General features: G+C 51.5%; 46 protein-coding genes, 1 tRNA gene and 3 pseudogenes (1 of these 50 only partly in view). 20 read left to right on the top strand and 30 right to left on the bottom strand.

Annotation, left to right across the window (positions count from 1 at the left end):
* The first annotated feature begins 81 nt into the window (after positions 1-81).
* Together J4G78_RS17125 and J4G78_RS17120 are read left to right on the top strand one after the other, a co-directional pair.
* Entirely contained in the window at positions 82-1,536 is a 1,455-nt protein-coding gene (locus J4G78_RS17125; protein ID WP_207987705.1) for a coniferyl aldehyde dehydrogenase, read from the top strand.
* Between the two features lie 12 nt (positions 1,537-1,548).
* The gene (locus J4G78_RS17120) at positions 1,549-2,718 is read left to right on the top strand and encodes a CaiB/BaiF CoA transferase family protein (protein WP_207987704.1); all 1,170 of its coding nucleotides are present in this window, start codon (positions 1,549-1,551) and stop codon (positions 2,716-2,718) included.
* 30 nt (positions 2,719-2,748) lie between these two features.
* On the opposite strand, the gene J4G78_RS17115 is transcribed toward J4G78_RS17120, so the two are convergent.
* Positions 2,749-4,281: a hypothetical protein gene (locus J4G78_RS17115; RefSeq protein ID WP_207987703.1), complete on the bottom strand. Its 1,533-nt coding sequence runs from the start codon at positions 4,279-4,281 to the stop codon at positions 2,749-2,751.
* A 198-nt stretch (positions 4,282-4,479) separates the two neighbouring features.
* Here J4G78_RS17115 and J4G78_RS17110 point away from each other — a divergent pair, with 198 nt between their 5' ends.
* Positions 4,480-5,511 carry a glycosyltransferase family 2 protein gene (locus J4G78_RS17110; RefSeq protein ID WP_207987702.1) on the top strand — a complete coding sequence of 344 codons (1,032 nt, stop codon included), beginning with the start codon at positions 4,480-4,482 and terminating at the stop codon, positions 5,509-5,511.
* Here the strand turns inward: J4G78_RS17110 and J4G78_RS17105 are convergent.
* Positions 5,425-5,853, bottom strand: a complete 429-nt coding sequence (locus J4G78_RS17105; RefSeq protein ID WP_207987701.1) for a GtrA family protein — start codon at positions 5,851-5,853, stop codon at positions 5,425-5,427. The genes J4G78_RS17110 and J4G78_RS17105 overlap by 87 nt on opposite strands.
* 73 nt (positions 5,854-5,926) lie before the next feature.
* Positions 5,927-7,309, bottom strand: coding sequence for a DEAD/DEAH box helicase (locus J4G78_RS17100; RefSeq protein WP_207987700.1), 1,383 nt, complete (start codon positions 7,307-7,309; stop codon positions 5,927-5,929).
* 492 nt (positions 7,310-7,801) lie between these two features.
* Here J4G78_RS17100 and J4G78_RS17095 point away from each other — a divergent pair, with 492 nt between their 5' ends.
* Positions 7,802-9,598, top strand: coding sequence for a gamma-glutamyltransferase family protein (locus J4G78_RS17095; RefSeq protein ID WP_207990829.1), 1,797 nt, complete (start codon positions 7,802-7,804; stop codon positions 9,596-9,598).
* 4 nt (positions 9,599-9,602) lie between these two features.
* Here J4G78_RS17095 and J4G78_RS17090 read toward each other — a convergent pair whose 3' ends face one another.
* From J4G78_RS17090 to J4G78_RS17060, 7 genes are all read right to left on the bottom strand, one after another.
* Entirely contained in the window at positions 9,603-10,265 is a 663-nt protein-coding gene (locus tag J4G78_RS17090; protein ID WP_207987699.1) for a cytochrome b/b6 domain-containing protein, read from the bottom strand.
* Between the two features lie 6 nt (positions 10,266-10,271).
* Positions 10,272-10,799: a c-type cytochrome gene (locus tag J4G78_RS17085; RefSeq protein ID WP_207987698.1), complete on the bottom strand. Its 528-nt coding sequence runs from the start codon at positions 10,797-10,799 to the stop codon at positions 10,272-10,274.
* Positions 10,800-10,910: 111 nt separating this feature from the next.
* A complete protein-coding gene (locus J4G78_RS17080; protein WP_207987697.1) occupies positions 10,911-12,071 on the bottom strand; it encodes an acyl-CoA dehydrogenase family protein in 1,161 nt (386 codons plus the stop codon).
* Positions 12,071-12,928 (bottom strand): S-formylglutathione hydrolase, encoded by an 858-nt coding sequence (gene fghA, locus J4G78_RS17075; protein WP_243457142.1) that lies wholly within the window; start codon positions 12,926-12,928, stop codon positions 12,071-12,073. Before fghA ends, J4G78_RS17080 begins: the two co-directional genes overlap by 1 nt.
* Positions 12,904-13,296 (bottom strand): VOC family protein, encoded by a 393-nt coding sequence (locus J4G78_RS17070; RefSeq protein WP_207987696.1) that lies wholly within the window; start codon positions 13,294-13,296, stop codon positions 12,904-12,906. Before J4G78_RS17070 ends, fghA begins: the two co-directional genes overlap by 25 nt.
* Positions 13,297-13,319: 23 nt before the next feature.
* Positions 13,320-14,429 carry an S-(hydroxymethyl)glutathione dehydrogenase/class III alcohol dehydrogenase gene (locus tag J4G78_RS17065; RefSeq protein WP_207987695.1) on the bottom strand — a complete coding sequence of 370 codons (1,110 nt, stop codon included), beginning with the start codon at positions 14,427-14,429 and terminating at the stop codon, positions 13,320-13,322.
* 106 nt (positions 14,430-14,535) lie between these two features.
* A complete protein-coding gene (locus J4G78_RS17060; protein ID WP_243457141.1) occupies positions 14,536-15,054 on the bottom strand; it encodes a DUF6456 domain-containing protein in 519 nt (172 codons plus the stop codon).
* A gap of 88 nt (positions 15,055-15,142) precedes the next feature.
* Between J4G78_RS17060 and J4G78_RS17055 the strand changes: the two genes are divergently transcribed.
* Positions 15,143-15,706 carry a helix-turn-helix domain-containing protein gene (locus J4G78_RS17055; protein ID WP_207987694.1) on the top strand — a complete coding sequence of 188 codons (564 nt, stop codon included), beginning with the start codon at positions 15,143-15,145 and terminating at the stop codon, positions 15,704-15,706.
* A gap of 25 nt (positions 15,707-15,731) precedes the next feature.
* The gene (locus J4G78_RS17050; protein ID WP_207987693.1) at positions 15,732-16,907 is read left to right on the top strand and encodes a glycosyltransferase; all 1,176 of its coding nucleotides are present in this window, start codon (positions 15,732-15,734) and stop codon (positions 16,905-16,907) included.
* Here the strand turns inward: J4G78_RS17050 and J4G78_RS17045 are convergent, their stop codons facing one another.
* The 4 genes from J4G78_RS17045 to yajC are packed head-to-tail and all read right to left on the bottom strand — an operon-like array spanning position 16,908 to position 20,257.
* Positions 16,908-17,288, bottom strand: coding sequence for an MTH938/NDUFAF3 family protein (locus tag J4G78_RS17045; protein WP_207987692.1), 381 nt, complete (start codon positions 17,286-17,288; stop codon positions 16,908-16,910). It lies immediately after the preceding gene.
* 13 nt (positions 17,289-17,301) lie between these two features.
* On the bottom strand, positions 17,302-18,285 hold the full coding sequence (secF, locus tag J4G78_RS17040; protein WP_207987691.1) for a protein translocase subunit SecF: 984 nt from the start codon (positions 18,283-18,285) through the stop codon (positions 17,302-17,304).
* 12 nt (positions 18,286-18,297) lie between these two features.
* Complete coding sequence (gene secD / locus J4G78_RS17035; RefSeq protein WP_207987690.1) at positions 18,298-19,902, bottom strand: protein translocase subunit SecD; 1,605 nt, start codon at positions 19,900-19,902, stop codon at positions 18,298-18,300.
* Positions 19,903-19,927: 25 nt separating this feature from the next.
* On the bottom strand, positions 19,928-20,257 hold the full coding sequence (yajC, locus tag J4G78_RS17030; RefSeq protein ID WP_207987689.1) for a preprotein translocase subunit YajC: 330 nt from the start codon (positions 20,255-20,257) through the stop codon (positions 19,928-19,930).
* Between the two features lie 316 nt (positions 20,258-20,573).
* Between yajC and J4G78_RS17025 the strand changes: the two genes are divergently transcribed.
* From J4G78_RS17025 to J4G78_RS17010, 4 genes and pseudogenes are all read left to right on the top strand, one after another.
* A tRNA-Pro gene (locus J4G78_RS17025) sits at positions 20,574-20,650 on the top strand.
* 1,313 nt (positions 20,651-21,963) lie between these two features.
* A complete protein-coding gene (locus J4G78_RS17020) occupies positions 21,964-24,150 on the top strand; it encodes a TonB-dependent siderophore receptor (protein ID WP_207987688.1) in 2,187 nt (728 codons plus the stop codon).
* Between the two features lie 39 nt (positions 24,151-24,189).
* Positions 24,190-25,323 (top strand): PepSY-associated TM helix domain-containing protein, encoded by a 1,134-nt coding sequence (locus tag J4G78_RS17015; protein ID WP_207987687.1) that lies wholly within the window; start codon positions 24,190-24,192, stop codon positions 25,321-25,323.
* 336 nt (positions 25,324-25,659) lie between these two features.
* Positions 25,660-26,121: pseudogene (locus tag J4G78_RS17010) on the top strand (transposase); the annotation flags it as partial.
* A gap of 91 nt (positions 26,122-26,212) precedes the next feature.
* Here the strand turns inward: J4G78_RS17010 and J4G78_RS17005 are convergent.
* The 5 genes from J4G78_RS17005 to J4G78_RS16985 form a co-directional block, all read right to left on the bottom strand.
* On the bottom strand, positions 26,213-27,592 hold the full coding sequence (locus J4G78_RS17005) for a mannitol dehydrogenase family protein (RefSeq protein WP_243457140.1): 1,380 nt from the start codon (positions 27,590-27,592) through the stop codon (positions 26,213-26,215).
* On the bottom strand, positions 27,589-28,998 hold the full coding sequence (uxaC, locus tag J4G78_RS17000) for a glucuronate isomerase (protein WP_207987685.1): 1,410 nt from the start codon (positions 28,996-28,998) through the stop codon (positions 27,589-27,591). Before uxaC ends, J4G78_RS17005 begins: the two co-directional genes overlap by 4 nt.
* Before the next feature lie 185 nt (positions 28,999-29,183).
* Entirely contained in the window at positions 29,184-30,479 is a 1,296-nt protein-coding gene (locus tag J4G78_RS16995; RefSeq protein WP_207987684.1) for a TRAP transporter large permease, read from the bottom strand.
* Complete coding sequence (locus tag J4G78_RS16990; RefSeq protein ID WP_207987683.1) at positions 30,472-30,960, bottom strand: TRAP transporter small permease; 489 nt, start codon at positions 30,958-30,960, stop codon at positions 30,472-30,474. Before J4G78_RS16990 ends, J4G78_RS16995 begins: the two co-directional genes overlap by 8 nt.
* Before the next feature lie 2 nt (positions 30,961-30,962).
* Complete coding sequence (locus J4G78_RS16985) at positions 30,963-32,021, bottom strand: TRAP transporter substrate-binding protein (protein ID WP_259371343.1); 1,059 nt, start codon at positions 32,019-32,021, stop codon at positions 30,963-30,965.
* A gap of 126 nt (positions 32,022-32,147) precedes the next feature.
* Between J4G78_RS16985 and J4G78_RS16980 the strand changes: the two genes are divergently transcribed.
* Entirely contained in the window at positions 32,148-33,194 is a 1,047-nt protein-coding gene (locus tag J4G78_RS16980; RefSeq protein ID WP_207987681.1) for a LacI family DNA-binding transcriptional regulator, read from the top strand.
* Positions 33,195-33,219: 25 nt separating this feature from the next.
* On the opposite strand, the pseudogene manD reads toward J4G78_RS16980, so the two are convergent.
* The 3 genes and pseudogenes from manD to J4G78_RS16965 all read right to left on the bottom strand — a co-directional run bounded on the left by manD (position 33,220) and on the right by J4G78_RS16965 (position 38,793).
* A pseudogene (gene manD, locus J4G78_RS16975) lies at positions 33,220-34,427 on the bottom strand (D-mannonate dehydratase ManD).
* A 150-nt stretch (positions 34,428-34,577) separates the two neighbouring features.
* Entirely contained in the window at positions 34,578-37,424 is a 2,847-nt protein-coding gene (locus J4G78_RS16970) for a TonB-dependent receptor (protein ID WP_207987680.1), read from the bottom strand.
* Positions 37,425-37,713: 289 nt separating this feature from the next.
* A complete protein-coding gene (locus J4G78_RS16965) occupies positions 37,714-38,793 on the bottom strand; it encodes an alginate lyase family protein (RefSeq protein ID WP_207987679.1) in 1,080 nt (359 codons plus the stop codon).
* A 436-nt stretch (positions 38,794-39,229) separates the two neighbouring features.
* Between J4G78_RS16965 and J4G78_RS18305 the strand changes: the two are divergent.
* A pseudogene (locus tag J4G78_RS18305) lies at positions 39,230-39,394 on the top strand (4-hydroxy-2-oxovalerate aldolase family protein); the annotation flags it as partial.
* 233 nt (positions 39,395-39,627) lie between these two features.
* Here J4G78_RS18305 and J4G78_RS16955 read toward each other — a convergent pair.
* The 8 genes from J4G78_RS16955 to J4G78_RS16920 all read right to left on the bottom strand — a co-directional run bounded on the left by J4G78_RS16955 (position 39,628) and on the right by J4G78_RS16920 (position 46,985).
* Positions 39,628-40,269, bottom strand: coding sequence for a CoA transferase subunit B (locus tag J4G78_RS16955; protein WP_207987678.1), 642 nt, complete (start codon positions 40,267-40,269; stop codon positions 39,628-39,630).
* A complete protein-coding gene (locus J4G78_RS16950; RefSeq protein ID WP_207986759.1) occupies positions 40,266-40,976 on the bottom strand; it encodes a CoA transferase subunit A in 711 nt (236 codons plus the stop codon). Before J4G78_RS16950 ends, J4G78_RS16955 begins: the two co-directional genes overlap by 4 nt.
* Entirely contained in the window at positions 40,976-41,986 is a 1,011-nt protein-coding gene (locus J4G78_RS16945; RefSeq protein ID WP_207987676.1) for a fumarylacetoacetate hydrolase family protein, read from the bottom strand. The genes J4G78_RS16950 and J4G78_RS16945 overlap by 1 nt, the downstream gene beginning before the upstream one ends.
* Positions 41,983-43,269 (bottom strand): homogentisate 1,2-dioxygenase, encoded by a 1,287-nt coding sequence (gene hmgA, locus J4G78_RS16940; protein ID WP_207987675.1) that lies wholly within the window; start codon positions 43,267-43,269, stop codon positions 41,983-41,985. Before hmgA ends, J4G78_RS16945 begins: the two co-directional genes overlap by 4 nt.
* On the bottom strand, positions 43,266-43,466 hold the full coding sequence (locus J4G78_RS16935) for a DUF2783 domain-containing protein (RefSeq protein WP_207987674.1): 201 nt from the start codon (positions 43,464-43,466) through the stop codon (positions 43,266-43,268). The genes hmgA and J4G78_RS16935 overlap by 4 nt, the downstream gene beginning before the upstream one ends.
* Entirely contained in the window at positions 43,463-45,064 is a 1,602-nt protein-coding gene (locus J4G78_RS16930) for an FAD-dependent oxidoreductase (RefSeq protein ID WP_207987673.1), read from the bottom strand. The genes J4G78_RS16935 and J4G78_RS16930 overlap by 4 nt, the downstream gene beginning before the upstream one ends.
* A gap of 5 nt (positions 45,065-45,069) precedes the next feature.
* Entirely contained in the window at positions 45,070-46,029 is a 960-nt protein-coding gene (locus J4G78_RS16925) for an MBL fold metallo-hydrolase (RefSeq protein WP_207987672.1), read from the bottom strand.
* A 215-nt stretch (positions 46,030-46,244) separates the two neighbouring features.
* Complete coding sequence (locus tag J4G78_RS16920) at positions 46,245-46,985, bottom strand: helix-turn-helix transcriptional regulator (RefSeq protein WP_207987671.1); 741 nt, start codon at positions 46,983-46,985, stop codon at positions 46,245-46,247.
* A 151-nt stretch (positions 46,986-47,136) separates the two neighbouring features.
* On the opposite strand from J4G78_RS16920, the gene maiA reads away from it, so the two are divergent.
* From maiA to J4G78_RS16880, 8 genes are all read left to right on the top strand, one after another.
* Positions 47,137-47,787 (top strand): maleylacetoacetate isomerase, encoded by a 651-nt coding sequence (gene maiA, locus J4G78_RS16915; RefSeq protein WP_207987670.1) that lies wholly within the window; start codon positions 47,137-47,139, stop codon positions 47,785-47,787.
* The gene (locus J4G78_RS16910) at positions 47,784-48,278 is read left to right on the top strand and encodes an NAD(P)H-dependent oxidoreductase subunit E (RefSeq protein ID WP_207987669.1); all 495 of its coding nucleotides are present in this window, start codon (positions 47,784-47,786) and stop codon (positions 48,276-48,278) included. Before maiA ends, J4G78_RS16910 begins: the two co-directional genes overlap by 4 nt.
* Positions 48,275-49,813 carry an NADH-ubiquinone oxidoreductase-F iron-sulfur binding region domain-containing protein gene (locus J4G78_RS16905; RefSeq protein WP_207987668.1) on the top strand — a complete coding sequence of 513 codons (1,539 nt, stop codon included), beginning with the start codon at positions 48,275-48,277 and terminating at the stop codon, positions 49,811-49,813. Before J4G78_RS16910 ends, J4G78_RS16905 begins: the two co-directional genes overlap by 4 nt.
* A 79-nt stretch (positions 49,814-49,892) precedes the next feature.
* Positions 49,893-52,745, top strand: coding sequence for a formate dehydrogenase subunit alpha (gene fdhF / locus J4G78_RS16900; protein ID WP_207987667.1), 2,853 nt, complete (start codon positions 49,893-49,895; stop codon positions 52,743-52,745).
* Complete coding sequence (locus tag J4G78_RS16895) at positions 52,742-52,984, top strand: formate dehydrogenase subunit delta (RefSeq protein WP_207987666.1); 243 nt, start codon at positions 52,742-52,744, stop codon at positions 52,982-52,984. Before fdhF ends, J4G78_RS16895 begins: the two co-directional genes overlap by 4 nt.
* A gap of 1 nt (position 52,985) precedes the next feature.
* Positions 52,986-53,765: a formate dehydrogenase accessory sulfurtransferase FdhD gene (gene fdhD / locus J4G78_RS16890; protein ID WP_207987665.1), complete on the top strand. Its 780-nt coding sequence runs from the start codon at positions 52,986-52,988 to the stop codon at positions 53,763-53,765.
* A 641-nt stretch (positions 53,766-54,406) separates the two neighbouring features.
* Positions 54,407-56,506: a TonB-dependent siderophore receptor gene (locus J4G78_RS16885; RefSeq protein WP_207987664.1), complete on the top strand. Its 2,100-nt coding sequence runs from the start codon at positions 54,407-54,409 to the stop codon at positions 56,504-56,506.
* A gap of 482 nt (positions 56,507-56,988) precedes the next feature.
* Positions 56,989-57,671: the 5' portion of an MFS transporter gene (locus tag J4G78_RS16880; RefSeq protein WP_207987663.1), read on the top strand. It continues 583 nt past the right edge of the window; the window shows 683 of its 1,266 coding nt (coding positions 1-683); the start codon lies at positions 56,989-56,991; the stop codon falls past the right edge of the window.

Raw genomic sequence — 57,671 nt, 5'->3', positions numbered from 1 at the left:
CAAACCGCAAAAATATGGTTTAAGTGGTCAATTGAAACCAAAATAAAAAAACGCACTCAGGCGTTTTGCAGGAGAAGAGTGATGGAAGCATTGGAAGCAGCAGCTGGCGAAGTCAGCAAGGATGAAATCATGGCAGCGTTTCAGGCGCAGCGCGATGCGTTTCATGCTGAGTTACCTGTCAGTTATGAAACCCGGATGGACCGTATCAACCGTACGGCCCAGATGATTATCGATCACAAAGACGCCCTGTGCGAGGCCGTGTCCAATGATTTTGGCCATCGCAGCTCGGTGCAAACAGTTATGACTGACCTCATGTCGGTCGTTGGCCATGCGAAAGATCACAAGAAAAACCTGCGCAAATGGATGCGTCCTGAAAAACGCAAGACTGACTTTCCGTTAGGCTTGCTGGGTGCCAGCGGGACTGTGGAATATCAACCTAAAGGTGTTGTTGGCGTGATTTCCCCTTGGAATTTCCCGATCAATCTGGCCTTTGACCCAGCCATCGGCGCGTTCGGTGCCGGCAACCGGGTGATTATCAAATTTTCAGAATTCTGCCCAGAAACTGGCGAGCTGGTCAAAAAACTGGTGTCCGAATATTTTGTCCCAGAAGAAATGACCGTCATTACCGGTGGTCCGGAAACGGGCAAAGCCTTTTCCGAAATTCCTTGGGATCACTTGATTTTCACAGGAGGCGGCGGAATTGCCAAACATGTTATGGCCGCGGCGGCAAAGAATCTCACACCGGTTACACTGGAACTCGGCGGCAAGTCACCGACTATTGTCGGACCTGATGCTGACGTCCAAAAAGCTACCCAGCGCATCGCAATGGGTAAGATGATGAATGCTGGTCAAATCTGTTTGGCGCCAGATTATTTGATGGTGCCGCAGGACAAGGAAGAGGCGGTTGTACAGGGCATAACCAACAATGTTACGGAACAGTATCCGACGATGATATCCAATGACGATTACACATCAGTGATCAACGGGCGGCATAAGGAACGTCTGCAGGGCTTGATCGACGACGCGGTTGCCAAAGGCGCAAAGCAGACAGTGGTCAATCCGGGTGACGAAGATTTTGCCAACACCAACAGCAACAAAATGCCGCTGACGGTACTGCAAAATGTGAATGAAGACATGAGGGTCATGCAGGAAGAGATTTTCGGTCCGGTGCTACCAATCAAAACTTATCGCAATCTCGATGAAGTCATCGAATATGTGAACGATCATGATCGTCCCCTGGGGCTCTATTATTTCGGGGAAACGGAGTCCGACAAGCGCAAGGTGCTGGACCGCACCATTTCTGGCGGCGTGACCGTCAACGATGTGATTTTCCACATCGCCCAGCATGACCTACCCTTTGGCGGCGTTGGTCCTTCGGGCATGGGTGCTTATACCGGACCAGATGGCTTCAAGGAGTTCAGCCACGCCAAGGCCGTTTACCGCCAGCCAAAAGTCAACATTGCCAAAATTGCTGGTTTCCTGCCACCTTATGGTTCCGCTACCGAAAAGACCATGAAGCAGCAGATGAAACTCTAAAGTCAGGCGGCTATGGCAGATTTCCCTTTAGCAGGGCTCAAGGTCCTGGATTTTTCACGCGTGGTCGCGGGCCCCTATGCCACCCGGATGCTGTCCGATCTCGGCGCAGAGGTGTTGAAGGTTGAACCGCCGGAAGGCGATGTCACCCGCAAACTCGCCAAGCGGGAAAGCGGGGTCAGTGGCAATTATCTGCAGCTCAATATCGGCAAGCAGAATATCTGCCTGGACCTCAAAGCCCAAGGCGCGCCGGAACTGGTCAGGAAACTGGCGGCAGAGGCCGATATCGTCGTAGAGAATTTCCGCCCAGGCATTATGGATAAATTTGGCATCGGCTGGGAGGGCCTGTCCAGGGTCAATCCGCAACTCATCATGCTGTCCATCTCCGGCTACGGCCAGAACGGGCCAGAGCGTGAAAAGGCGGCCTATGCGCCGGTTCTTCATGCCGAGACCGGCTTGATTGCCCGGCAAGCCCAGATAAGCGGCAGTCATCCCACCGATATTCAGTTTGCCATGGCGGACAGTTATAGTTCCCTGCACGGAATCATCGCGATCCTGTCCGCTTTGCGCACACTCGATCAGACCGGCGAAGGCCAACATATCGATCTGGCGATGCTCAACGTCCTGCATTCAGCTGATGATTACGCTCATTTCGCGCTTGATGATATCTGGCCTAAACCGCCGGAAACTCTGGTCTGGGAAGCACCTGAAGATCGTCAGATTCTGATTGTCGGTGACATGAAGTGGCTCTGGCTGATGTTCTCGACCAAAGACGGCCTTGCAGATCCCACACCCGAGGGCGCGGATATTCCGACCAAGGTAAGGCTGCGCCGCGAAGCGATGGAACAGCATATCCGGTCCCAAGACGGGTTCGAGGCGCTGACTGCGACGCTCGATCGGCTCAACCTGGCTTGGGGCGAAGTGCATCCCTTTGGTCCGGATGTCTATGATCAACCGAGCATCGGGCACCTCGGCACCATAGTCGATGTCACTGATGATGATGGCAATCCCCGCCGGACTGTGCAGTCGCCTTATCGTTTTTCAAAATCGAAGAGCGGTATTGATAGCAACAGCAAAACCGCCAAACGCGGCGAACATAATATCACCGCTCTAAAAAACTGGCTGGGCTTGAGCGACAAAGAAATTTCTCACCTGTCAGACATCAAGGCTCTGCGCGGTGATTGATCGCCACACGAGCGCAATGATTTTCGCGAGCTATTCTGTTGGCTCGGCCGCCTTCATCCGTGTTTGCCGATAAGGCAACATGCTAGCGGCAGCCAAGGGAAGTACCCAAACAAGGCGCATCTGGTATCTGCCTTTTGGTCCTGAAAGCGCGCCACAAATTGCTGCATTTGCGAATATTCCGACGACGATTAATATCGAAAAAACCGCTGGTTTGCTGAGACGACCGGAATGCTTGAAGCTCCGGAATATGAAAATCACCAGAAACAACAAGGCTGCAGCCGACACAATAAACGTAGATATCTCCCAGAAGCTGGTCGGCATGGTGTTTTTATATGCTGCCGATTGCTTTTGCGCGTCGAAATACCTGCCAGGAATCTTGTCTTGATATTGCGCTATTTGCTTGTCGTTATAGTTGAAGTTGGGAAGATTGAAGGTGACGAGCTGCGTCCCGAAGCCACGGAATGACGCAACCAATACTTCAACCGGATATTCTAAAAACACATCCAGAACGAATGCCTTTTCTGTTGCCGCAACCTCGCGTCTTTCACGGTTTGGCAAAGCTTGAAAAAAGCCCGCATCCTTCTCTTTGCTCCAAAGCAATTGATCATGATTGATAACTTTAAAGTCGAGTACTCGGCAAAATTTCAGGTCCTCTGTTCCGCAATGCTTTTCCAGATATTTGTATCCAGGCCCATCATCAATCACTCTCGCGGCAAGAAAAGGCGGCATCACCGGCGCATTGCCCGAATATTTTGTAACGCCCCAATAGAAAACGGATTGCCCCCCAAAGGAAAGCAATATGCTCGTGACAACGACCAGAACAGGCCGCCATCCCGCCTGTAGAAACTTGGTAATATTGCCCAGTATAACCAGCGCCAACAGAGAGACCGTAATCAGAACATTAGTATTGTGAAAAAGCATCGCAGCGAGCAGCAAACCAAACCAGAACAGTCTCTCTGCCCTGCCCTGCCGATCCCAAAATGCCGCCAAATGAACAAAAGACAGCAACCCGAGACCAGCAAAAATATCGGGCATCAAGAAGCCTGAGAAAAAAGCGGCGGAGGAAAGAAAAACAACTAGCAAGCCGATCGATAAAATTCGCATTACCCCCGCACCCCGAGTTCCTTCCGGAACAAAAGCCTTGATCGTCAGCATGATCGCTATCCCGACAATCAGAGATTGAATCACTGCCACCAGCCAAAAATTGCCGAAGATTTGGGCCAGATAAAGAAAAGCGCCATAAAAAACCGAACGACCAGCCAAAGCGACGGGACCATTTTCGATGGAATTAGATGGTTCCGCTTTCACATCTTCATCCGATGTCGGCGTTTCGTCCGAGCCAGCCGCATACCGGTCATGAAACTCATTGGTCCATGCAGATTCGATTCCCGTCAGTTTATAAACGCCAGCATCCGCAGCACGGATATAGCTGGGCGTGTCCGGCATGTAGAATGGCTCGCCATTGATGAATGACGGCCATAATAAAGCCAGCGCCAAAATCATGGTCGACATAGTAGCGTAAAGGGTTGGCCCGAAACCCGTCTTTCCAATTTTGCCCAACATTGGTCTCCGACCATTTACACGAACGTACGGTGAGTGATTATGTCAACACAAAAACTCATTCCAACCCGAATTAGCTGATAACCCAAAATGGTACATATTCAACATGATATGCAGTTCGGGTGCCGGTTTTACCTTTTACAAATTCGTGCATAATAGTTACGACCTGCCGGCAATCATCGGGTGAAGAAAGAGACGATCATGAAATTGATAGTGCAAATTCCCTGTTTCAACGAAGCCGGCACGCTTGAGGAAACAGTCGCAGACATCCCAAAATCAATCGACGGCATCGATACGATCGAAATTTTGATTATAGACGACGGTTCATCAGACGGGACATCCGAGCTGGCTCAAAAACTTGGCGTCCATCACGTTCTTAGAAACAAGCGAAATATGGGTCTCGCCCGAACATTCAAGAAAGGACTGGATCACAGTCTTAGCTTGGGCGCTGATATCATCGTCAATACCGATGGCGACAACCAATATTGCGGCGCGGATATTGCAAAACTGGTGCAACCCATTATCGCGGGAACCGCCGACATAACCATTGGTGACCGGCAAACCTCCACCATCGAGCATTTCTCGCTGGGCAAGAAGCTGTTGCAACGTTTTGGCAGCTGGGTGGTGCGGCGCTTTTCCGAAGTGGATGTTCCCGACGCAGTCAGCGGTTTCCGCGCGATTTCCAGGGAAGCGGCCTTTCGTATCAACATTGTTTCTTCATTTAGCTACACAATCGAGATGCTGATTCAGGTCGGCAAGAAAGGAATAGCCTTCACCAGCGTTCCTGTCCGGACCAATCCCAAAACCAGAGATTCGCGACTGTTTAACAGCGTATTCCGGTTTATCGAGCGATCTGGAACGACGCTTTTGCGGATGTATTCCATGTATCAGCCCCTCCGGGTTTTCACCCTGATTGGCATAGTTATCGGGCTTATCGGCGCTATTCCAATGGTAAGATTTCTCTATTTCTATTTGTTTGCGTCCGGCGAAGGCAAGATCCAGTCGCTGGTGATCGGGTCAGCCTTCCTGATCGTCGGCGTGCTGACATTTATTCTGGGTTTGATGGCGGACCTGATCAGTCATAACCGGCAACTTATCGAAATATCACTAGAAAAACTAAGGCATCTGGAGGATGCGCAAAAGGCCCTATTGGCTGACACCCGCCCCGGCATTGTCGAAGAGTCTGCGATACCAGAAAAACTTGAGGATAGTCGCGGTCGTCAGGATGGCTAGCAATGCCAGAATATAGGATATGCCAAAAAACTCGTGCAAAACGAGGAACAAGACATATTCGGAGGTCCGAAACGCGAGACTGCTAAGTGCAAATTTAACGAAATCATCCCGCACGGAGGCAGCGCTATCAAATACAAGACGGCGCAGCGACAGGAAATTGATCAGATAGGCAACGACAAACGCGACGAGTACCGCGATCTTTTCCTGAACCCCCAATATCTCATGCAGAAATATCGGAATCCCAAGCGTGATCGTAGCACTTGTCGCGCTCACTATGACGAATTTCTGAATTTGGCGCCAAGTCCGTTTGTCAGCCAGCCGGTTTAGCAAACTCGCTATCATCTTAGCAAACCTCGGTTTTCTTATCAGAAGCGAAACTCGTCACAAAAAGCCCTTATCGCATAGATATTGTTATTCAAGCATCCGCTTTGCGCGCCTGGCGCCGCTTGAATGATTTTGCGCCATTGTTCCAATGCTTCGGGCCGTCGCTCTTTGGTTTTGAACCCGGCCCACCCCGGCCATTGCCACCGCGACCACCGCCGCCTGGGCGACCTTTGCGAGAACTATGCTTATTCTTGGAAGGACCGCCACGGGTCGGCTTCGCGCCATATTTCTTTGGCTTTTGGCCATAGATACGGGGCGCTACTTCTTCGCGAGGTGGTTCGTCATAGCCTTCGGGTAGCTCAACCACTTCCGGTTTCACGCCGGTTAGCTTTACCACATCGCGCAGGAACTGGCGTTCATCCGGTGCCACCATCGAGTAGGAAATACCGGAGGCCCCTGCCCGTGCAGTACGCCCGATGCGGTGAACATATTGCTCCGGCACGTTGGGCATATCAAAGTTGATCACGTGGCTGACCCCGTCAACATCGATACCGCGCGCGGCAATGTCCGTCGCGACGAGAATATTGATCTTGCCCTTGCGGAAATCACCCAAAGCACGTTCGCGCTGTGGCTGGCTCTTGTTACCGTGAATGGCAGCGCTGTGGATACCGACGGCATTCAGGTTTTTCACAACCTTGTCCGCGCCATGTTTGGTTTGGGTAAAGACCAGCATGTGATCCGGGTTTTCCTGGTTCACAAAGTCTTTTAACAAACGCTGCTTATCATCTTGATTAATATAGGTAACGCGCTGGTCAACCCGCTCAGCGGTTGTCGATTGCGGTGCAACAGAAACCTGGACCGGATTGGTCAGGAACTGGTCTGCCAGTTGAGAAATGGTCTTAGGCATGGTTGCCGAGAAGAACAGGCTCTGACGCTTTTTCGGAAGCAACGGAACGATCTTTTTCAGCGGAACGATGAAACCGAGGTCAAGCATTTGATCCGCCTCGTCGAGCACCAATATCTCAACCTTGCTGAGGTCTAGGCAGCGTTGATCGACGAGGTCCAGCAAACGGCCGGGGGTTGCGACAAGCACATCCACGCCGCGCTGCAAAATGCGTTTTTGCCGGTTGATCGGAACACCGCCAAAAGCAGACGTTACATACATGCCAAGGCCTTTGGAATAGCCGGTCATGCTATCGGCAATCTGCCGCGCCAATTCGCGCGTCGGTGCGAGTACCAGCATCCGGCATTCATTGCGGCCAGGCTTGCGCTTGTTGTTCAACAGGTGATGGATAGAAGGCAGCGAGAAAGCAGCGGTCTTGCCGGTGCCGGTCTGTGCGATGCCAAGAATATCCTTGCCTTCCAGCGCTGGCGGAATGGCCTGCTGCTGAATGGGGGATGGTTTGGTGTAGCCGCCTTCGGCCACACGCGTTTGAATTGGTTTCGCCAGAGCGAAATCAGAAAATAAAGTCAAAAATAATACCTTAAAAATAGCAGCGAGTGTTACGGCACAGCATCATTGCTATGCGCGCGTCCGCCGTCGGTTAAGACGACCCGCGTGATCAGGCTGCCGGGAAATAAAAGAGCAATGAGGCGAGGTTCGAGATAAACTTTTCATCTCTCACGCAGAACTTTCGCCAGACAGTTATCTGCCTTTGCTGTGATGCTAAATAGGATCAAATGATATCAAGTCAAGTTTTTTGTGCACCGCAACATACCTGCATCTTGCCCAAACAGGCTATGAAAGCCCCTGTAAATACTGCTTTCCTACATTGATGGCATGCGTATAGATTGTCTGTGACGCTGTTCGTTCCTTTAAGAGCCTGATTTTGACTTTTTCGGCCAGACATGTCGCGATTTTTCAGTCGATTCTGTGTCGAAGCTGTATAAACTGTCAGGAATTCGGGCTCTAATATGAACGAATCAAATTGTACCAGAGGATTAGGGTTAGGGGTTGCAGGATATGATGAAACGGTTTTTGGCTTTTACCGCGGCGGCGGCTTTGTCCTTTTCTCCGGCAGCGGCGCAACAGACAGCAGCAGAAAGCGGCGTTCAGAAACCCGTCCTTGAAATTGGCGGCGGCGGGCGTCCGGTTGGCGAAGCCTGGGCCCGCAGCCCCGTCTACGCAGCAAACGGGATGGCCGCGACCGCCCATCCGCTGGCCAGCCAGATCGCGATTGATATCCTCAAGAAAGGTGGCACTGCGGTTGATGCAGCCATTGCCGCCAATGCGGCGCTTGGGCTTATGGAACCGACCGGCAACGGCATTGGCGGGGACCTGTTTGCGATTATCTGGGACCCCAAGACCCAGAAGCTTTACGGCCTGAACGCGTCTGGCAAAAGTCCGATGGGCACCTCCTATGACGAGTTTATCAAACAGCTGGATGGCCGCAAAACCATTCCGCCCTTCGGTCCGCTGCCGGTCACTGTGCCTGGAACGGTGGATGGCTGGTTTGAGATGCATGAGCGCTTTGGCAAGCTGAGCATGGCCGATATCCTCGCGCCCACAATTGACTATGCCAATGAAGGGCATCCGATTGCGCCAGTGATCGGCTATTATTTCGGCCGCAATCTCAAGCGTTTTGAAGAAAATCTCGATATGATCGGGGAGTTTGACAATGCCCGCGCGACCTATTTTGCAGATGGTCCGCCTGAGGAAGGCAAGATTTTCAAAAATCCGGATCTCGCCAGCACCTTGACCAAAATTGGCCAAGGCGGGCGTGATGTGTTTTACAAGGGCGAGATTGCCCGGACGATGGACGCCTATTTCAAACGCATTGGCGGCAATTTGCGCTACGAAGATTTTGCAGCGCATAGCAGCATATGGGTGGAACCGGGCTGTGTGACCTATCGCAAGGGCTATGAATTGTGTGAACTTCCACCGAACAGCCAGGGCTTTGCGGCGCTGCAAATGGCTAATATCCTCAAAAATATCGACCTGGCGCAATATCCGCGCGGCAGCGCCGAAGTGCTGCATTATATCACCGAAGCCAAGCGGCTCGCTTTTGAGGATGTCGCGCGCTTTTATGCCGATCCCGACATGTCCCCCGCCCCGCTCGACTGGCTGCTATCGGATGAGTATGGCAAAGAGCGGTTCGCGCTGATTGATCCTGCCAAGGCCTCACCGGAATTTGGCCCCGGCGAGCCCAAGCTGGAGGGCGAAGGTGACACGACCTATCTGACGGTTGCCGACAAGGACGGCATGATGGTCTCGCTGATCCAGTCCAACTATCGCGGGATGGGCAGCGGTCTGGTTGCCGATGGACTGGGCTTCATGTTTCAGGATCGCGGAGAGCTCTACTCGCTCGATCCCGCCCATCCCAATGTCTATGCGCCGGGCAAACGTCCGTTCCAGACAATCATTCCCGCCTTCATGAAAAAGGATGGCCAGCCCTATATGTCCTTCGGCCTGATGGGCGGCGGCATGCAGCCGCAGGGCCATGTGCAGGTGATGATCAACATGGTCGATTATAGCATGAACCTGCAGCAAGCAGGTGATGCCGCGCGCCTCAACCATGATGGTGGGCGGCAACCGACCGATGATCTGACGGGCACGGGGGCAGACCTGCTCGGCACGCTGCATGTCGAGCCGGGCATTTCAGAGGAGACGGTGGAGCGGCTCAAGGCGATGGGCCACAAGGTCAAGCGAGTGGATAATGGTGTGATGTTTGGCGGCTATCAGGCGGTCGTCCGCGATCCCGAGACCGGGGTCTATATCGGCGCCACCGAGATGCGGAAGGACGGGCAGGCGCTGGGCTATTAGACGCTTAACCGGCGTTCATAACCGCGTACAGACTGCCCGCAACGATTGCGATGCTGGCGATCAGGGCGACGGGGCGGACATTGACGACCGACGCTGGCTCGACATCGTTCCGGTGACCGGTGACCATCGGGCGGATGAGATTGTCTTTCAGAACCCACCGGTAGATGGCGATGGCGACGATATGCAGCGCAATCAACGCCACCAGGATATCAAAGTTCAATTCATGAATATCGGCAATATCCCGGCCCGTGCTAAAACTGATCAGAATGGACAGGGGACCGGATTCCAGCCCGTCCACATCGACGGTGAACAGGCCGGTTCCGACCTGCACGGATAGCGCGGCGAGCAGAGCGAAAACGCTCAAACTGCCGAGCGGGCTATGCCCGAAAGAGGGACGGTGCCGTCCCGCAAACAGATCGCGGACATAAGCGGGTACCGCCGCCAACCGCTTGATCATCGGCACGAACCGCGCGGTCCAGCTGCCGATGATACCCCAGATCAGGCGGAACAGGATCACCGCAAACAGGGTCAGCCCCAGTCGCCGGTGCCAGTCCATCATCCCCTCTTCGGCCGTCCACCACATGAGCGGGAGGAGCAGGACGATCAGCCAGTGAAACAGGCGGATCGTCCAGTCCCAGACCAGTGTCTGCCCGGCCTTTGAAGTCATCGCAGGCTAGTCGTCCAGACGATAATCGTCATGACAGGCTTTGCAGGTGCCGCCGGTAGTCTTGAACGCCTCGCCAATGGCCGCGATATCGCCGCCCTGCGCCACGGTGTTCAGATTTGCCGCGGCTTCCTGCATATTGCCGACTTTCTCTTGGAAGTCTGCCATATTCTCCCAGATAGCGGGGAGCGCGTCTGTTTCGACACCGGACTCAGGACCGCTGCCCTCCGGCCACCAGTCCGCCATGCCTTCTGTGGCTTCCGGAACCGCAGCGGCGGCTTCCTGAATGATGGCGATATCGGGGGTGCTGGCTTTCAGCTGATCGCTGATCGCCTTGAATGCATCGCCTACTTTTTCAAGTTGGCCCTGCCGCGCTTCAATCTGTTCCTTGATCGTCATGCCATTGGGCAATTCTGCGCTGGCCGCTTCACTGGAGGCCTCTGGAGCCGCTTCTGATCCCCCACCGTCGCCACATGCACTGAGTAACATTATCGTTGCGATAGCCGGAGCTACAATCTTTACCCTAAGCGTTTTCATCAAGGCCTCCATATCTTTTCTGGTCCCAACGAATGTCGGGATTGAGGAGAATTACAGGAAAATGGCCGATCTGGCCAGTCCTGATAAGATGAATATCACTTGGGAAAACTGCTAGTAAGAGCGCGGCAGGTCGAGAACATGCTCCGCCAGATAGGACAGGATCAGGTTCGTTGAGATCGGCGCGATCTGGTAGAGCCGTGTCTCGCGCCACTTGCGTTCGATGTCATAATCCTCGGCAAAAGCGAAACCGCCATGGGTCTGCATGCACGCTTCGCCTGCCGCCCATGAGGCTTCGGATGCCAGCATTTTTGCCATATTCGCTTCTGCGGCCATGGGTTCTCCAGCTTCGAACATCGTGGCCGCTTTGCGTACCATCAGGTCTGCCGCTTCGGTTTGCGCATAGCTGCGCGCGATCGGGAATTGCACGCCCTGATTCTGGCCGATCGGGCGATCGAACACCTCCCGCTCGCTGGCATAATGCGATGCCTTGGCGGTGAACCAGCGCGCATCGCCGATGCATTCGGCGGCAATCAAAACCCGCTCCGCATTCATGCCGTTCAGGATATAGCGCAGCCCCTTGCCTTCCTCGCCAATGATATTTTCCGCCGACACACGCAGGTCGTCAAAATACACCTCGGTCGTACTGTGATTGATCATGGTGCGGATCGGCTTGATCGTCAGGCCATTCCCCACCGCTTCGCGCATATCGACGATGAAGACAGACAAGCCGTCCGTCCGTTTGCGCACCTGATCCTGCGGCGTCGTGCGGGCCAGCAAGACCATCAGGTCGCTATATTCCGCGCGGCTGGTCCAGACTTTCTGGCCATTGATCACATAATCATCACCATCGCGCACGGCGGTGGTTTTCAGACCCAATGTATTGGTCCCGCTGCCCGGCTCGGTCACGCCAAAGGCTTGCAGACGCAGTTCGCCGGTCGCGATTTTGGGAAGATATTGCTGCTTCTGCGCCTCGCTGCCATCCCGCAATATCGTGCCCATGATATACATTTGCGCATGGCAGGCGCTCGCATTGCAGCCGCTGCTGTGAATTTCCTCAAGGATCGCGGCGGCGGCGGAAAGCCCCAGACCGCTCCCGCCATATTGCTCGGGGATCAGCGCGGCGAGAAAGCCCGCTTTGGTGAGGGCGTCGACAAATTCCCCGGGATAGGCGCGTGCCCGGTCTTTCTCGCGCCAATAGCTGCCGGGGAAATCGCTGCACAAGGCGCGCACCGCTTCGCGCATTTGCGCTATTTCCGGCGTGTCATTCCACATCACAGTCGCTCCGCATGCCAGCGCAAATGATCGTCCATGAAGGTCGAGATGGTGAAATAGCTATGATCATATCCTTCGCGCATGTTCAGCGTCAGAGGAATAGCGGCCCGTTCGCAGGCCGCCACTAACAAATCTGGTTTGAGCTGCTCTTCAAGAAACTGGTCTGCCGTGCCCTGATCGACAAGAATATTGGCGACCCGCGCACCGTCCTCGATCAACGCGCAGGCATCATAATCGCGCCAAGTCGATTGATCGGTACCAAGATAACCGCCCAGAGCCTTGTGTCCCCAAGGACAATTAAGCGAGGAGACAATCGGCGCAAAAGCCGAAACACTTTTGAACCGATCGGGATTGCGCAACCCGATGGTCAGGGCACCGTGGCCGCCCATGCTGTGACCAAATATGCCTTGCCGCTCCATATCTGCTGGAAATTGTTGCGCAATCAGTGCGGGTAATTCTTGCTCAATATAGCTGCGCATCCGGAAGTTGGCAGCCCAGGGTTCTTCGGTCGCATTGACGTAAAAACCCGCGCCTTGCCCCATATCATAGGCTTCATCGTCCGGCACGCCTTCACCGCGTGGTGATGTATCGGGGCAGACAATGATCAGCCCCAATTCACTGGCCAACCGGCGATATTCACCTTTGTCCATGACGTTGGCATGGGTGCAGGTCAGGCCAGACAGATACCAAAGCACTGGCAGCTTCACACCATCCTCACGCCCCGGTACAAAGACCGCAAAGGTCATATCCGTTTTGGTTTCGGCGGAGGCATGGGAATAAACCCCCTGCACGCCGCCGAACGCCTTATTCTCGGAAATTGTCGTCAGACTGCTCATCCGGGCCGATACATAGCGCATAACTTATGACCATCGGGATCGCGGACATAAGACAAGTGCATCTGACCCATGGTCGAATCCCTTGGGCCCGGAGGATCTTCGATTGACTTGGCGCCATTGTCGACGGCGACATCGTGAAACTCTTTCACTTGCTCTGGCGAGGAGCAAGCAAAACCAACTGTTGCGCCGTTGGCAACAGTCGCAGGCTCTCCGTCAATCGGCTGACTGACGCTAAATATGCCCCCGTTGTGAATATAGAAAAGCCGGGTCGTGCCGTCTTCTTTGACATCTACCATCGGCTCACCGGCGCCCAGCGTTGCAAGCACCGCGTTATAAAATGACTTTGATCTTTCAATGTCGTTGGAACCGACCATGATGTGACTGAACATATCTCTCTCCTTAATTGAACGTTTTAGAAAACCACAACGCTGCGAATGCTCTTGCCCGCATGCATCAAATCAAAACCCTTGTTAATCTCGTCGAGAGTCAGCGTGTGCGTGATCATCGGATCAATCTCGATCTTGCCGTTCACATACCAGTCGACAATCTTCGGGACATCGGTCCGCCCGCGGGCGCCGCCAAAGGCGGTGCCTTTCCAGACCCGGCCAGTGACCAGTTGAAACGGTCGGGTTGCGATTTCCTTGCCCGCCTCCGCGACACCAATAATGATGCTCTCGCCCCAGCCGCGATGACAGGCTTCCAATGCTTGGCGCATCACGTCGGTACTGCCTGTGCAATCGAACGTATAATCTGCGCCGCCATCGGTCAGCGCGACCAGATGCTCGACAATATCACCGCTGACATCTTTCGGATTGACGAAATGTGTCATCCCGAATTTCCGTCCCCATTCTTCTTTGTCAGCGTTCAGATCAACGCCGATAATCTTGTCCGCGCCGACCATGCGAGCGCCTTGAATAACGTTCAGCCCAATGCCGCCCAAACCAAAGATTATGACATTCGAACCTGGCTCAACCTTTGCCGTGTTTGTTACCGCACCAACGCCGGTAGTCACCCCGCAACCGATGTAGCAGCTCTTGTCAAACGGCGCATCGGTGCGGATTTTTGCCACCGCAATTTCAGGCAGCACAATAAAGTTCGAGAAGGTGGAGCAACCCATATAATGATAGATGGCTTCGCCTTTATAAGACATGCGGCTCGTGCCATCCGGCATCAACCCTTGTCCCTGCGTCGACCGAATGGCCGTGCACAAGTTGGTTTTACCGGATAGACAGGATTTACACTGGCGACATTCCGGCGTGTAGAGCGGGATCACATGATCATCAGGCGCAACGGACGTCACGCCCGGGCCGATTTCACGCACGATGCCGGCGCCTTCATGACCCAACACGCTGGGAAACTTGCCTTCGCTGTCGAGACCATCCAGCGTGTAGGCATCGGTGTGGCAAATACCGGTTGCCATGATCTCGACCAGCACTTCGCCAGCTTTCGGACCTTCTAAATCCAGCTCGACAATTTCCAGCGGTTTTTTGGCTTCGAATGCCACTGCGGCGCGGGTTTTCATGGGACGGTATTTCCTATCGATCAATTTGAAAATCACCTTAACTCATAGCCGCATGCAATCAACCGGATTTGGGCGTTCATGATCATTATTGGAAAAGTTGGACTTCTCAGGGCAAGCGGTAAAAATCACCCAACCGATCCAAAGCGATTTTCAAAACCAGTTTCCCAGATCGTGCAGGCCAGCCGAGATGCTTTTCTGCTGTCGGAACGCCCTCGCCTGCGCAGATGATTCGCCAAGCAATGTCGCAAAGGTCCCTGCCCAGATAGGCGATCGCGTTGTCGAAACGCTGCTTCGCCGCAATCTGCGCTTCGGTAGCATTCAGCATATCGGGCGCCGCGCGGCGTCCATCGGTCGGCGGCGTGCTGTTCCAGCTCATGGTGACATTGGGCGCTAAACTGGCCCGTTCCCAATCCGCGTGCAATTTCTCTCCGCTGTCAAACTGCCGATCCGTCAGATGCCCCCGCGCACGAAGCCAACTTAACGGAGATTCTGAAACATTGACTGTCACGCTGCGTGCGGGATGCTTTTTACTTCGACCCTTTGCGCAATATTTTCCATCTCGGGCAAGGGGGTGTTCCGCTAATATACGCGGGTCTGAAAATTTATCTGTTCTGGTTGAGGACATAGCAAGCTCCGTTTCAAATGATCCGAATTCCCCTTGCCATTATGGCTAACATGTAGGAAAGAAGAAACCATATAGGTTGGAGATGATAATGATTAGCCGCATAAGAGATGTCCGCAAGGCAAAGGGACTTACACTGGATGATGTCGCGAAACGCTGTGATCCGCCAACGACAGCTCAAACTATTGGACGGCTGGAAACCGGGATGCGGACACTATCATTGGATTGGTTGAACCGAATCGCTGATGCGCTTGCCGTTGATAGCGCGGAATTGCTTGCTCTGCCTGATCAGGATGAATTACCGGTGGCCGCGATGCTTGATCACAAAGGTGCCCACGCGCTCAAGAAGACTGAGAGCATCTCTCAGCCGACCATAGAAACAGCCATGGTCGCCCTACGTGTGAAAAGCAGCATTGGCGATTATCGCGCAGGAGATGACGTGTGGCTATCACGCCGGACGCCAGATCAATATAGCACCGCGCTGAACCGCGACATATTAGTGCCGCGTCCGGCGGGACGATTCCTTTTCGGCCGCCTGATCGGACGAGAAGGTGACATGATACAGATTTTACCATTGGGGAGCGGTGCACGGCAACAGGTGGTCAAAGATCCGGAATGGATTGGAGTTGCGGTGCGTCTGGTAAGGGCACTGTAACGGCTTTACGTCAACCCAGCTCTGCATGACCCGCCCCCTCAACATATTGACGCTATCGACATTGTTTCCCAATGCCGCGTCACCCAATTTTGGTATATTTGTTGAACGCCAAACGGCGGAACTGGCCAGCAGGCCGAATGCCGATGTGACAGTCATCAATCCAATCGGGATACCTCCACCGCCGTTCCGAGCGCTGGCCCCTTATAGCGCGCTGTCCGCTTTGCCTGATCACGAACGGTGGCGCGGGCTTAATGTTCACCGTCCGCGTTTTACCTTAATCCCGAAATTCGGTGGTGCCAAAAATCCTGAACGAATTGCAGCAGCCATCCTGCCGCTTCTCCAAAAGCTCCATAGTCAAAAACCATTTGATCTGATTGATGCGGAGTTTTTCTATCCTGATGGTCCCGCCGCGATGTTGCTATCCGAAGCAATGAATATTCCTTTCACCATAAAAGCCCGCGGTGCCGACATCCATCATTGGGGCAGTAATCCGAAATGCCTGCCGCAAATCTTATCGGCCGCTGACAAAGCAGCAGGCCTGCTTGCTGTATCCGATGCGTTGAAGCGGGATATGAAAGAGATTGGCATGGACGGCAACAAGATCACGCTCCATTACACCGGCCTTGATCAAGAGAAGTTCAGGCCAGTGGATCGCGCGGCGGCCAAACGAAAACTCAACATCACCGGGCCATTATTCATTTGTGTCGGCGCGCTTATCAAGCGCAAGAATCAGGCGCTTGTGATCAATGCCATGACATCCTTTCCCGACGCCACCCTGATACTCGCAGGGACAGGCGAGGAAGAAAAGGCCTACCGTGCATTGGCGGACAGATTGAAGGTTGCTGATCGCGTCCGCTTTTTAGGCAATGTCCCGCATGATGATGTACCAAAGCTGGTCGCAGCAGCAGACATTTCTATCCTGCCGTCTAAATCCGAAGGACTCGCCAATGCATGGGTCGAGTCGCTTTCCTGCGGCACACCGATCATAATCAGCGAAGCAGGCGGAGCCCGGGAATTGGTCCGCTCCGATATTGCCGGAAAGATTATAGAACAAGAGCGTTTGGCGGTCGTTGAAGCCATCAAATCCATCTTGGCTAATCCGCCAGATCAGCATGCCGTTCGTGCAACCGTAAGTCATTTCAGCTGGAAAAATAATGGCGACGCGCTGATAAATCTGTTCGGCGATGTTGCTCGAAAATGATTAGCGTAGCGGCATAAACGCGCCGATTATCCAGCGTTCTTCGGCGCGTAACACACCCCAGGCACGTGCAGCGGCGCGGCTATCCATAACCTCAATACCCAGTTTTGCGGCTTCTGCGGCGCGGCGAAAGGATGCAGTCGGTTGCTCCATCTTCGAACCACTACCAAATAACAGAAATTCGGGCGCTGGTGACAGATCAAGCGCCGCAATGATATCCGTCAAATTTAGATTATTGCGCCCCGGCATGTCCCAAGACAACGCCTGTTCCGGCGAAAGCAACAAGCCACTGTCAAAACGCTGGTCACCAATCTTATAGCCATTGGGCGTAAAGCCAGTGACTATTGGCCCTTCAAAATCAACGTCACGTCTGAGTTCAACCATTAATGTTCAACAATCAGCCGACTTCTTCTGGTCCGCCGATTTTTTCGGCTTTGTCACCAGCCGTCTCCGGCGGCACGAAGCTATCGGGGCCGACTTTCAACCATATCAATATCGGTGCTGCCATATAGACCGATGAATAGGTACCAATGAATACGCCAAGGAACATCGCGGCGGAAAAACCGAAAATAACGTCGGGTCCCCAGACCATTAAAGCGATAAGCGCGATGAGCATCGTCAAACTGGTCATCACGGTACGTGCCAGCGTTTCGTTCACCGACAGGTCAAGTAAAGCGATAATATCCATCTTGCGATATTTCTTCAGATTTTCCCTGATCCGGTCATAAACTACAATCGTATCATTCAGCGAATAGCCGATAATCGTCAGCAGAGCGGCCACGATATTGAGGTTGAACTCCAGCTGCGTCAGAGCGAAAAATCCGAAGGTTAGCGCAACGTCATGGAACAAGGCAAACAGCGCTCCGGCACCAAATTGCCACTCAAACCGGATCCAGATGTAAAGCGTGATCGCAAGCATAGCGCCAACCAATGACCAGACACCTTTGGATAATAGTTCCTCGGAAACCTTGCCAGAGACGGAATCTACACCGTCAATGCGAACATCGGGATAGTCCGTTCTCAACATGCCGGTAATTTGGTCCGCCATCGTGTTGGCCAATTCCGGATCTTGGTCCGCACCGTCAGGCAGCTTCATACGGATCGAAACCTCATTCGGTTCACCGAAACGTTGAATCGTAGGATCACCGTAACCCAGTGCGCCGACCTTTTCCCGAAGTTCCGTGATCGGTGCATCAGTAGTCTGAGTAAAGGTTGTCCGGATCATCTGACCACCGACGAAGTCAACGCCGAAGTTCAGGCCACGTTGCGCGACCAGCGCCATCGAACCAATAATCATCAATATACTGATGGCTACTGCGATATTCCGCCATTTGAGGAATGCGATATTGGTATCATCGGGAACGAGTTTGAGAAGTTTCATGACCATGCCCTCCTATATGACCAGCTCTTGCGGACGAGTGCGGCGTAACCAAAGCGCGACCAGCATCCGCGTCACCACGACAGCGGTAAAGACCGATGTGACAATCCCGATAATCAGGACCACGGCGAAGCCGCGAACCGGACCGGAACCAAAGATAAACAATAGCAAGCCTGCGATGACGTTGGTAATATTCGCATCAAAAATGGCGCGCGAGGCTTCTTTATAGCCAACCTCAACCGCTTGGACGACACGTCTGCCGCGCCTTCGTTCCTCGCGTATTCGCTCGTTAATCAACACGTTCGCGTCCACCGCCGAACCGACTGTCAAAATGAAACCGGCAATACCCGGTAACGTCAGCGTCGCATTGAAAATTGCCATGACGCCAAGGATCAGGAAAAGGTTTAGTGTCAACGCAAAGTTCGCATAAAAACCAAAGCGGCCATAAGTTACGACCATGAACGCCAGCACCGCCGCTGTACCAATAATCGCGGCGATCATACCCTTGCGGATGGAATCCGCACCAAGGTCGGGACCAACGGTGCGTTCTTCGACAACCTGCAATTCGACCGGCAGCGCGCCAGACCGCAAGGCGATCGAAAGCTGGTTGGCGCCCTCCACGGTGAAGTTACCGGAAATCTGAGCGGAACCGCCCAGAATGGGTTCGTTGATATTGGGCGCAGAGAGCACCACACCATCCAAAATGATTGCAAAGGGGCGGCCGACATTATTCTGGGTCAACCGCGCAAATCTTGATCCACCCTCGCTGTCAAACGTAATATTCACAACCGGCTCGTTCGTGTCCGGGTTAAAGCCCTGTCCGGCATCTGTGAGTTTATCCCCTGAAATACCGCCCAGACGTTTTACTGCAATATTGGGCAAACCGGACGGATTGTCGGGATAGGGAAAAATCTGGCTGCCTACCGGCGGACGCCCTTCCGTAACTGCATTAGGATCAGCCTCGAAATCGACGAGCTTGAATTCCAGTTTGGCGGTTTTGCCAAGCAGTTCTTTCAACGCTTCAGGATCTTCCAGCCCGGGTACCTGCACCACTATGCGTGTATCGCCTTGCCGGATGATAGTTGGTTCGCGGGTACCCATTTCGTCGATACGCCGCCGGATCACATCCGTCGCCGTGTCCATCGCATTATCAACCGCATTTTCGAGGCCAGCAGACGTCGGCGAAACAACGAAGCGCGTATCATCGCGAACTTCAATATCCCAATCCCGCTGTCCGGTTAGCCCTGCACCTGTAGTCAGTGGCAACAAAGCTTCTCGCGCAGAGTCTACTTGTGTTGAATCGCGCACCATGAAAGACAGTACGCCATCTTTACGCGAGATATCACCAATATTGATGCGCGGGTTCGCACGGCGCATTTCAGCGCGTACTGACTCTTCCATTGTCTGCAAACGCGTTTCACCCACATCGGCAGGATCAGCCTCCAACAGGATATGACTGCCACCAGACAGATCGAGGCCCAAATTGATCGTCTCATCCGGTAAAAAGGTTGGCCAATATTTATGGCTTTCGCCAAAAAATAGGCTGGGAAGCGACATCAGCACGCCAAAAGCCAGTAACAAAGATATGGAAATGACTTTCCAGCGCGGGAAATCTAACATCGTAAAACTATCCGTTCCCTAAGGTTTAATCGTTGGCCGGTTTGCCGCTGCCACGTGGCATGACATCAGATAACGTAGCCTTAACCGCCTTCACGCGAATGCCCTTGGCAATTTCAACCTCAACATATTCATCGTCAACTTTCATCGCCTTGCCGACCAAACCGCCACCGGTAACAACTTCATCATTTTTCTGAACCGCTGAAATCTTGCCCTGATGCTCTTTCATTTTCTTTTGCTGCGGACGGATCAGCAAAAAATAGAAGACAGCAAATATTAAAACCAGCGGCATGATCGAAATAAGAAAGCCGCCGGCTCCGCCAGAAGCTGCCTGCGCCGTGATCAAAAGTGAAGTCATCTCAATATCCCCAATTTACTAGCCGGTTTTATAGGCTCATGGACCGATACTGTTGCTGACGCAAAGCGTCGGTCATTAATGCTGCGCGCGCCTATCATGCACCTCTTCTGAAAGCAATCGATTAGCAAAGGGAACGCAATCGGGCGGGACACGCCTTAAACGCTCTCAAGTAAATGGGAAGCACTTTGAAGGAGATCAAGCTATTATAGATCTGCCCTCTCAAATATGTATCCAAGGTGCCCACCCCAAAGAACTTGCCAAGGATGTCCGACCGCCATATATGCGCTGGCTCGGTCGGCGATGCCGCACCGAAGGTCGGGACGTAGCGCAGCCTGGTAGCGCATCACACTGGGGGTGTGGGGGTCGGAGGTTCGAATCCTCTCGTCCCGACCAATTATTCAATGACTAAAGAAAATTTTTATTTCTTGAAATCCGCATTTCTCTTCAGGGAAGTGCAAATTTTTGCAGCCTTGGCATGTGGCGCACTTCAGTTCCCGGTGATAAGTTTAAAATACATAATCAAGGCTGAAAACACCTTTGCATTTGCCTTAAGATTCATCTCACCTCGGCACGGTGCAAAACGCTATACTGTCCTTGATGGAGCTCTCACAACTTTGATATCGCTTTGCACAGCTGGATCGATATTGGGATTACTTTTTTCCCTTCGACGGAGACAATTGATATTGTAGTTGCCTGCCTGAAATTGTCGGTGACAGTCTATATTCACCCACTTTTTTACAAAATCTGAGAGCGACTTGGAAACTTCCATTCGTGCCGCCCTAGCTTGCAAAAACACTGTTGTCATTAGGCAACGGCGATATTCAAATATTCGTCAACGATAAAGCTATCCCTAGGTTCTTTTTCAAATCACCTTTTGCCGTGCTATTTTTTAGCGACGACGATCACGATTGGACAATGCTGTACGACCATCGGCTCCGAACTATTCGATCAATTTCCGTTATTGCGTATCAGGCCAGTTTCATTGAACAATTATTTTACGAACCACCAACAGAAAATGCTTCCTCAGAAAACGAAATGAAGCCTGCTGAGCAGCGAACGACTGGTCAAACGAGGACAAGAATATCATCGGCTAAGTGGCACTGACTAAGAGATCTTTCTGATACTAACTTGGTCACCAACCTAAATTATATTTTGGATGGGATGGCGAACATGCCAGAGAAGAAATTCGTGACGCGCTTCATAAGGCGATCGACGCTAATTTACGGTAAACAGCACTAAATATTGATGAGGATGGGGAGCTTACCGTTTTGGGATAACTGGAAATCCTATATGACTGCTGATCTTCCTGACGACATATAGCGGGATATTATCAACAGCAGGCCAAACGCAGAAGAGCTTCAATCCAATCGTTGGGGGAATGGATGAAATACATTACCCTGACAACCATATCGTTGCGGATATGAGGTAATCTAGATAGCATTAGAGGCTTCTCACAAGACATCTTGCCATCGATATTTGCGAAAGCCAAACCATCAAGGACGCGATTGCCTCCGGCGGGATCGATAAGAGTTTCAGTGTCGATGACTTCAAAAATGCCTAGAGTGCCAGACTGTTAGGCTGATCAAAATGCGCCAATAGCGAACACTAGATTACCCAAAAATATCTTTGCACAACTTTCTGCATTATATCTTGCGCGCCAGTCCCTAACTGCTAATGACTTGCAATACTAAGTAAGGATTGATTCCATGTGTTCACGAGTCGTTCGTAATACCGTCATGGCGGCCACGCTGTTTGCTTTGCCGTTGACAACACCGCTGCATGCTCAAGAGAATGACCAAAGTAAAGACGGCTCCAACACGCTGCGGACAACGAAAGATGGCGACACCATAGTTGTCACCGCAAGAGCCTATGTTTCTGATGCCAGCTTCTCGGCTAACAAAACCGATATCCCGCTTATTCAGTCGCCGCAGTCGGTTTCCGTTATATCCCGTGATCAGATTGACCTTTTGAACTTTATCGATGTTCAGCAAGCGGTGCGCTATTCGGCTGGTGTTACCGGCGAAAACTATGGCCCGGATTTGCGCTATGATTTCCTGACCGTACGCGGATTCATTCCCAAACAATATATTGATGGCCTGGTTGCGCCCTCGACCACAACGATCGCATCCACAGGTGTTGATCTCTATGCTTTTGATTCTGTTGAAATCCTCAAGGGTCCAGTATCAACCCTCTACGGAAGCACACCGCCTGGAGGTATTTATAATCAAACTTCGCGGCGTGTGAGCGATGAGTTTGGCGGAGAAATACGTGGCAAAGTCGGTACCGATGACTATTATGAGCTAGCAGGTACGCTTACCGGAGCCATAATAGATGGTATATCAGCACGCGTCACTGGTCTCTACCTGAACCGAGGCTCAGAAAGAGATTTCGTTGATGCCGAGCGTGTCTTGCTTGCGCCCACATTTTCATTTGATATCGGGCCTGAAACAGCACTTACGGTCAATGGCTATTATCAAAAAGATATCATTAATGGCGAAATGAATGGCTTTCTGCCTGTTGAAGGTACGCTGCTTCCGAACCCCAATGGCAAGCTACCGCGCAGCGTAAATTTAGGCGACCCAGATAATCGCTTTGAGCGGGAACAATATGCCGTCGGTGCGTCCTTAAAGCATGTTTTCTCATCCAATGTGTCGTTGATTTCGTCCATTCGCTACAATGATTATGACGAAGAGACCCCGCAAAATGTCTATGGAGGCGGCGGTTTCACCAATCGCACCGATCCCGGCCAACCAGATTTTTTCCGCACCATCGGTCGGTTCAACTTTACATATTCCGAAAACGTGGAAGCTCTCTCTTCTGATACGCGCCTGGACGCCAATTTTGAAACAGGCGCGCTGACGCACAAGGTAATTGCAGGCGTCGACTATCGCCGCGTCGTGAATGTGGCGGACTTTGGGTTCTTCTTTGATCCGCAGCCTATTGACGCTTTTGATCCTGTCTTCACTCCGATCGTCACACCAACCGAACTCTATCCCGACCCGTTTAATAACCAACGGCTGCGGCAGACTGGTATTTATGCGCAAAACCAGATTGGTCTTGGTAATCTGTTCCTGACTTTGGGCGCAAGGCAAGATTGGGTAAATATTGCCAACCGGGCCGACGATACTGATACCGATCAAAACGCGTTCACTTGGCGCGCTGGCCTGAACTATGTCACCAAGAGCGGATTGGCGCCTTATATCAGCTATGCGCGTTCGTTTGAGCCGGTTCTGGGCGTCGATTCCGTAACCAACGAACCGTTCAAGGCCAGTCGCGGTGAGCAATATGAGGGCGGCATTAAATATGATGGCCGGACTCTGGGCGGCAATGTTGATATTTTTGCGACTGCGGCGCTCTTTCACATTCGCCAAACAAATGTCGTTGCCACTGCCCCGTCCAATATACCGGTGTCCGGCACGCAATCTGGTGAAGTGGAGTCTTCCGGCGTGGAACTGGAATTTGCTGCACGGATCAACAACCAGGTTGCACTGAACGGCTCTTACAGTTTTACAGATAGTGAAGTTACAGCAAACGCCAATATTCCGGTTGAAGTCGGCGAACCGTTGCCAGTAACCCCGAGACATCGGCTTGCTTTATTCGGCAATTATACCGTGCAACAAGGCGCTCTGGGCGGCCTGGGGCTAGGCATGGGTGTGCGGTACAGCAGCAAAAGCGCGGGCAGTTTGCCGGGGCCCTTTAATCCCGTTGTGTTTAATGGAGATGCATCGCTGCTTTTCGACGCGATCATTAGCTACGATACGCCGGACTGGCGGTTCGCGGTCAATGGTTCCAATATCTTCGATCAACGCTATGTCGGTCGCTGTGCCCGCGCCACCGGCTGCAATTTCGGCGCCGGGCGGCAGATTATTGGAACCGCGACCTATAAATTTTAGGGGATAGCGGTTTTAACAAGCTCGCTTTAGGCACGGCACATGAAAACCAGTCACCTTCGCGCATGGATTTTTGTCCACAAATGGACCAGCCTTATCTCGACGCTATTTCTATTCATGCTGTGTGTGACGGGGTTGCCACTGATTTTTCACGAGGAAATTGATGCGGCATTTTCTGACACTGCGCCTCTAGCCGCTTCCCCAGTTGAAGCATTGGATGACGGGACGTTGCTCAGTTTTGACGCTGTCTTGCAAACAGCGCTGGCTGAACGGCCTGACGAACGACCGCTTTATATGAGCTTCGACATTGATGAGCCGGTTGCCAATGTCACCACCGGTAAGACTGCAGCTGTTCCCGATAGTGAAATGAGTTTCTTCCCCATTGATAGGCGCTATGGCGAAGTGGTTGCGCCTGAATTGGCTGAAGAACAGAGCGTGATGGATTTTATTCTGCGTCTGCATGTCGATCTGCTGATGGGCTTGCCAGGAATGCTATTTCTGGGTTTGATGGGCTTCCTGTTCGTTGTAGCCACAATTTCTGGTATTGTTCTTTATGCCCCGTTTATGGCGCGATTGCGGTTTGGCGAGATCAGACGTGATCGTAGCGCGCGAGTGAAATGGACTGATTATCACAACCTGATAGGCATTGTTACACTGGCCTGGGCTTTGGTTGTGGGGACAACCGGCGTGATAAACACGCTTGCTGATCCCCTGACTGAAATCTGGCAAGCCAGCGAACTTGACACTGGCACAATAGCAAACAGCGGTACAGCCTACACCGGAAAACTGGCCTCGATCGACAGCGCATTAGAGACTGCCCGGCAGGAGGCGCCCGGCCAGATAATCCAATTTATTGCCTTCCCCGGAGTAGCCTATAGCAATGATCAGGATATGGCTATTTTCCTGCAAGGCGAAACGGAATTGACCAGGAATATGCTGACGGTTGTGCTTATTAATGCCGCCACGGGCAAGCTTGAAGCCGTGCAAGAAATGCCATGGTACATGAAGGCGCTGCTCTATTCCCAACCACTCCATTTCGGTGACTACGGTGGTTTACCAATGAAGATATTATGGGCGATCTTTGATCTGGCGCTGATATTTTTACTGGGCTCAGGACTATATCTTTGGAAGCGGAAGTGGACAAAGCGCACGGTCGACCTCACTGAGACGGAATGAATGATGGCAGAAAGACCAGAGAAACGTTCCAAAAAGCAAATATGGGTCATACCCATTCTCCTAGCGGGATTTACAGTTCTGGGACTTTTCCTCGCTTTGACCGGTGATGGGAGCATCGATAAGATTGCTAGTATCGCACTGGCTTTTCCAATACTTCTGACGATAGTCATTATCATCCAAAACAGCTGTAAACTACAGAACTGATGCCCCCAATTTATACCCAAAGTAAACACTATGATTGGAAGGCCTCTATCTTTGCGGTTTCAACTGGTGGTCGCAACAGTTTGATCTTTAGGTTTAAAGATGGAGCATTGGATATAAAGCAGAGACAACTGAATATATTTAACAGAGGAGCAGAAGCAGGAAATATGGGATCGCTGGCAACGCGGAGAGTCGATGAGTTCGATTGGCCGGGGGTTTAATCGGGACTCATCATCGATTTATCCATTGCTGTTGCGTACTGGCGGCATTCGTCCACCGGAGCGCAAGCGGTCTCGATTGGCGCTGACACTGCCTGAGCGCGAGGAGATATCCAGAGGCCTGACTGCCTGTGTATCAATGCGGTCGATAGCGTGCCGGCTTGGGCTTTCGCCATCGACCATTAACCAGGAAATCAAACGCAAAGGCGGAACCAGTCACTACCGGGCCGCCAGCTCTGATCAATCGGCATGGGATCGATCAAGGCGCCCCAAGCTGCACAAACTCGCCTGCCATCAATCTTTGTACCAAACAGTAGTCGGCAAGCTGCATCGCCACTGGTCACCGGAGCAAATCGCTAGTTGGCTTAAACGCAAATATCTCGGATCATGACGATCATCCTATTCTGTTGCAAAAACTAGTTCCCGTGATCATTTGAATGATGAAGGAATGGTCATGAAACGTCCGAACATCATTGCATCTCAACCAGCCTGGCAACGACAAACCGAATATCATCGTCGGTTGGAGTCCAATCACTTGCGAGGAGCCCACTGGGACCAAAGATCGCGAGCACGAGCTTCTCAGGTTCGTTGATTTCACAGATCTCGGAAAGTTGTGCCGCAAGTGGATCATCGATAATATCCAATTTATCACGAACATATTTCAGCCATGCAGCAATGGCCGTTAGAATTGCCGGGCTCGACCGTTCGCTCAGACCGTTAAGCGACAAAGTTTCCAGCCAGCGCTGGGGAATCTTCTGACTTCCGTCCGCTGCGATTTGCGACAGCTGATGGTTCAGTTTCGGATTTTCGAAACGATGGATGAGCGTATCTGCATAGGTTCTCAAATCCTGACCGTCTTCCGCATTAATTGTCGGAGCAGCTTCTACATTCATAAGACGTCGAACGAGCTCGCGAATGCAGGGGTCCGCAATGGCCTGATGAACAAATTGATGGCTGGCGTTGAGGCCGCAATAGGCCAGTAACGAGTGCGCACCGTTCAGCATGCGCAGCTTGGCCGTTTCGTATGACGACACGTCCCGAACCATTTGCACGCCACTATTTTCCCAATGGGGGCGCCCGCTCGCAAAGTCGTCCTCGATTACCCACTGGGTGAAGGGTTCACACATGACTAATGCTTCGTCACGCAAGCCGGTCATGGTCTCGGCACAATCACGGTCGGCATCGGTGGTTGCAGGTACGATGCGATCGACCATCGTGGACGGGCTGGTGCAGTATGTCTGGTACCAAATCAAAAGGTCCGGCGCCCGCGCAGCGAGATATTCAGATACAAGCTTACCAAGTATCCGGCCATTCTCTGCGAGGTTATCGCAGCTGAGTAAAGTCAATCCGGAATGGCCGGCATTGCGGCGCGCCCGGAAGCCTTTGGCCAACAATGGATAAAAGCTACTTTGGTCTGCCAAGGCCAGGTCAAGCGAACCGTCAGGAGCGCGGCAATAGCCCTTTTCGGTGACAGTAAAGCTAACAATTTTTACTGCCGGAGCCGTTAACACATCGATAATCTGCACGGTATTTTCAGAGGTCGCCAATACTTCGCGAATGGCCCGGCTGAGCCGGTACCGGGTACCCTCGCCGGACTGCTCGGCAATCAAATAGAGACCATCTTGGGGATTGAGCTGCTCGGCCACGTTTGTTGAACGGAGCGAGACACCGGTGATCATCCACCCTGCGTCGCCCGCTGCCATGGCACAGTCCGTAAAGATCGCCTGATGGGCCCGGGTGAATGCGCCAAGGCCGAAATGAACAATACCTATATCCTGTATTTTCCGGTCGAAGGCGCTCTGGTCTACCTCTGGTGAAAGATGATGGATTGTCGTATTTGATAGTCTCACAAGCGGTACGCTTTCTTCGCAAAATCATAGGATAACATGCGCGCCAGATCGGCCGCTTCATAATGTTCCAGCCGGTGTTCCGCGACAAGTTCCGCCAGGAATCCACAATCGATCCGACGAGCAAGGTCATGGCGCGCGGGGATCGACATGAAAGCGCGTGTATCATCGTTAAAACCGACGGTATTGTAAAACCCCGCCGTTTCGGTAGTCATCCGACGGTAGCGACGCATACCCTCAGGACTGTCGTGGAACCACCAGGCAGGGCCTAATTTCAACGCGGGATAGTGGCCTGCTAGCGGGGCCAATTCGCGCGCATAGGTACTTTCATCCAGTGTAAAAACGATGATCGACAGATTAGGTTCATTACCAAAGCGGGAAAGCAACGGGCGCAGCGCATGGACATATTCAGCGCGCATCGGAATATCGGCACCCTTGTCCCGGCCAAAACGCCGGAAAAGCGGGCGGTTGTGGTTGCGAAACGATCCCGGATGGATTTGCATCACAAGCCCGTCATCTAAGCTCATTTTAGCCATCTCTGTGAGCATTTGCGCCCGGAAAAGCTCCGCATCATTCGCCGAGCAGCTTCCCGCGGCAACTCGTTCGAACAAATTCTCTGCCTCACTCGCGCGTAAGTCAGCCGTGACAGCTGTTGGATGGCCGTGATCGGAAGAGGTAGCGCCCATTTCCGCGAAAAAGGCCCGCCGCTTGCGGTGCGCTGCCAAATAGCCACGCCATGAGGAACAGTCTTCGCCGGTCAGATCAGAGAACTTGGCGAGATTATCTGAAAATCCTTCAAATTCGGGGTCGACAACAGCATCAGGGCGATAGGCTGTGATGACGCGACCATTCCAATCGGCTTGGCGGATAGTCCGATGATGCTCAAGATTATCGAGGGGACCTTCGGTCGTCGCGATCACTTCAATCCCGAACCGATCGAACAGCGCTCGGGGACGGAAGGCGTCCGTCGCGATCGCCTCGCTGATCCGGTTGTAATACAGGTCTGCCGTATCTGCAGACAAGCGTGCATCAAGACCAAAGATCTCTGCAAATACCCAGTCCAGCCAAATACGTGACGGCGTTCCGCGAAACAGGTGATAATTTCCCGCAAGCAGTCGCCATGCCTCGCGCGGGTCTATCTTATTCTCTTCACCAGTTGGAGCAATGCCGAGTTGCTCAAGACGGATGCCCTGCGAATAGAGCATCCGCAAGATGTAGTGATCGGGAACGAGCAGCAAATCGGTGGGATTGGTGAAATTTGCATTGGTTGCAAACCAGCTCGGATCTGTATGGCCGTGCGGACTGATGATCGGCAGATGCTTGACCGTGGAATAGAGTTCGCGGGCAATCCCCCGGATCTTGTCATCGGCGGGGAAAAGTCTGTCAGGATGGAGTTCAAGTTTGGCCACTGGCTATTCCTTTCAGGCAGTTTTGCACGATCCTATTCTGCATGTTTGCGTTTGAGCCGAATGCGCTCGCGTTCAAGCAATGCCATAAACCCAGCAGGGTCTTGCAAGCCGCCAGTGCACCAAAAGTCGCAGCAGCAGAACTACAGTGAGCGTTCTTCATCAACAGGTCCTTTCTCCTTCATCACTCACATCATCCCAAAGGCCTTGGGCAAGGCTTCCGAAAGGGCGGGGACTAAGGTGGTCAGTGCCAAGGCAGCCAGCATCGCAGCATAGAGCGGGAGCATCGGTTTGATCATCCGGTTTACTGTTGTTCTGCCGACCGCCGCGCCGACAAACAGCACCGTTCCGACAGGCGGTGTGCATAGCCCAATAGAAAGGTTCAAGATGAGGATCATCCCGAAATGAACCGGCGAAATCCCAAGCACTACCGCCACCGGCAACAGAATCGGCGTGAAGATCAGGATTGCGGGAGTTATGTCGAGAAATGCTCCGACAACCAGCAAAATCAAGTTGATGAGCAAAAGGAGGAGCAGTGGATTGTCGGAGATCGTGAGCAGTTTCCCTGCAATCGCGCTCGGAAGTCCTGAGAATGCAAGCATCCACGCCATGCCAGTCGAAACGGCAATCAGAAACAGGACGATACCAGTGGTCTCTGCCGACTTAAGTGCTATTGCTGGTAAGTCTTTCCATGATAGCTCGCGATGCAACGCGATGCCCAGAAATAGTGAATAGATAACAGCAAAGGCGCTTGCTTCGGTCGCCGTGAAAATTCCTGCGACAATACCACCAACTACCATCACGAGCATGAATATGCTTGGCAAGGCTACTATAACTGTCCGCATTACTTCACCAAATGGCAGGCGCTCTGAAACCGGATAGCTATTTTTGCGTGCTAGAACCATCGCCGTGAAGGTAAGCGCCAGTCCAGCAACAATACCCGGTCCGTAGCCAGCCAGAAAAAGCGCACCAATGGAGACACCGCCGGCCGCAACTGCATAGACAATCATCACGTTAGACGGCGGAATGAGTAGACCGAGGATCGAAGCAGAGGTGGTGACTGAAGCGGAGTACGGTACATCATAGCCCTCTTCCTTCATGGCAGGGACCAAGAAGGATCCAATTGCCGACGTGGCAGCGATCGCAGAACCGGATACCGATCCGAAAAGCATGCAGGACACAATATTGACCACCGCCAACCCGCCAGGCAATGCACCGATAAGACCCTTAGCCGCAGCGATAAGCCTGGATGCAACGCCACCTGCGCCCATCAAATAACCACTTAATATGAAAAACGGGATCGCTAGCAGCGTGAAACTGTCCAGACCCGCAACCATGCGCTGTGCCATCGTGGTTGTCGCCGGATCGAAGGGCATGATTGTGCAGAGCGCTGACAAGGTGGCGAGCCCAATTGCAAAGCCGATTGGCACATTCAAAGCGACCAGCAGAAAGAAAACAACGATCAGGATCAAGCCGCTAGTCATTGGCGGCCTCCAGCGGATCGATAGTATCTACCGGATCGGCCTGCAACAGGAACGACAATGCAAAATAGGTGATTAAAACGCCGCTGATTGGCAAAACCGTGTAAATTACCCACATGGGCAAATTGAGCGCGGCCGACGTTTGTCCGAGGGTTGCGGTAATGTTCACCAGCCGACCGCCACCATATACTAGCACCAGGATGGCAAACGCTGTGCAAGCCGACCAGATCGCTTTGCCGACTACCTTCCTTGCGCGTTCAGACAGCATTGCGGACATGAGATCGACCCCCACATGCATGCGCCGGGCGAAGGCATAAGCTGTCGAGAGCATACCCAACCAGATCAGCAAGAACCTTGAGATTTCCTCTGTCACCGAACTGGGAGACTGCAAAACATAGCGCCCAATCACTTGCCACAACACTGCAAGCACGGATGCTAGAAACAAAAGTACCAAGACGTAGCCCAGCGCTCTCTCGACATTCATCCTCACGACCTGCCCCCAGCCATCACTTCAATGCGGGAGGCAAGTTCGCCAACTCTCGTCCCGGCGAAACTCTGCCGAAGCTTTTGGACAGCGATGCGGAAAGGTGCTTTGTTCGGCCGGTTTATCTTCACGCCATTGGCTTCCAAATCCCGCAGAGCGCTGTCCGTTGCCCTTCGCCACAGCTCGCGCTGAAATGCGACCGACCGGTTCATTGCTTCACGGACCCATCCCTGCTGCTGCACTGAAAGCCGATCCCATATGCTTTGGCTCATAACGACCACGTCGGGCGCGCTGACATGCTCGTCCAGCGAGAAATATTGGCAGACTTCAAAATGCCGGGCGCTGAGAAAACTGGGCGGGTTATTCTCTGCTCCTTGCACCACTCCCTGTTGCAAGGCCGCGTAGAGCTCACCAAAAGCAATCGGAGCAGCAGCACCGCCAAAAGCCTCGATCGTCTGAACAAGGGCCTCGCTCGAAAGGACCCGCACGGTTTTGCCTCGAATATCCGCAGGGGTCGCTACAGGTCCACTTGTCATATAGAAACTTCGCGCTCCGGCGTCATAATAGCCGATGCCCTTAAGTAAAATGGGAGAAAGACCGCCGAGAATCTCTTGTCCGACATCGCTCTCCAGAGCGCGCCAGAGATGCGCACCATCATCGAACAGGTATGGAAGACTGTAGACCTTCATGTCCGGCGCAAAATTTTCGAGTGAGAGGGACGAGACCTTGGTCATGGCAACGGCCCCGATTTGGACCAGTTCTACCAGCTCGCGTTCCGACCCCAATTGGCCATTTGGAAAAATCGTCACCTGCATGCGCCCACCAGAAAGTTGCTCCAATTGCCTGCGGAACTCCTCCATAGCCAAATGGACTGGATGTTGTTCGTCAAGCGAGTGGGCGAGTGACAACGCATTTACCGTGGTATCACGGCTGCAGGATAACAAAAGGGCTGCCAATCCGCCGATCGACAAAAGCCGAAGACTGTCTCGTCTTGTTCTGTCGGCTGGCCTCTTCTGTCCCAGCTCGCCAACTCCTATGAACTTCGATTTGCCCTCATCCATCCTGCCATGGTAACCGGTGTCATTATTTCTGCAAGGACGATTTGCGGATTCAGCCTAAAGCAGGCAAAGAAAAGGATAGATCATGCTGGAATTGAAAAACGGATCATGAGGACGGGTTTAGGATCGATGGCAAGGAGCGATATAAAAGCATCGCGGAGCACCCCGACAATTAACGACGTTGCAGCTCTGGCTGGCGTGTCGAAGAAAACCGTCAGCCGCTTCATTAACAATTCGCCTCTGGTGAGCGAACGGCTGCGCAAGAAAATAGCTGCTGCCGTTGCCGAATTGGGCTACGTGCCCAATCCTCAAGCACGGGCGCTCGCATTGCGGCGCAATTTCTTGCTCGCTCTGCTCTATGACAATCCCAATGGCCAGACCGTGCTCAATTTTCAAAAGGGCGTACTTTCGGCGATCCGGGATACCGATCTCGCCTTAGCGGTCCGGCCGGTCGATCGGAGATCGGACCTGTTGTTGGAGGATATCGAAACATTCCTGGTCAAACAACGGCCTCTTGGTGTGATGCTCCTGCCACCTATTTCCGAAAGGGATGATATCGCCGATCTTTGTAAACGTCTGGAGATCGACTATATTCGGGTCGGCTCTGCCATTCTCGACGAGGATAGCCGCTGCGTTGCCTCGAACGACCGCGAGATTGTAAAGCAAATGATCGGCGCATTAATCGCACAGGGTCACAAGCGCATCGGCTTTGTCCGCGGCCCAGCGGGATTCCGCTCGCCGATCGAACGCGAAGCGGGTTTTCACGACGCGCTGCGTGAAGCAGCGGTCAAGCTCGATCCTGATCTTGTTGTGCTTGGCAATTATCGTTTCGACGCCGGTCTTGAAGCTGGGCGAAAGCTTCTCGCCCTAGCACAGCGACCGACAGCAGTCTTTGCAAGCAATGACGAAATGTCCGCTGGAGTGATGCACGCCGCAAACGAGCTAGCGGTCCAAATCCCCGACGAGTTAGCAGTGGTTGGTTTCGATAATTCGGCAACGGCCACCCATGTCTGGCCAGCGTTGAGCACGGTTCATTGGCCGATAGAACAGATGGGCAGACTAGCAGCACAGAAACTGGTACCAGGTTTCGTTCAACTGGCGCCTGACGCCGAGGAGCTTAAGACGGTTATTATATCCTCGCATATTATTGAACGGAAGTCCGCAATATTGTCATAGACGTGCGCAGCAACCCGCGCCCTCATTACCAGTTCCACATCGTGCCGTCTTCTAGGCGAGCTACCGGAAGGAAGGCGCGTTCATAAGGGTATTTCGCCGCCAGTTTCTCGTCGATGTCGACCCCGTGGCCGGGGATTGTCCGCAGATCAGATATCCATCCTCAAAACGATAATCATGCAGGAACACAGCATTGGTCTCCTCACTATGGCGCATATATTCCTGAATACCAAAATTGGGGACCCAACTGTCGAAATGGAGCGCAGTGCCCATAGTGACAGGTGAAAGATCGGTGGCGCCATGACAGCCGGTGCGGATCTGAAAAAGCGCGGCGAGATCTGCGATCCGGCGCAGATGGGTGAGTCCCCCTGCCCCCACGATTGTCGCACGGATATAGTCAATCAACTGGTTTTGAATCAGGTCCTTTGCGTCCCAAATTGTATTGAAAACTTCACCTACGGCAAGTGGTGTCGTGGTGTGTTGACGGATCAACTGAAACGCCTCTTGGTTTTCCGCCGGGGTAAGATCTTCCAGCCAGAAGAGCTGATACGGCTCCAGTAATTTGCCGAGATTGGCAGCCTCTTGCGGCGTGTATCTGTGGTGACCATCATGCAGCAAATGATGGTCGAAACCATAAGTATCGCGCAGCTTCTCGAATAGTTTGGGAACAATATTGAGTGCTTTGCGTGTGTCCCAGCCAGTCACGCTTGGCAGGGCGGCGTCCGCTGGCTCATAATAAAGCTTACCACGTCCTACGCCATAAGCATCCTTGATACCAGGAACGCCCGTTTGCGCGCGGATCGCCTTGTAACCCATCTCGATATACTCGCCGACCGCATCGACTGTTTCCGCAATGTCGGAGCCATTGGCATGGCCATAGACCATGATGCGTTCACGGCTCTTGCCTCCCAACAGCTGATACAAGGGCATGCCCGCTACCTTGCCCTTGATGTCCCACAGGGCAACATCGACTGCCGCGATGGCCCGCATGGTTACCGGTCCGCGTCGCCAATAAGCTCCGCGATAGAGATATTGCCAGATGTCCTCGATCCGCTGTGGGTCCATGCCGATCAGGCAGGGGATCACATGTTCCTCAAGATAGGAGACAACCGAAAGTTCGCGCCCGTTCAAGGTTGCATCGCCGATGCCGTAGACGCCTTCATCGGTCTCAACCTTGAGCGTCACGAAATTTCGCCCGGGACAAGTGACGATGACCTTAGCTGCAATAATTTTCATTGGAAACATCCTCTCAATTCTGTGGCTAGAGTGTCTTCGCCGGATGGATCTCACAACCCAGGGTGATCACATAAAAGCAAGAGCCACAGGACATGAAATCCTGCGGCTCTCCCCCAAATTCGCGGCGGCCGCAAAGCTTCGCCGACAACATCAGAACTTCGCTCGGATACCAAATGTATACCGGCGGTCGCTTTCGAGCACACGCCAAAGTGATTTGCTTGTTCCGGTGTCTCTGATTTGTTCACCGGTGAGATTCACAGCATCGGCCGAGACAGTCAACCAGTCGGTCAGGTCGTAGGATATTGAGGCATCCAACTGCTCAATCGGTTCTCGGAATGAGTTGCCGCGGGTCGGGTCATCGACAGTCTCGTCCAGCAAGACGCCTAACTGCCGGACACGACCATTGAGGATGTCATCCAGGAACCGTGAACGATAAGTATAGGCAAGGCGCATACCGAGCCCACCCTTCTCATAATAGGCCGTGAGATTTACCGTATGCTTCGAGATATCTTCAAGCGGGCGGCCATTCGGGTCTTCGCTGTCGGCAAAGGTGTAATTGGCCGTAACGCCGAGCCCACTCAACACACCAGGTAGAAAATCGAAGGCGTGCTGGTAACCCACTTCGAAGCCTTTGACCGAGCCGCTGTCGCCATTGACCTGCGTAGCCGTCGGAATCCCGATATCAGAGGCCGGTGTCGCCAGTGTAGGCTCACCTCCGCGGCCATCGAGGAAGCAAAGCTCGTTACGTCGGTTGGCATTCGATATTGCCACCGACGCCGGCGAGTCGAGGCATATTTCCGTCTCGTCGAAGAATGAACTCACGCTTTTATAGAAGGCAGCTAGCGACACGTAATTTCCGTTGCCCCAGTATTTTTCGATCGAAACATCATATTGGGTGGCGCGGAAGGGTTCGATTTGCGGGTTCCCACGCTGGCCAAAGGTCGCATCCTGATTGAGTCTCAACGCTGGACTCAGCTGGGTGAAATCAGGTCGGCGCATGACTTTAGCCGCAGCAAAACGAACCAGCAGGTCGTTCGCAACCTCGGCCGTAATGTTGATGCTTGGCAGCCAGTCATTGTAAGTGTTCGTATCCTGTGTCGGCACGAAATCGCCTGCCACATTGTTGAACGCATCCGAAGTTAGTTCCGTACGAACGAAGCGCGTGCCCAAAACTGCATCGATCGGAATACCGCCTAGTTCGGTGTCGATCTGCACCTGTGCATAGGCCGCATAGGTATCTTCTTCGGCGGCCGAGAAGCGGTCCAGCTGCGGGACAAGTGCCGAATTCAGGTCGGTAATTGCGAAATTCGTGCCAGCCAACAAGTCGCTGACAATCTGCAGCGTGGCATCACGGTCACGCAGAATTGACGGATCGAACATTGCGAAATTCTCAAGATCTAGCGGCGTGTTGTTGCCACGAAACGCATTGAAATCGAAATCCTGAATGGTTCCAGCCGGGAACTGGTCCATGAAGATCAGAGCTAGGTCTCCGTTACCATCACGCAGGTTACGATGAATATTGTCGATAAAAAGCCGATCTCGTGAAGAGTCGAAATTACGGTTTGTGTATCGGGCGCCGATATCTATCGACTTGATAAAATCGCCCAAGCCGAACGGCTCTTCGTAGGATATATCAAAGCGAAGTGCCGTTTCGTCATTGTTGATCCGGTCTTCCCGGTTCTCATACCGTCGGAATGCAAACATATCACGTGAAAGCCACAATGAATCGTCCGTAACATCGACAGTGGGCAGCGATTTGTTGTCCGTATCGTAGAAGACTTGACCAAGGAACGAGTTTAAACCATCCGGATTGGCAGCCTCGGCCACAGGATCGATACCCCAGAAACGCAGATCAGTTTGCGGGGTAAAGGTCTTCGATTCCGCATAGCTTACTTCACCCGACACCTTTACCTTTCCGAATTGCCATTCACCTCCGAAGGCAGCGCTAAGTGATTCGGTATTGCGGAAAACCGACTCCGTTCGATTGATGAAGGTCACATCATCATCGGTCGTTCCTACCAATTGCTGCGTTTCATCGACCCGGAAACCTGCAGCTCGTTCGGCAGGAGTGGACAAGGCGCTATTCTGGATCAAGTTGGGTGAGAAGGACTCGTCGTTGCCCTTACGATCAGTATAGGTTCCTTCGAGATAAAACATCCCATCGCCAGAAGCTGGCGCCCATTGCAGGGTGACGTTTCCTGCCAAGCGCTCGCGCCTTTCAGTATCAATGAAAGTAGAGAAGTTCCGCGGCTCTACAACGTTTCCATCTAGTGCCCCATCTCCATCCAGATCGAAGTTCGTCACTTCCAGGCTGGAGCGATACTCATCCTGCCGAAGCGTGCGATCTTGGTAGGACAGACTGGCAACTACACCAAACGAACCGGCGCTGCCCATGTCCCACGATTTGCCGAGCGTCGCACCGAGGATAGGGCCCCAATTTTCGGTCTTGTCGGTATATTCCGCCTTGGCAGAAAACGAAATGATAGGCTCTTTCAGTTCCAACGGGCGCAGCGTGCGAAGGTTGATGGTGCCGCCCAGGGCGCCCTCGATCATTTTCGGTGTTGGTGATTTGATGACTTCAACCGCAGCGAGAATTTCTGATGGCACATCCTGAAAGTTGATCCCATTTCGGCCATCGCCCAGAGTCGAACGGCTATTGATTTCAACCCGGTTTTGAGGAAGGCCGCGGATCGAAACGCTATCACCGACACCAAAGTCACGATTAATTGCAACGCCAGTAACACGCTGCAGAGCCTCTGCAACGTTATTGTCCGGTAGTTTACCGATATCTTCGGCAACGATGAGGTCGACGATGCGGCTGTCATCGCGTTTCAATTCAGCAGCGGCGTTCAAGCTTTCTCGAATACCCTCAACGATAATAATATTTTCTTCTTCTTGGGCCTCTGCGGGCGCTTCTTGTGCTGCGGCTGACGTGGCAATTGCTAATACTGAAGCCGACAACATTGAACCCACTAATAACGTAGAAAATCGCTTCATCATTCCTCTCCCTTCTTTCTATTTTGGAAGCGCCAGATCATTTGCCGCCCCATATTTAGAGTGCCGCAACTCGCTCTGGAGTCGTCGACGGTAACCGGTGTCATTTTTACATAAAAAAATGACACCGGTTACCTTTAGTCTTACCACAAATATTGCCGGTTGCAACCATCGACTAATATTTACAGCTATTGCGGCTCAATTATTTCTCGAATTTCGCTGATTGGCATCTTTTCTGTCGGACTGGCCTGATGTGGGGATGCACTAGAAAAGCAAATGCGTCGAAGCTAGATCATCTCATCCATATCAAGGGATGGCGGAGAGGCCAGTTCCGCCTCACCTCGTAAACCTCGCTTTCAGCAGGCAGGCTCATCGCCAATTCTACCAGATCGCAGCGCTTTTTGGCGAGACCGCCGAGGAGAAGAAACGGGTGCCTTACAGGCCAGTCATCCCAATATTGAATGTCCTTATCGTAGGGCCACTTCGATTTATCCGCGACATAGGGGAAGAGAAAATTTATCCCCAATGCCATCGACCGTCCATTTGGCGTGGTAAACTCCCACAAATTGTCATCTGGCGTGGAAGCGATCTGGGCGATGCCGGCCATCAGATCGATCACGAATAAGGAATAGCCATAAGGCTTGGTCCGCGAAAGTTCCTTTGGAAAACCGCCATTTTCGTCCATCATCGTTGGCAGGTAAACGGTCTTGTATTTTTTCCTGACCAGATGCATCAAGCCCTTATCTCCGGCAAGGTCAGCAAAAGCTGCAACCTGCAGAGACCAGGCAATGGAATGGTTATTATACCAATCGCGCTCTTCGATGCCGTATGGATGGGTATTCATCCACGTTGAATAGTCACCAAACCATTGGCGAATAGCTGTCGCTTCCGTCTCCGGCACTGCATTGCCATCGATCAGCAGCTTTGCGCCTCGCGCGACCTCTACGAGGTGAAGTGTATCAATCAGGCCAATACTCCGACCAGTATGTCGGCCCTTGATCGCTTGCGCATAAAGCAACCGCGGTACCATCTTCGTTTCGGGAGCAACGAACCACGCATTCAAATGTCTTAGTGCCGCATCTGAGTAGGCAGCATTACCCGTTAACTTCCAAGCCGAGACTAGCGTTCCAATATGATCGGCAAGGCGCATCATCGAAAGCCGGTGAGCCACGAAATTATTAGGGTTCGTCTGACCGTCGCGTTGTTCATAGGGTGCATTTGGTTTGCCTGGCACCGGCCACCAATAGTCACCTTCGGAATAGAAATCGTGCTGCCCACCTTCGCTGCGTTCCGATTGATCGGCTGTCACGGTACGCGGCTTAGATGCGAGCATATCGTCGGCCTTTTCCAGTAAGCGCGGTCTTTCGCTCACGGCAATAGAAGCCGGCTCGCAAATACTCATAGAGCCTGGATTTGGGACGGCCAGAGCGGCCTGACTAGCTGTGACTTGAGGAGTACAGCTAGCTATACCTAATCCGCCGACCAGCGCACCTAAGTGGACGAACCTGAGAAAATCAAGCCACGGAAACAATGTTTTATATAACATCTGTGAAGCAACCTCCTGTAACACTTGCCCTAGCGAGAACGGCGAGAGACTGCTCCTGATTGATACCGGTGTCAATAGACGCAAATGACCTGCCCCTTTTTTTCTCTCTCTTTTTGATGATGATTTTACTTTACCAAAGTAAGCACTCGCCGGAGTGACTTTTTGGCTCTCGTGGTAGTATTTGATACTACTTCCGCTGGCGCACCTCGGAAGCATCACAAACTTATGGCAGGTGCTGGAAAAAGAATTATTGATCTAACGGGCTTTTGATCACGGCATAGACACACGACCAATTTTAATTGAAGTGAGAAAACGTGGAATAGTCGGCGGTCAGGAAGACATGATCTTAGATGTTGCGCTCGACATAGTTGTGGCTAAAGAGGCAAAGAAAACCGTTACCTTACGCCGCCTCAATTCTAAATCCTAGTAGCTTCAATATATTTATCAGCTCAAGGTTTGCTCGTTACCAGATGGGTGAATCATCAATACCAAGCGAATAAGCAAAGGTTTGCAAACGGAAGCTAGATAGTGCTTCATCTTCTCCATGAGCAGGCGCGGTTAGCGGCTACATTGCAACTATGTTGCAAAATAGAAAAGTTATTGCACCTGATCGAATATCTAAATTTAATGGCAATGTGTTCCCCGATCAAAAGGATAGCATCACAATTCTATTTCATAGGATGCAGTGGTTTTTGCCGAGACTTCATCTGCGGTCACGTCAGGCGCTAATTCGATCAGTTTGAACGGGCTGTCATGGTCGGGACGGTGAAAAACGGCGAGGTCGGTGATAATCATATCCACGACGTTGGTGCCGGTTAATGGTAATGTGCATTGCGGAATGAACTTGGGGCTGCCGTCTTTCGCGCAGTGGTCCATGACCACGATGATTTTCTTGACGCCTGCAACCAGATCCATGGCACCGCCCATGCCCTTGATCATTTTCCCGGGAATCATCCAGTTGGCGATATCGCCATTTTGGGCCACTTCCATGGCGCCCAATACGGTCAGGTCAATATGCCCGCCGCGGATCATCGCAAAACTATCGGCGCTGCCAAAGTAGCTGGACGAGGGTAATGCGCTGATCGTTTGTTTGCCCGCGTTGATCAGATCGGCATCAATCTCGTCTTCATAAGGAAACGGACCAATGCCCAACATGCCATTCTCGCTTTGCAACGTCACTTCGACACCACCGGGTATGTGATTGGCCACCAGGGTAGGGATGCCAATGCCAAGATTGACATAATAGCCGTCTTGCAGTTCTTGCGCCGCACGCGCGGCCATTTGATTGCGGTCCCAGCTCATGATGCGGTCTCCCGTTCGCGGGTCATGCGAAATTCTATCTTCTTGTCATAGGGTGAGCCGTCAATCAGGCGTTTGACATAGATGCTTGGTAAGTGGATCGCATCGGGGTCCAGCTCGCCAACTTCGACAATTTCCTCGACTTCTGCGACGCATATCTTCCCTGCTGTTGCCATTGGTGCATTGAAATTGCGGGCGGTTTTGCGGAAAATCAAATTGCCCGCCTTGTCTGCCTTCCAGCCTTTTATCAGGCAAAGGTCGGCAAAAATCCCGCGTTCAAGAATATAATCTTCGCCGTCGAAGCTTTTGACTTCCTTGCCGTCTGCCACCTGCGTGCCGACACCCGTCTTGGTATAGAAGCCGGGTATCCCGGCGCCGCCAGCGCGGCAGCGCTCGGCCAAGGTTCCTTGCGGGCAGAATTCCACTTCCAGCTCTCCGGACAAATATTGTCTTTCAAACTCCTTATTCTCGCCGACATAGGATGAGATCATCTTTTTAACTTGCTTGGACCGCAGCAATTTGCCCAAGCCTTCATTATCAATCCCGGCATTGTTGGAGGCAATGGTGAGATCCTTCACCCCGTCTGCCTGAATCGCATCAATCAGCCGCTCCGGTATCCCGCATAATCCAAAACCACCGACGCATAAATGCATGCCATCAAATAACAACCCGTCCAAAGCGGTTGCCGCGTCAGAATAAATCTTCTTCATCAAACCCCCTCAACAGTCTGATCAATTGCTCCGAAAATCGACTGCCCCTCTCTATCTAGCATCTCCACTTTAACCGTATCGCCAGCCACCATAAATGGTGTTTTCGCTTCGCCGTCACGGATCGTTTCAATCATCCGAATTTCTGCAATACATGAATATCCAAGGCCACCTTCATTGACTGGCTTGCCAGCTCCTCCATTTTCATCCTGATTGGATACAGTGCCAGATCCAATGATCGATCCCGCACAAAGGGGCCTTGTTTTTGCAGCGTGGGATACCAATTTCGCCAGCGAGAATGTTGCGTCCGCACCTGCGTTGGCACGGCCGAAAGCTTCTCCATTATAATCGACAATGAGCGGCAAGTGGATGAGATTATCTTTCCATGCGTCGCCGAGTTCATCCGGTGTAACACAGACCGGTGAAAAGGCGCTCGGCGGTTTCGATTGGAAAAACCCGAAGCCTTTGGCCAGTTCACCAGGGATCAAACCGCGCAGAGATACGTCATTCACTAGCATAACCAACTTGATGTGTTTGGCAGCGTCTCTTTCGCTAATACCCGCTGGCACATCGTCGGTAATAACAGCAACCTCGCCTTCCATATCACAGCCCCATTTCGGGTCTCCCAGCGGGATCGGATCCCGCGGCGCAAGGAAAGCATCACTGCCTCCTTGATACATTAAAGGATCGTTGTAAAAGCTCTCCGGCACCTCGGCCCCGCGTGCTTTGCGAACTAATTCTACGTGATTAATATAGGCACTGCCATCGGCCCATTGATAAGCGCGTGGCAAAGGGGAATGAGCATCATGCTCGTGAAAGCGCTCACAGGGGACTACCTGATGCTCAACATCCCGATATAGCGCTGCGAGTTTTGGGGCGCACTGCGCCCAGTCATCCAGCGCAGCTTGCAACGTCGGCGCGATATTGTCCGCACTGCAATAGCGGGTCAAATCTTTAGACACGACAACCAATTGGCCGTCGCGGGTGTTGTTTTTAAGCGTCGCAAGTTTCATGGGAGTTCAGCTTTCGGGAAGTTCTTCCAGCAATCATCATAATCATTTTGTAACAACGGGGTGTCCAGCGCCCATTCGGTCGGCTGTATCGGAAAGCAGCTTTCAAACATGAATGCCATAGTGCCATCAATTTTTTGGGGTGCTAGCTCTGCAGCCATAGCCTTATTTGTCGACTCCAGATCAGGGCCGTGCGCGTTCATGCAATTGTGCAAACTGGATCCACCTGGTTCAAATCCGCCTGCTTTTGCGTCATAAGCACCATGGATAAGTCCCATATATTCGCTCATCACATTTCGGTGGAACCAGGGTGGACGGAACGTATCTTCACCGACCAGCCAACGTGGAGGGAAGATGACAAAGTCGCAATTGGCGGTTCCCGGCGCTGTCGTTTGCGAAGTCAGTACCGTGAAAATGCTAGGATCCGGATGATCATAACTGATCGTACCAATCGTATTAAACCGGTTCAGGTCATAGCGGTAGGGTGCATTGTTGCCGTGCCAAGCTATTGCATCGAGTGGGCTATGGTCGAGTTGAGTACTCCAGAGCTTGCCGCTAAATTTTTGGATCAGTTCGGTGGGACGCTCAACGTCCTCAAACGCCGCAATGGGGGTTTCAAAGTCTCTGGCATTTGCCAGACCATTGGATCCAATCGGCCCAAGATCAGGAAGTGCGAAAGGCGCACCATAGTTCTCGCAGATATAGCCGCGTGCTTGATCTTCTTTCAGTTCTACACGAAATTTCAATCCGCGCGGCACAACCGCGATATGATTGGGCGGAACCTCCAGCCGTCCCATTTCGGTGACCAAGGTGATAGTACCTGCCTGCGGCACGAAGAGAAGCTCGCCATCGGCACAAAAGAATATGCGATCTTTCATCGATATATTGGCTGCATAAAGATGGATAGCAAAACCGCTTAGTCCGTTAACGCTGCCATTCCCTGCGATCGTTCGTAAACCATCCACCCAATCGATTGGCGTTTTTGGAAACGGGAGAGCGTTCCAGCGCAATCGATTGGGTGGGAAAGTTACGTCGGATTGAAATCCTGACGTCACTTTATCATGACCAAAGGGTTTGAAAATTCCGTGCTGCGCGGAAGGCCGCATCCTGTAAAACCAGCTGCGCCGATTTTGATCGCGCGGAGCTGTAAATGCCGTACCGGAGAACTGCTCTGCATAAAGGCCGTAAGCTGGTCTTTGGGGGCTGTTTCTACCTTTGGGAAGAGCGCCCGTCACCGCCTCACTGGCAAATTCGTTGCCAAAACCAGACAAATAATTTTCGGTCATTCTTGAGCTCCCGCTCCGGCGATCGCGATGGCTTCGGCGATTACTTGTTGATCTCCAATATGATTGGCGAGCGCCAAGATCAGCTTGGCATTCACCTTCATACTATCGTGCTCATCACGTCCGGCATGCAGATCAATCAGCATCTGATAAATGCCATCTGGATCACCGAGATTTGGCTTTGTCTTGAGGTTGCTCATCGACAGCCTCCTTTCGCTTTATTGAGAGCCTTCACGACTTGAGCAGCGGACGGGTTTTGCCAGCGGGCGGCAACATACTGGTCTGGCCGAATGAGATAAGCTCCGCCTTTTTCCAAATCGTAACGCTGTTCCGCTAGGCCATCAACGGACGACAAACTGTCCAAATCAATTGTTTTCAGTCCTTCAATATCAATCGTATCCCCTGCGGTTAACAGGACAAAATGGCCATCAAAATGGTCAAACAACCAGCCATCGGAAAGTGGAGCGTCCAGCGCTGGATGGCCCGGCGCAATCCCGCTGGTCCAAACGTCGGTGTTAGGTGTGTTCAACACGGTTTCCGGATAAGCGACCGCAGTGGACAATCGCCCGCTGTTAACAAATGGCCGGGCAAATTCATTATATTTGGCCAATTCCAAAACAGCATCGCGAAATGCTGTGCTTAGGGCGCTTTTCGGCGTCATAAAATCTGTCGAACGGGTGGAATTGAGGATATTCTCATCAGCCGTAACCACGGCCTCATAATTATAGCTTGCGATCAGCGATTTTCGGGTTGGGTCGTCCAATACAGCATCCAGCTTCCAAGCTAAATTGTCGGCGTCTGCCACCCCCCCATTGCACCCGCGCGCACCGAAAGGAGATACTAGATGCGCGCTATCGCCAGCAAATATGACCCGGCCGTGGACAAAATCCTTCATCCGGCGACATTGGAATGTATAAACACTATACCATTCTTCGCTAAATTCGACGCCGTCACCCAGCATCCCGCGAACCAAAGGCTCTACATTTTCTGGCTTTGTGCAAGCGTCCCGGTCAATATCCCAGCCTAGTTGAAAGTCTAGTCGCCACACATCGTCGGGCTGTTTATGTAATAACGCAGATTGGCCGCGATTGAACGGCGGATCAAACCAGAACCAACGCTCACTTGGTCGTTGCTGTTTGAATTTCACATCGGCAATTAGGAAATTATCTTCAAAAACCCGACCTTCGAAATCAAGTCCTAACATTTCCCGTATGGGCGACCGGCTGCCATCGCAAGCGACCACCCATTGCGCATCTATAGCATAGCTTTCATTACCTGAACGCACTGAGATTTCCGCTCCATCATCCCGCGCATTCAAGCCCACCGCTTCATGTCCCCACCGCAGATCGACATTGTCGAGCTTATTGACCGCCTCGATCAATATTTCTTCTGCATGATATTGCTGCAAGTTGATAAAACCAGGATTTTTCTGACCTTTAACCGGAAGCATATCGAACTGATAAAGCGGCTCAGCATCATCGCCGCAGAACACTTTGCCGACATTCCAGATCACGCCCTTTTCAATCATTTTCTCGGCAACGCCAAGTCGATCCCAGATATCAAGAGTCCGCTTGGCAAAACAAATAGCCTTCGAACCAGCCGCCACGAAATTGAGACGATTGAGTATAATCACCTTGCGGCCTTTCAGGCCGAGGTCCAGCGCAAGCGTTAGTCCAACTGGGCCACCACCGACGATCATAACTTCGCTATGCTCGGTGCTCTGATTATCGAATTTGCTCCGGTCAACAGGTGTTGTACCGACCTCCCGCCAGACCGGTATATCAGGAATATTCGCCATCGCGCTTATCCTTGCAGCTGATCCCAGACTTCGCGATCACGTTCCATCGTCCAGATGCGTGGCCAGTCAATACCATCCAATTCATCCCAAAGACGTTGGACGTTGAATGGCAGGCAATGTTCGAAGATCGGCCAATGCCCAAATTTAGGACCCAGCGCCTTGTGCGTTGCTTCGAATGCATCCTTCAATGTGCCGCCCGCCTTGTGCGCCGCACCGACATTGTCGATCATGCCTTGGAGAAATTCCCGTGTCTGTTCGACTGCAGCATCGCAGGCGTCATTGCCACGAGCGACTGCGCCTCTGCCGCCGACCAACTTTTCAGCACGGAATGCTTTTACCGCATCTAACGTACCACTGGCCCAGTCCATATGGAATGCATCGCCTGTGTAAAGCGCTGCCTGGGCCTCCACCAGATCACCAGCGAACAACGTTTTGGACTTGTCATGCCATACTGCTATGTCGCCGGCCGTATGGCCCCGCCCGCAGAATTGCAGGTCGAGATGCCCGCGGTCGCCGCCCAGCTCTATGGTCATATGATCGTTGAAGGTCAGGTTTGGTTTGGTCAGTCCGGGAATTTCTTCCGGCTCTTTGAACAGACGCGGCATACGGCCAAATTCACTATCCCAATCCTGCATACCGCGTTCGTTGATTAGCTTCAGCGTCGTGTCAGATGTTATGATTGTCTCCGCATCAAAGGCACTGGCTCCCAATACCCGTACGGCATGGTAGTGGGTGAGTACTAAATATTTGACCGGCTTGTCTGTATGCTCGCGCAGTTTTGTCAGCCAGTCCCTCGCTGCCGCAGGGGTTGCGCGCGCTTCTATGCAGACCAAAAAATCTTCACCTTCGATTGCACCCACATTGGGATCGCCTTCTGCGGTCAGGGCGTAAACACCGTCAGCTAAAACCTCCAATGTTTCGGTTTTCTCTTCCATGTCCGCCGATGATGCAAAAGGCTTCGCCATAAAATATCTCCTACTAGGGTCAAAAAAGTTCAGACAGCAAAGTCACACGCAAACTGAATTCATATACTTATCGCCGAACAAGAAATGCTTGTTGTCTATAAAGGTATATACAAAGCTATGATTATGCGCTGGCGTACTTGATATCAATTGGCTATCGGACAGCACGATCAACCTGGAACATATTGAAAATATTAGATTTTTTTGATGTGGGGACTTCAGCTGATCAGCAAAGGCAAAAAATCATTGCATGATTTGAAAGCAAATCGCTGGTAGGCCCTTTGACGGTAGGTAAGCACCGTTCCGCTTCCAATTCCAAGCTCTGCAGCGATAGAGCTGGCAGTTTCGCCAGCTAGCGTGCGCGCGCAGACTTGCCTTTCCCTTGTTGTCAATTCAGGAAAACTGCGCAACATCCGCCTTTCAATTGTGGCAACGATATCATCTTGCCTAGCTGGAACATGGAAACGGACCATCGTAGCAAGAGTGAGATTTGCAAGGCTTGCCAATTTGGTTAGCGCTGCCTGATCGCTATTATCTTTGCGATAAAAGCTCAGCACGAGCATATACGCTTTCCCACGCCATCCGAAACTCAGTTTTTCGGTAAAGCCTGGTTGGTCGAAACACTTCTTTCGATAATCGTAAGGAATTACGTTTGCCAACCCTATCTGCTTCGCAAAGCTTTGACCCACACCAATTTTACTCAACTCGTGCAGTGCATAGTCGTGCCGATAATGGCGGCTTAAATAGCTTTCAACACGCTTTTCTGCACCACCTAAAAAACTTGTAGACACGATAGGCTCAGGAGGACCGTCGTTCTTGACCAGGTAGCCGAATAACTCGTCAACATTACTAATTGAGCTTGCGATTTCCAAGAGCATCGGGCCAAAATTTTCGCTACCGACTGCTTCAATAAGCAAGGCCCCCTTTTCTGCATCGAGCGGTTCAAAAATTTGATTCAAGACAAAACCCCACATAGTTACGTATGTATATCTATAGACAAGGTAATTTGTTCAGTCGAATAATATCGGCATTGTCGCTTGTAGACCGGGCTGTCAAATTTGATGCGTGGTGCAATCGATCAATTGAAGTTTTAAACCTTGAGGCTCACCGATGAAATTATACGGCTATTGGCGTTCTTCGACCAGCTACAGGGTCCGCATAGCACTGAAACTTAAATCTGTGGACGTTGAATATATTCCCGTAAATCTTAAATCGGGAGAGCAGTTGAGCGATGAATATTCAGAGATTAACGTACAGCAATCAGTACCCGTGCTTGAGCTCAATAATGGCAATCGACTTACTCAGTCTGGAGCAATATTGAATTATCTTGAAACCGAGTATCCTGCAGTTAGCTTGCTACCCGCCGACCCTAAAAGAAGGGCGTTATGTCATAGCTTTGCAGAAATTATCGCAACCGAAATTCATCCTTTTCAAAACCCTCGTGTGATCAATTTCATCAGATCTGAATTTGGCGCAAAAGAACGCAATATCGAGAATTGGATACACCATTGGATGTCAAGAAGCCTGACCGTACTAGAATCCATCGCACAAAAATCCGCACACCGTTTTTTTCTAAGTGATACGCCAGGCTTGGCAGAGTGCTACCTTATTCCTCATATGTACAGCGCGCGCCGCTTCAAAGTCGATTTATCTCCTTATAAACAATTGCAATATTTAGATGATCAGTGTTCTCAAATTTCGGTATTTCAGGATGCAATGCCGGAACGGCAAAGAGATGCGCCCTGGGAGGCGCAGGCATGAAAGGGAAAAAAGAATCCAAAACAGTAGTTCAGGAAGCGTGGATTAAGGAACTTGTTCTGAAAAATCCTGCAAAATACCTCTTGATCGACGACATAGTGTCTAAACATAAAAATATGGAAGGCTCTTTGCTTCCCATCCTTCATGATATCCAGTTTGAATTCGGCTGCGTCGAAGATGAAACCAAACGCTATCTTGCCAATGTGCTAAACCTTACCCGGGCCGAAATTCAAGGTATCGTCAGTTTCTACCATGATTTTGCAAATGCCCCTTCGCCTCTACCTATAATCAAACTTTGCGGAGCAGAAGCTTGTCAGGCACGCGGGTATAGAAAGTTACGAGACGAAATCGGCGTGGTTGCCAACGGAAGATGTCAAATCGAAACCGTATATTGTTTGGGTTTATGCAGCGCAGGGCCAAGTGCAATGATTGGTAGTGATGTCCATGCTCAGCTGAATACCGAGAAACTTCGCCACCTAATCGAAGCCTTATGACCAGAAAAATTTCTATTTCCGATGATGCGTTGGCCATTGCATGTGGCGCAAATAAGGTTGCGGAGGCTTTTAGAAAATTGGTTCCCGATGCTGAAATTATTCGCACTTCAAGCTGGGGCATGCACTGGTTGGAGCCATTGGTAGAGATTGATGGTCAGGGCTTTGGTCCTGTATCAATACGCGATGTAGAGGCCGTCATCTCCGGCACTTCTGACTTGTCCATCGGACATATCGAAGAACATCCCTTCCTGACCAAACAAAACCGACTAACCTTCGCTCGTGCCGGTAAGACGCAGCCATTAAGTCTGGATGACTATGAAGCGATGGACGGCTGGATGGGCTATAGAGCAGCGCGCAAACTTGGCTCAGACATCATTATAGAGATGATATTGGAATCCGGTCTTCGTGGCCGCGGCGGAGCAGGCTTTCCCGCTGGTATTAAATGGCGAACCGTGGCTGATACGCCAGGAGCGCAAAAATACATCGTTTGTAACGCCGATGAAGGCGATAGCGGCACTTTTGCCGACCGGATGCTAATGGAGGGCGATCCGTATTGTTTGATCGAAGGAATGGCCATTGCGGGCCTTGCAGTCGGTGCAGACAAGGGATTTATATATGTGCGCAGTGAGTATCCGCACGCTATTGCGAAATTACGCACCGCCATCGCGCACTGCGCCAACATTGTAGCACCTTTTGACATAGAGGTTCGGGTAGGCGCTGGAGTGTATGTTTGTGGTGAAGAAACGTCCCTACTGGAAAGTCTGGAAGGAAAACGCGGAGAGGTACGGGCCAAACCGCCGCTTCCGGCGATAAAAGGCCTATTTGGTCGGCCAACTGTCGTGAACAATGTTCTGACTTTAGCAGCCGTTCCATATATATTAGCACATGGTGCAAGAGCCTATGCTGATTATGGCATGGGTCGCTCTCGCGGCACAATGCCAATACAGCTTGCAGGAAACATCAAACATGGCGGGCTGTTTGAAACAGCTTTCGGAATTTCTCTAGGGGAGCTTGTAAATGATATTGGTGGCGGTACGGCGAGCGGAAAGCCGATAAAAGCCGTTCAAGCTGGCGGCCCTCTAGGGGCGTATCATCCGCCTGCACAATTCGATCTCCCGTTTGACTACGAAAGTTTTACTAAGGCTGGAGGCTTAATCGGGCACGGCGGCATTGTCGTGTTTGATGATAGTGCAGATATGATGGCACAAGCACGCTTTGCGATGGAATTTTGCGCTGCGGAAAGCTGCGGTAAATGTACGCCCTGCCGTCTTGGTTCGATACGCGGGCTGGAGATATTCGACCGGATGGCCAAAGACGCAGATCTTAAAGCTAAACACAGGACAGACCCAGTTGCCGCATTACCGCAAATGCATAACGCGCCGAAAGATCGTGCCCGAACTATTTCATCCGATTTACAGCTGATCAGAGATTTATGCGATACTATGGAATATGGCTCTTTATGCGCACTGGGCGGATTCACCCCCTATCCCGTGATGAGCGCGATCAAAAACTGGCCGGAAGATTTTGGCGGATGAAAATTTCTGGTACAATAGCGAGACCCCGCAGGAGATATAAAATATTGCCAGTTTTTAGTGCAGAGGAAGAACAAGCATCATGACTTATCAAGCACAGAAGGATCTCGGCACACCTAAGAGCATAGCACAGGACACCGTCTCTTTATCCATCGATGGCCGCTTAATAGCTGTTCCGGCGGGGACCAGCGTGATGCGCGCAGCTGCCGAAACTAACACGAATATTCCCAAATTATGTGCAACCGATAATCTTGAGAGCTTCGGATCTTGCCGCCTGTGCCTAGTCGAGATTGAGGGTCGTAAAGGCACACCGGCCAGCTGCACAACTCCAGTTGAAGAGGGCATGGTTGTAAAAACGCAGACGCCCAAACTACAGAAGCTTCGCAAAGGTATAATGGAACTTTATATCTCTGATCACCCGTTGGATTGCCTAACATGCAGCGCGAATAATGATTGCGAACTTCAGGATCAGGCAGCAAATGTCGGCTTACGCGATGTGCGCTACGGCTATGAAGGAGCAAATCATCTCGGGGAGAGCAAGGATAGTTCCAACCCCTATTTCGATTTTGATCCTTCAAAATGCATAGCTTGTTCACGTTGCGTCCGCGCTTGTGACGAGGTTCAAGGTACTTTTGCTCTGACAATGGATGGCCGCGGTTTTGCTTCAAAGATATCAGCCGGACTTCCAGACGATAATTTCCTTTCATCCGAATGCGTTTCATGCGGGGCATGCGTTGATGCGTGTCCAACTGCAACACTTCAGGAGAAATCAGTAGCCGAAATCGGTTTGCCCGACCGGACCGAGATAACCACCTGCGCCTATTGCGGCGTCGGCTGCACGTTTCGCGCGGAAATGCGCGGCGAACAATTGGTCAGAATGGTTCCGTGGAAAGACGGCAAAGCAAATCGAGGCCATAGCTGCGTCAAAGGCCGATTTGCATGGGGTTACGCCAATCATAAAGACAGGATTACCCAGCCGATGATCCGGCGTAATATCGACGAACCGTGGAAGGAAGTAAGCTGGGATGAGGCGCTCAGCTATGCGGCGAATGAGATCAAACGCATACAGAGTGAATATGGACGTAACAGTGTTGGGGGCATTACATCGTCGCGTTGCACCAATGAAGAGACATTTCTCATCCAAAAACTCATCCGAGCCGGCTTTGGTAACAATAACGTCGATACCTGCGCGCGCGTATGCCATTCTCCGACGGGCTATGGGCTAGCAAAGACCTTTGGTACCAGTGCTGGCACGCAGGATTTTGACAGCGTTGAACAGAGCGATGTCATCATGGTCATCGGCGCAAATCCTACAGATGGGCATCCGGTTTTTGCATCACGTATGAAAAGGCGATTACGCGGTATCGATAACAGGCCGCCTGCCAAGCTGATTGTCATTGATCCGCGCCGTATTGATCTTGTGAAAAGCCCGCATATCGAAGCAGAATATCATCTGCCTTTGCAGCCCGGTACAAATGTCGCAGTACTCACCGCCATGGCACATGTCATTGTAACCGAAGGGTTGGCGGACGAAGAATTTATTCGCGAACGTTGTGACTGGGATGAATATATGGAGTGGGCGGCATTCGTATCGGACGACCGCCACGCGCCCGAAAATCTCGAACCGGTTACCAAGGTGATTGCCAAAGATTTGCGTGAAGCCGCACGATTATTCGCTACCGGCAACAACAGCGCAATTTACTATGGTCTTGGGGTCACAGAGCATAGCCAGGGGAGCTCTACCGTCATGGCAATTGCCAATCTGGCCATGGCTACGGGAAATATTGGCCGAGAGGGCGTCGGCGTAAATCCCTTGCGCGGGCAGAATAATGTCCAAGGCGCCTGCGATATGGGAAGTTTTCCGCATGAGCTATCCGGTTATCGGCATGTTTCAGATGCAAGCGCCCGCGCGTTGTTTGAAGCTGATTGGGGCGTGGCAATAGACCCAGAACCCGGCCTACGCATCCCTAATATGCTCGACGCCGCTGTCGATGGAGAGTTTAAGGCGCTCTACGTACAGGGTGAGGATATTTTGCAGTCAGATCCGAATACGAAACATGTCTCTGCAGGCCTTGCAGCAATGGAATGTGTAATAGTGCATGATCTGTTTCTCAATGAAACGGCCAATTACGCTCATGTCTTTCTACCTGGGTCTACCTTTTTAGAAAAAGACGGCACATTTACGAACGCAGAACGGCGGATCCAACTCGTTAACAAAGTTATGACGCCGATTAGTGGTATGGAAGATTGGGAGGTTACCCAAGCCTTGGCCAATGCCATGGGATTAGAATGGGATTACCGTCACCCATCTGAAATCATGGACGAGATTGCCCGCCTAACCCCAACATTTGCCGGTGTTAACTTTGATAAGCTACGTGAAGAAGGGTCGCTGCAATGGCCGGTAAATGATGGCGCGCCAGACGGATCGCCTGTGATGCATGTAGATAGCTTTGTGCGTGGCAAAGGCCGGTTCGTCGTGGCAGATTATGTGCCGACAGATGAAAAAACCGGCCCGCGTTTTCCGTTGTTACTGACTACAGGGCGTATATTGTCCCATTATAACGTGGGCGCGCAAACCCGACGAACAAAAAATACTGTTTGGCATAAAGAGGACGTCTTGGAGATGCATCCGTCTGATGCTGAAAATAGGGGTCTGCACGATGGTGACTGGACAAAGTTGTCCAGCCGGTCCGGTGAAACGACATTAAAGATTCAGATTACTGACCGGGTCGCACCGGGCGTAGTATATACCACTTTTCATCATCCTGCGACCCAGGCCAACGTGGTTACAACCGAGCATAGTGATTGGGCCACCAATTGTCCGGAATATAAAGTGACGGCCGTTCAAGTCTCGGCCTCTAACGGCCCGACGGAATGGCAAGAAGCCTATGAAGAGCTATCAGACCAATCACGCCGGATAGATGCCTCTACATGAACAGTCTCAAACATCTTGTACGTATGGCCGAACAGATTGCGCGTAACTATGGTCACATGCAAGACACAGATGCCGCCGCCGCAACAGCAGATCATATCCTAAGATATTGGGATCCGCGCATGAAGCTACGTATCATCAAGTATATTGCAGATGAGAGAGCAGCTATTTCAGAAGTATCAAGATCCGCTATTGAAACTGTAGATAAACAGTCGCTGCTACCAACTAAGCGACCAGAATAGTATGACACAATTGACAAGGAGCAAAGCGCAACGTTTTATACCTAGCTCTAATCTGCCGGAGCTGATCGACAGAGATATCGCCGTCGAGGAACCTGTATCGATAGAATTTAACGGCATTGGTTATGCCGTTATGATGGCGACACCGTCAGACCTACAAGACTTCATTATTGGCTTCGCTATTAATGAGCGACTTATTGATCATAAAGACCAGCTTGGCTCTATAGATATTGTCAAACTTGATAAGGGTACGATATTGAGAGCCAATCTCATTGGTGAAAAAGCAGATATTATCTTTGAGCGTGCCCGAACACGCGTTGCAGAAAGTAGCTGCGGGCTATGCGGTTTAGAAAATTTAGAGCTTGTGGCTCAAAAACTGCCAAAAGTGGTTTCGCATCAATTCGTGGAATACAATAGTATATTCCGTGCCCTACAAAACCTGCACAATCACCAACCAATTAACGATGCCACCGGCGGAGTACACGCTGCCGCCTGGGTTGATAGACAAGGGAATATTGGATTGGTGCGCGAAGACGTTGGTCGCCACAATGCTTTGGACAAACTTGTAGGAAGAGCCACAATTGAGGGAATAGACCTCTCCATCGGATTCATACTAACCACGTCCCGGTGCAGTTACGAAATTGTCGAGAAAACGGCGATCGCAGGTGGCACTACATTAGTGACCATATCTGTTCCCACTAGTTTTGCGATAGAGCGTGCGCGCTCTTGCGGTCTTTCACTAGTTTCATTGGCACGGCCGGATAGTCTCTTGCAATTTAATTGACGCACTTTCTTACCAAATTTTATATCGGCTTTTACAATAAGTCTGCTTCAATCAAAAAACGGAACGCGCAAGCGACATCCTAAGGAAACAATACTAAACCATCACCCTCATGAAAATTTTGCGTACATCTTTGGCCGCTCATCGGCATGCTGCGATCGCACTGTTTTTCATAACGTTGTTTATGAAAGCGTTAGTGCCCAACGGCTATATGTTCGCACAATCTGATGAACTGACGATAACGGTCAGTATTTGTAACGGAACGCTTTCCAATAAACAGGTGATTTCCATACCATTGGAGAACGGAACGGGTAGTGAAAACGGTCATAGTGAGACCGATAGTGACAATATACCGTGTGCATTTGGGGCTGTGTCGCACACACCCTTGGATAATAACGCTGCAGCTAACTTAGCCACTGAAAGTTTGAGAATCGTCGCGCGCAATAATTTGTTAGGCGCGGAAAACCCTGTAAATTCAGTATCACGATATTTTCTACCGCCTTCGCACGGGCCTCCTGATTTGTCCGCATAATTTAATCATTCGGCACCGTCTAATCCAATGATTTTGGAAATACGGATGCTGAAACGGACATACAAGCCGCGCTTCCCACGCTGGTAAGCTGGGCGTCACAGGACTTCTCTTTATGAATTATAAGACTCTCATGCTGGCACCTATGCCAGTATTTTTCGCTATACCTGCTCAAGCGATGGATGGTGAAGCTGGTGAAAAGACGATAATTGTCACAGCACAACGATCTAACGCGGATGAGATAAATAGCGCCACAAAATTAGACACACCACTGATTGAAACCCCACAGGCCATTTCAATAGTCGATGAGGATTTTATAGATGCCATTAACGCGCGTACAGTAGCAGAATCACTGAACTACACATCCGGCGTGCGCTCACAGGCATTTGGCAGCGATACACGGATTGAATATTATCAACTACGCGGCTTTAACAATTCCAGCTTTTTCAAAGATGGACTGGTTCTTTACAACAGTGGGGCGTTTTTCTCATGGACTACCCCACCTGAAGGGATCGGGCGTCTCGAAGTTTTGAAAGGCCCATCCTCAGTTTTATATGGCAGCAGCAATGCCGGCGGATTGGTGAATATTGTAAGCAAGGCCCCTGACCGAGAAAATAGCGCGTCATTGGAATTGGGCGGGGATGAATATGGTACCTTTTATGGCTCCACAGATATGAGTGTCACAATATCCGATACAGTCTCAATAAGAAGCGTAGGTCTTATTCGTAGAGGCCAAACTCAAGTGCAACTTGCGAAAGATGATCGTTCTTACATCAGCGCTTCGGCTAACTGGTCTCCGGATCAACTAACATCCTTCACCTTACGTACAAGCTATACCGGTGACCGCTCCAACCGGCCAACGGGTTTTATTCCATATTCCGGATCAGTAACACCGCTATCAGATGGAAGACGTATTCCTCTGGATCTGTTTATAAGTGATCCGCGCGCAGACCGTTATGACCGCGACCAGTATGAAATTGGTTATAGTTTTGAACGGGAGCTCGACCAAAATCTGAAAATTATTTCCCATGGCAGATATGCCAAGCTTAACTTGGTTTACGCTGGGCTGTTCGGATCTTTTCGGGGTAATCCAGAAGAACGTGACGGTCAGTTTTTTCTGAACCGTGGTAATTCCTCTCTGGAAGGTAGTCTGAATAACATCGCAATCGACACCCAGCTTATTGCGCGGTTTGATACTGGGCCATTTAATCATGCGCTGCTCGTGGGGATTGACTACAGCCGATCAGACTTGGAAAGTTCGCGTGCATTTGGCAGTGCACCAGCGCTGAATATTTTTGCCCCTGACTATACCCTGCCGTTACCGCCCCTGGCTTCCCGCAGCACCACTCTACAATCAGTGGATCAGACAGGCCTGTATATCCAGAACCAGATTAAGACAGGAAATTTTTCGCTAATTGTGTCGGGACGGCACGACTATGTCAACATAGAGACCAACGAAAACCGAGGAAATATAACTAGAGGTGCTCCAGAAAAGACGAGTTATCGTGTTGGTTTAGTCTATGTCAGCGACAGTGGCTTTGCACCTTATATCAACTACGCCACCTCCTTCACCCCTCTTATAGGAACTGATCTGTCGACCGGAAATTTCTATCAACCTGAAACTGGCCGGCAGTATGAGCTGGGCCTGCGTTACCAACCTGAAAATCAGCCATTTGCCCTATCAGCCTCTCTATTTGATATCGAACGTGATGGGGTTCTGGTATCCGACCCCGTTCCTGGCTCGCCATTCAATCAATCGCAAGGCGGGCGACAACGTTCGCGTGGCGGGGAAGTTGAAGTTCAGATGCAGGCATTTCAGGGGTTTAACCTGCGAGCGTCAGCTACTGCATTTGATTTGGTCATACGCGATGGTACCGAGGGGGAGATTGGCCGTACTCCAGCAGCTACACCGCAAATTACGGCCGCAGCCTATGCGGAATATATGTTCTTTAGAAGCCAGTTTCCCGGCGGTTTCAGGTTGGGTGCCGGTGCCCGTTACACTGGCAACAGTTACGCCGACACAGCGAACACGCTAAAGTTGAACGATGCCTTGATTTTTGATCTGTCGCTAGGATATGAAATTGGGGCTCTTCAAGTAGCTGTGAATATATCCAACCTTTTTAACAAGAGATATTTTGCTGCCTGCCCTTCTGCAAATACTTGTTATTCCGGTAACTTTCGGCGTGCGACTTTCAGCCTCAACTTTCGTATATGAATGGTCCGGTGAGGAATATTCGGCATCCCATAGAAACGTATCGTCCCGAGCGAATCTGATCATCAGTCACAATTATCGTCTTTTCAAGCAAGACATAGTTGCGCATAACGCAACTTCGTGAGAAAGCAGATATCTAGAATCCCAAAGCTCTCAATGACATTCAATGTAATAGCGCTTTCAAAATTTATCTTTGTTCTCAGATAGTTATTGCTAATTCCGGATCCCAAATACCGCTTTGCAGAGCTAAAGGAGCCTTTAAATTTAAGACAGTGAACGTTGAATCGCCTGGTTCGGAGAATGATACGAAATCAAAGTTATTGTGTCAGCCGAAAATGAGCGTTTAACATGAATTATTGTCGGGGCGGTTTGCTTGGCGACATTTCAGATTTGCAATTCAAGCAATTGACAACAACTGTCTGAAAATAGCCACGCGAGATTGCTGACCTGTAGTTATATTAGAAGGCAGGATCAGGGGAGTGTTTATGTTCAGGTTCGATGAAACATTTCGGGAGGAGTTTAAAGAAAACTGGCCTTCACTGCTTATTGGTTTTACGGCTCTATTTTTTGGCTTTTCAGCGCCAGCTTATGCATTGCCGTTTTTATATCCCGAAGTAATTCAAGAATTCGGATGGGATGTAGAACAAGCAACTTTTCTGTCTTCCGTGAAATATTTTACTGGAGCAATTACCTGCCTGGTAGTTGGCCGACTTTTAGATGTTACAGGGGTCTGGATAGCTCTGATCCTGTCAATTTTCATCGGCGGATTAGCATTGCTCGGCTTTCTTTGGGTTGAAAGCCTGAGCTACTATTATTTCCTCGGTGTCTTACTAGGCATAGCTGGTCCTGGCGCAATGGTTTCAATTTTCGTTCTAGTCGCCCGCTCTTTTAAGGCCTCTCAAGGCACCGCAACTGGAATTGCTTTATTGGGTACCGGTCTGGGCGGCGTCGTTATGCCATTGCTCACAGCGTATCTTATAGGCGAATTAGGATGGCGAATGAGTATGGCCGTTTTGTCATGCGGGATATGGTTTATCGCCTTGCCACTGTTACTTTATGGGCTACTTCGTATCAAATTACCGAGCGAAAATGACATTCACCCTCAAATTAAAAATGCTCCTATAGTACCTAAAACCAAAGCTTGGACCCATTTTCTCGGTGTGATGCG

Origin of the sequence: Parasphingorhabdus cellanae, assembly GCF_017498565.1 — a bacterium.
GTDB lineage: Bacteria > Pseudomonadota > Alphaproteobacteria > Sphingomonadales > Sphingomonadaceae > Parasphingorhabdus > Parasphingorhabdus cellanae.
Note: the sequence above shows the minus strand (reverse complement) of the source record. Positions and strands in the feature narration are given on the sequence as shown.

Excerpts from the sequence above, each read along its gene's own strand:
- J4G78_RS17125 (WP_207987705.1), top strand. The coding sequence starts at position 82 with ATGGAAGCATTGGAAGCAGCAGCTGGCGAAGTCAGCAAGGATGAAATC.
- J4G78_RS17120 (WP_207987704.1), top strand. The coding sequence starts at position 1,549 with ATGGCAGATTTCCCTTTAGCAGGGCTCAAGGTCCTGGATTTTTCACGC.
- J4G78_RS17115 (WP_207987703.1), bottom strand. The coding sequence starts at position 4,281 with ATGTTGGGCAAAATTGGAAAGACGGGTTTCGGGCCAACCCTTTACGCT.
- J4G78_RS17110 (WP_207987702.1), top strand. The coding sequence starts at position 4,480 with ATGAAATTGATAGTGCAAATTCCCTGTTTCAACGAAGCCGGCACGCTT.
- J4G78_RS17105 (WP_207987701.1), bottom strand. The coding sequence starts at position 5,853 with ATGATAGCGAGTTTGCTAAACCGGCTGGCTGACAAACGGACTTGGCGC.
- J4G78_RS17095 (WP_207990829.1), top strand. The coding sequence starts at position 7,802 with ATGAAACGGTTTTTGGCTTTTACCGCGGCGGCGGCTTTGTCCTTTTCT.
- J4G78_RS17090 (WP_207987699.1), bottom strand. The coding sequence starts at position 10,265 with ATGACTTCAAAGGCCGGGCAGACACTGGTCTGGGACTGGACGATCCGC.
- J4G78_RS17085 (WP_207987698.1), bottom strand. The coding sequence starts at position 10,799 with ATGAAAACGCTTAGGGTAAAGATTGTAGCTCCGGCTATCGCAACGATA.
- J4G78_RS17080 (WP_207987697.1), bottom strand. The coding sequence starts at position 12,071 with ATGTGGAATGACACGCCGGAAATAGCGCAAATGCGCGAAGCGGTGCGC.
- fghA (WP_243457142.1), bottom strand. The coding sequence starts at position 12,928 with ATGCGCTATGTATCGGCCCGGATGAGCAGTCTGACGACAATTTCCGAG.
- J4G78_RS17070 (WP_207987696.1), bottom strand. The coding sequence starts at position 13,296 with ATGTTCAGTCACATCATGGTCGGTTCCAACGACATTGAAAGATCAAAG.
- J4G78_RS17065 (WP_207987695.1), bottom strand. The coding sequence starts at position 14,429 with ATGAAAACCCGCGCCGCAGTGGCATTCGAAGCCAAAAAACCGCTGGAA.
- J4G78_RS17060 (WP_243457141.1), bottom strand. The coding sequence starts at position 15,054 with ATGTCCTCAACCAGAACAGATAAATTTTCAGACCCGCGTATATTAGCG.
- J4G78_RS17055 (WP_207987694.1), top strand. The coding sequence starts at position 15,143 with ATGATTAGCCGCATAAGAGATGTCCGCAAGGCAAAGGGACTTACACTG.
- J4G78_RS17050 (WP_207987693.1), top strand. The coding sequence starts at position 15,732 with ATGACCCGCCCCCTCAACATATTGACGCTATCGACATTGTTTCCCAAT.
- J4G78_RS17045 (WP_207987692.1), bottom strand. The coding sequence starts at position 17,288 with ATGGTTGAACTCAGACGTGACGTTGATTTTGAAGGGCCAATAGTCACT.
- secF (WP_207987691.1), bottom strand. The coding sequence starts at position 18,285 with ATGAAACTTCTCAAACTCGTTCCCGATGATACCAATATCGCATTCCTC.
- secD (WP_207987690.1), bottom strand. The coding sequence starts at position 19,902 with ATGTTAGATTTCCCGCGCTGGAAAGTCATTTCCATATCTTTGTTACTG.
- yajC (WP_207987689.1), bottom strand. The coding sequence starts at position 20,257 with ATGACTTCACTTTTGATCACGGCGCAGGCAGCTTCTGGCGGAGCCGGC.
- J4G78_RS17020 (WP_207987688.1), top strand. The coding sequence starts at position 21,964 with ATGTGTTCACGAGTCGTTCGTAATACCGTCATGGCGGCCACGCTGTTT.
- J4G78_RS17015 (WP_207987687.1), top strand. The coding sequence starts at position 24,190 with ATGAAAACCAGTCACCTTCGCGCATGGATTTTTGTCCACAAATGGACC.
- J4G78_RS16995 (WP_207987684.1), bottom strand. The coding sequence starts at position 30,479 with ATGACTAGCGGCTTGATCCTGATCGTTGTTTTCTTTCTGCTGGTCGCT.
- J4G78_RS16990 (WP_207987683.1), bottom strand. The coding sequence starts at position 30,960 with ATGAATGTCGAGAGAGCGCTGGGCTACGTCTTGGTACTTTTGTTTCTA.
- J4G78_RS16985 (WP_259371343.1), bottom strand. The coding sequence starts at position 32,021 with ATGGATGAGGGCAAATCGAAGTTCATAGGAGTTGGCGAGCTGGGACAG.
- J4G78_RS16980 (WP_207987681.1), top strand. The coding sequence starts at position 32,148 with ATGGCAAGGAGCGATATAAAAGCATCGCGGAGCACCCCGACAATTAAC.
- J4G78_RS16970 (WP_207987680.1), bottom strand. The coding sequence starts at position 37,424 with ATGAAGCGATTTTCTACGTTATTAGTGGGTTCAATGTTGTCGGCTTCA.
- J4G78_RS16955 (WP_207987678.1), bottom strand. The coding sequence starts at position 40,269 with ATGAGCTGGGACCGCAATCAAATGGCCGCGCGTGCGGCGCAAGAACTG.
- J4G78_RS16950 (WP_207986759.1), bottom strand. The coding sequence starts at position 40,976 with ATGAAGAAGATTTATTCTGACGCGGCAACCGCTTTGGACGGGTTGTTA.
- J4G78_RS16945 (WP_207987676.1), bottom strand. The coding sequence starts at position 41,986 with ATGAAACTTGCGACGCTTAAAAACAACACCCGCGACGGCCAATTGGTT.
- hmgA (WP_207987675.1), bottom strand. The coding sequence starts at position 43,269 with ATGACCGAAAATTATTTGTCTGGTTTTGGCAACGAATTTGCCAGTGAG.
- J4G78_RS16935 (WP_207987674.1), bottom strand. The coding sequence starts at position 43,466 with ATGAGCAACCTCAAGACAAAGCCAAATCTCGGTGATCCAGATGGCATT.
- J4G78_RS16930 (WP_207987673.1), bottom strand. The coding sequence starts at position 45,064 with ATGGCGAATATTCCTGATATACCGGTCTGGCGGGAGGTCGGTACAACA.
- J4G78_RS16925 (WP_207987672.1), bottom strand. The coding sequence starts at position 46,029 with ATGGCGAAGCCTTTTGCATCATCGGCGGACATGGAAGAGAAAACCGAA.
- maiA (WP_207987670.1), top strand. The coding sequence starts at position 47,137 with ATGAAATTATACGGCTATTGGCGTTCTTCGACCAGCTACAGGGTCCGC.
- J4G78_RS16910 (WP_207987669.1), top strand. The coding sequence starts at position 47,784 with ATGAAAGGGAAAAAAGAATCCAAAACAGTAGTTCAGGAAGCGTGGATT.
- J4G78_RS16905 (WP_207987668.1), top strand. The coding sequence starts at position 48,275 with ATGACCAGAAAAATTTCTATTTCCGATGATGCGTTGGCCATTGCATGT.
- fdhF (WP_207987667.1), top strand. The coding sequence starts at position 49,893 with ATGACTTATCAAGCACAGAAGGATCTCGGCACACCTAAGAGCATAGCA.
- J4G78_RS16895 (WP_207987666.1), top strand. The coding sequence starts at position 52,742 with ATGAACAGTCTCAAACATCTTGTACGTATGGCCGAACAGATTGCGCGT.
- fdhD (WP_207987665.1), top strand. The coding sequence starts at position 52,986 with ATGACACAATTGACAAGGAGCAAAGCGCAACGTTTTATACCTAGCTCT.
- J4G78_RS16885 (WP_207987664.1), top strand. The coding sequence starts at position 54,407 with ATGAATTATAAGACTCTCATGCTGGCACCTATGCCAGTATTTTTCGCT.